Origin of the sequence: Bacillus sp. HY001 (assembly GCF_007558965.1) — a bacterium.
Lineage (GTDB): Bacteria > Bacillota > Bacilli > Bacillales > Bacillaceae_G > Bacillus_A > Bacillus_A mobilis.
Genome location: NZ_VLTE01000007.1, coordinates 1 through 57,671, shown reverse-complemented (window position 1 = coordinate 57,671; position 57,671 = coordinate 1). Strand labels below are relative to the sequence as shown.

Here is a 57,671-nt window from a genome sequence, read left to right as displayed (position 1 = left end):
AGGGGATTATATGTTAAAAAATTTTAAAAATGTAGTTGGTGAGCCTACAACAGTTCTGTTTAATCGGAAATTTTTTGGAGGGGATTTTGGGTGTTTTAAGGGGAAGGGTTACTCTGCTATTCATGACATTGCAACATGGCTAGATATGATGAGGAAAGGGAAAGTAGTTTATATAGAGGAACCCCTTAGTTATGTTAGACAACATAGTGGGGAAAATCAAAAACAAATGCAATGTACAGTAAAGACAATTGAAGAATGGATTGAATTAATACTAGATGCATATAATAGTGGGTTTTTAAATTGTGAGCAAGATTATAAAGAATGTTTAACTCATTGTTTGGAAAATGCGGTGTTAATAATTAAGGATGTGGTAAAAAATAGTCAATTAAATCAAATTGATAATGAAAAGATAGAGAAGGAACTAAATAAGTTAGTTAATCGTATATTTGAGAAAGAAGTCTGCTATTGTCAATTTTGCAATCAACAATTTGAAAAATTTTCTCCTTGGCCAGAACATTACGATTTTCCAAAATATAAATTCGAGATGTGGAATAAAGATACGGGAATTTGTCCGGTATGTGATTCGATGGACCGTGAAAGGTTATATCGTGTATATATTGAAATGGAAACGGATTTATTAAGTGGAAATGATACTATGCTTCATATTGCACCAGAAGCAAAGTTAAGAAGTTGGTTTGCTCAGCATAAAAATATTACATATGTATGTGGAGATATTGAACCAAAGGATCCATTAATGCAGGAAATTGATGTTACTAGAATTCCATATGAAAATGATACATTTGATGTGGTTTTATGTGGTCATGTATTACAGTACGTTCAAGATGATGAAAAAGCGATGAGAGAGTTATATAGAGTATTAAAAACAAATGGATGGGGAATTATTCAAGCTCCAATCGTAATGAATGTAGATATTATTATAGAGAATGAATTAATTTTAACGCCAAAATTGAGAAAAATAGCTTTTGGTCATGAAGAACACGTAAGAATTTATAATCAATCAGGATTTATACAACGATTAATGAATGTAGGATTTAAGGTTGAATTGTATAACATAGCTGAAAAACAAGGAATGAGAAGTGCGAGGGGATTTGGTTTATCTGAAACTGATGTACTCTATATTGTTCGGAAATGAAGGATTGAGGAGAATTGAAATAATTTGCATAATAGATATTATGGACAGTTAAATCAAAGTTTTGAAGAAGCATTAAACCTTAAAAAAAGAATTAATGCTTCTTATTTTAATTATGGAGCGATATGCAACTTATTTTTTGGTTTTAAATTTAGCTGACAAAGGCAATACTGAGCCATAGTGAATGTAAAGTTGGAGGGCGAGTGTATATGTTTGAAGAGGATGGAATTGTTTTAATTATGGAGCCTGCTGATGAAAGAAACTTGAGGAGATTTATTTTTTCAGTGCCAAAGTCAGTGTATGAAAAGAAGGGGCTTACATTACACTATGGAGCAGCTATAGGACAAGGATATATGGATATAATTGAAGATATTATTAGTGTACATATAGAAATAGATGTTGTAACCATAATAGGGCATGTGAGCGGTTAAATAGCTATTTGAAAAAGGTTGTAGGTGATTTAGCTAGAAGTTATGATAAAGAAGATTGCAGACAAGGATAATGACGAAGGGAGTCTAAAATGAAAATCAAATCAATTTTATTAGTATGTATAGTTTCAATTGGTTTAATGGGATGTTCACTAGTAGAGCAAGGAAAGAACTCCATAGATTATGCTCAAAAAGCGACAGACTATGTAAATGAAATAAGTGCATTTGCAAGTGATGCGCCAGCATTAGCTGAAAAGGCCGTTAATGATAGCGAAGCTCGAAAAGAATTAGAAACGAAGCTTAATGAAATTAAACAAGATATACCCGCATTCAATGAATTAACGCCACCGGATGTAGCGAAGGATCTTCATCAGCAAATCGTCGGATATAACGAAAAGTTAAATACATTAATTGATACGGCGATGACAAAGATAGAAGAAGGCAAAGTGGATGTAGAGCAATTTAAAAACTCTGAGCTTATGCAGACGATAGATCAAGTTCGTGAATTGAAAGACAAGGTTCAAAATTTAGGACAATAATAAAAAAGGATCCGTGATGAACGGATCCTTTTTTATGTTTTCTAATGGAAAAGTTTATAATATTTTCTTCCTATAATATAGGCGTCCTTTATATCTTCCATTTTTCTAAAATATGTATAGTTTTATTGGTTGCATCCATGTTCACTTGAAGACCTATCGGCATAGTGATCATCGGATGGGTATGACAACAATCAAAGTCAGCAAGTAAAGGAATGCTTTGGTTTTGCAGTACTTCTAATAATATTTCGTACGGTTTGCGATGTGTACCACAATCATCAAATTGCTCATGTTTTCCAAGAAGTATACCTGAAACTTTATCAAATACACCGTTAATTTTAAGGAATGAAAAGCTTCTTTCAATAGTAGCTGCATTTTTTGAGCTATCCTCAATAAATAAAATATCGCCTTCTTGAATGCTTGGCATATAAGGGCTACCCCAAATGCCTTCTATTGTATTTAAGTTCCCACCAATAATACGTCCAGTAGCTTGTCCATTTGTTACAGAAATCCAATTATTATGTCTACGTTCTTTTTCTTCCGTCTTCATTTCCCAATTAATAAATTCATCTGACCAAAATAAAGGCTGTTTTATGTTGTAAGGAAGTACTTGATCATGTAGTAATGTTTCTGCAAAATAGTTGTATGTATAATCTACAAAAGGCTCAAATTCTCCAAAGGAGGGGACAAGTGCCGGACCATAAAATGTAGGGATTCCTGTTTTGGCATAAATCCCTAGCAATAAAGCTGTTGCATCTGAATAGCCAATCATTATTTTAGGGTTATTTTGAAAAGCATCATAATCAATATAAGGTAATAAGGAATTAGAATTCATGCCGCCAATTGTTGACATAATACAAGATACATTAGGATTTCTTATTAAAGCATTGAGTTCCTCGGCACGCTCTTGTATACTGCCAGAACGATAATAATCATATCGACCTGTTAGTGAACCTTCTAATATGTGAAATCCTTTCTGTTGTAAGTAGGATTTCGCTCGTTCAAATCTTTTTGGAGAAGTATAGGTTGCTGGTGAAGAGGGCGAATAAATGCCAATTGTGTCACCGTATTTTAATGTTTTTGGAAGTAGCATCGTAAGAATCCTTTCTATTAAATAGTTAAATTACGATAATTTAACATTGAATATTCTTATATTTCGGTATTTTAATTGTAACATAAATGTATGAGATGAATAAATATGCTTTTTGCCTTGACGATATAAAGTAATTATTGTTATGGTTAAACGTGAGTGTATAAAAGGTTTGCTAAAGGAGTTTTGAAATGAAGCGGTTAAAATGGGGAAGGCTGACGATCCTAGTAGTCATTATTTTAGGGATATGTTGGTTCTTATTCCAAGGAACTCAAAAGAGTGCAACAAATGTAGAAGGACAACCTTTACAGGTGGCGGAATTACCTAAAACAGGATTAACTGAAAAAGTAGTGCCACCAAAGTACATACCACCGGAAGTTGATGCAAAAGCAGCTATGATTATCGATGCGAGTAATGGAGATATTATTTATCAACATAATGAAAATGAAGCTTTTGCGCCAGCAAGTATGTCTAAGATGATGACAGCGTACCTACTATTAGAAAATGTACATAATGGGAAAGTTCGCTGGGAAGATCCGGTAAAAATGAGTGCGAAAGCGGCACAAACAGAGGGTGCGAGAATCCCAGTCCAAGTGAATGACACATTAACTGTTAAAGATTTGTACCATGCATTAATGATTGAATCAGCAAATAATTCGGCTGTAGCTTTAGCAGAACATATGGCAAAAACAGAGAAAGATTTCGTTCAGCTTATGAATGAAAAAGCAAAGCAGTTAAAAATGTCGGAGTATGCTAAATTTGCAAATGCGTCAGGACTACAAGAACCTGATGGAAGTGAGACGAAGATGACAGCTGCTGATGTAGCAAACTTGGCGTATCATCTTATAAAAGATTATCCAGAAATATTAGAAGTGACTCATTTACGTCAAAGTCAGTTAGCATTTAATAATATTAATGTTACAAGTACAAATGATATGTTAAACAAAAATAATAAAGCTTTATATATAGAAGGAATAGACGGATTAAAAACAGGATTTACAGATAGCGCGGGGTATTGTTTTACGGGTACAGCAAAACAAGGTGATACTCGTATTATTACAGTTGTAATGGGAACAAAAGGAAAAACGAAGCGTTTTACAGAGACGAATAAGCTAATGTCATATGCATTTGGCTTAGTTAATTAAGTAAAATATTGAGTTAGATCATTATATAAGAAAGGCAATTTGTTGTTACTTATTATAGGTAACAATAAATTGCCTTTTTATTTTTAGAATTAGGAAATAAAAAGGTAAAAAATGTGAGTGTTATTATTTGAGTTTATTATTGTTTGTTGATAGTATAAAGTTAGAAGCTTATTAATGATAAGTTTTAAGAGGCAGAATATGATGTGTACATATGAAAAAGCCTCAAATGAAAATTGGAGGGAATTATGATGGCAAAAGATTTTTACTCAGCAATTGAAGACAGAAGATCTATTTACGCGATTAGTAAAGAGCAAGTAGTTTCTGATGAGAAAATTCAAGAAGTGATTTATCATGCTGTAAAACATACACCTTCAGCTTTTAACTCTCAGAGCGCTCGCGTTGTCGTCTTGCTTGGAGAACAACATGATAAGTTATGGGATATTACGAAAGAAACGTTACGAAAAATTGTACCTGAAAATAATTTTGCATCTACTGAAGAAAAAATGAATGCATTTAAAAGTGGTTATGGAACGGTTCTATACTTCGAAGATAGTCAAGTAGTGGAAGAACTGCAAGAAAACTTTGCCTTATATAAAGAGAATTTTCCCGTTTGGTCTCAGCAATCCTCAGGAATGTTACAATTTGCAATTTGGACAGCTTTAGAAATTGAAGGATTTGGTGCTACATTGCAGCATTACAATCCATTAATTGATGAAGCAGTGAGAAAAGAATGGGAAGTTCCAGGGAACTGGAAACTTACTGCGCAAATGCCGTTTGGTAAACCGGTGGTAACTGCAGGTGAAAAAGAATACCAACCTTTAGAAAACCGTGTGAAAATTTATAAATAATGTAGGAACGATAAAGTGAAACTTTAATCAGTGGGGGAGTTGTTCATCCACCACTGATTATCAGCCTTCACCAATCGGGCTTTTACGGGCAGTTGATCCCCCACTTATCTTTTTTGCTTTCGCTGAATTTTGAGGTGGGGGTCTTGCTGCCCGTTAATGTGGGATAAAAGGTGAACAGAAATATAATCTGTTCACCTTTTTATAAGTAGTAAGGATTTTTTTGATAGGAATTTTTCATCTGATTTTTTAATTCGTTTTTACGTGTTTCAATAGTTGATATTTTTTGTAACGTAATAATTGAAACGAATTGAAAAAAAGCATAGTACAGTTCTATATTTTTATTTGTAGGATCATCTATTATGTTTTTCATAAATATACCTCCTTTTTTAATAATAAGACTTCCATATCAAAATTCAATGCTACGTGGAGAATACCTACCCGTAAAAGTTCGATTGGTTTCCGGGTAGGATGGATAATACATGTATGGATTAAGACGCCACTCTATATATGATAATATAAATATCCTGAAAATTCCATGTACAGCGGAAAATAGGGAGTAAAATGTACATTTTCGTCAAATTAGAACAGAATTTTTGAAGTTAAATCTTACAAATCGTCAAATCTTTTAAAAGCGATAAACAGTATCAAAAATAGCTTTCTGAAAATATTATACTATTGATAAAAAAAGTATTTTTTGTCATGATAAGAGTATGCTTCATGGAAAGAACTTTACTAGGAATACATTCTTTGCATTGTATTAGATTAATAGAGTTTTTCGGAGTGGATAGGAAAATATATATTAAGATAATGAATGAAATGTCGAATTTTCAATGAAATACATATAGAATTTGAAAAAAGCATTGCAAAAACAGTAAGTTTAATGGTAAAGTTCACATGAAGTTCACACGGAATTCACTTCATTCGTTTAAAATGAACTCTGTGTGAAAAATAAAACTCTTGTTAAAAAATGGAACTTAATGAATATTTTACTTTGATAATATTGTAATGTATTAAGTTTATAAGTTTTTTTAAGAGGATAGTAGGGAAAGGAAGTAAAGACAACTTATGAAAAAAGTAATTGCAGGTTTAGCAGCAGCTTCAGTAGTGGGTGTTGCAGTTCCAGGTATGGATTCTGCTCAGGCACAAGTTTCAAACGAGGCGCTAAAAGAAATCAATGGACAAAATCAAACTCAAAATCAAACGACTGTAACTGAAACAAAAACTGTAGAAACAAAATCTGATTTAAAATACACAGTAACTGCTGATGTATTAAATGTTCGTTCAGGTGCTGGTACAGGACATAACGTGATTTCTAAAGTGAAATCAGGTCAAGTACTACAAGTAATTGGACAAGAAAACGGTTGGTTCAAAGTAACTGTAAACGGTCAAACTGGTTATGTAAGTGGTGACTTCGTAACGACTGGTGGTAAAACAGGAACTACTGTTCAACAAGGAACTGGTACTTACACAGTAAACGTTTCTTCACTAAACGTACGTACAGGCCCAAGTACATCTCATACAGTATTAGGCTCTGTAAATAAAGGTAAAACAGTACAAGTTGTTGGAGAAGTACAAGATTGGTTTAAAATCAACTTCAATGGTGGAACTGGATACGTAAGCAAAGACTTCGTAACAAAAGGTGGTTCTGCTGTATCTAACGAAACAAAACAACCAACTACAAACAACAATACTACTACAGTTCAAACTGGTGGTTCTTATGTTGTTAACACTGGTGCTTTAAAAGTACGTACAGGCCCAGCTACATACAACGCTGTAATCGGTGGCGTAACACAAGGTAAAGTATTAAACGTTACTGGCGCTGAAAATGGTTGGTACAAAATTAACCATAACGGCCGTACAGGTTACGTAAGTGCAGACTTCGTTAAGTTTGTAAAAGGCGGAGTAAACAACGTTACAAATAACAATAACAATAACAATAACGTTACAAATAACGTTCAACAACCAGGTAAAGACGTACAAAAACCAACAACAGGTGGAGATACATCTTCAATCGCTGGATTCGCTAGATCTTTAAATGGTTCACCATACAGAACTGCTGGTACAACACCTGCTGGTTTTGACTGCAGTGGATTCATTCACTACGTATTAAATCAAACTGGTCATAAAGGCGCTCGTCAAACAGTTGCTGGATACTGGAGCTCTAAAACAAAAACTAGCAATCCACAACCAGGTGATTTAGTATACTTCCAAAATACTTATAAATCAGGTCCTTCTCACATGGGCGTTTACTTAGGAAACGGTCAGTTCATTAGTGCAGAAACAGATGCAACTGGTGTACGTATTAGTTCTGTAAGTAACTCTTACTGGAGCAAGCACATGTTAGGTTACACAAAAGCATACTAAGAAAAAGTAGTTTATATACTTTTCGTATAGAGAAAAGGCTTTCCAGGGAAACTTGGGAAGCCTTTTTATAGTTGAATAAATTGAGAATGTAGTAGTTTTTACTGTAACTTCCCATTTAAAAATCGAGCGTATAGGTCATGGAAATAGTTCGGACGAAATAAGTTTGCTGCATGTCCTGCAAGCGGTATTTCTTTGTATAAAACGTTAGGAAGAATGGATTTCAAATCAAAAAGACAAGATTTATAGAGATGATCATGTTCACCCATTACCCATAGAATAGGGTGGGGAAGTGATTTTAATTTAGATTTTAAATCGAATTCTAAACGATGCCGTAATGATTGGACAATAATTGATGAATGTAATTGCAATCCGAAACGGTAATAAATATTTCGTGAAATGACTGCGAACGGATTTGCCTTTAGTATGCCACTTGGAAAAATGGTATTTGCGTATTGAGAGAGCCATTTAGAGTACTCGTCTCCTCGCTTCTCCCAAAACTTTTGAAATACGTTATATAAAAGGGATGGATTATTATAATGTCCACCAATGTGACAAATGCTCAGTACTTTTTCCGGATGCATTTGTGCAAAAATTGTAGAGATATAACAGCCGTAACTTAGAGCGCAAATATGAGCTTTTTGAATGCCTTCTTTTTCATATAAATTCAATAATTGATCTACGAGGCGCTGTAATGAAAATTCGATATCTGCACCTTTATCATCGCCATGACCTAATAAGTCGTAAGTTATAATGTTATAGGTGGCTGAAAATCGTTTATGCTCTTTTTTGAAGGCACGACGATTGCCGACTAAGCCATGAATAAAAATGATTGTTTCCTTTTCGGAATGTATATTTGTTTGCAAAAAGGATACTCCTTTCAATAACGGGAGATTTATATAGTATTGTAAATTGGTTATCTATAATTCGCATAGAATAATATTAAGTACCTGGTAATAATATCAGATGTTTATACTTGTTGTAAAGATGCGTTTGTATGTATATTTTGTAAAAAGAGAAAAAGTGTGTTTACATTCAGTTTACATTTGTATTGTATTCTATTTTTAGAAAGAACAGTTTGGTTTAACACGAGGAGATGAACAGGAATGGAAGTTAGAAATGAGATGAAGAAAAAAGGGAGCTGGAGGCAGTTTTTACGCCTTATTCAAGATACAAATCCTCCGAAAGGGATTCTTGCTTTTGCGTTATTAATGAGTTTGCTTTCTACGGGAGCGAGTTTATTTATACCGATGTTAACGAAAGGGTTAGTAGATAATTTTTCACTTTCGTCAATAAGTACAGGACAAATTGTTGGGCTAGTTGCATTCTTTATTATGCAAACTATAGCTGCAGGATTGTCTATATATTTACTAAATTATATAGGACAGAAGATCGTAGCTGGACTGAGAGAACGTTTGTGGAAAAAGGTGCTTATATTACCGGTAACTTATTATGATCAAAATAGAACAGGTGATACCATTAGTCGTATGACAAATGATACAGGAGTTGTGAAAACATTAATTTCTGAGCATTTGTCAAACTTATTAACAGGCGGTATTTCAATTGTTGGATCATTAATTGTATTATTTGTTTTAGATTGGAAAATGACACTTTTACTTTTAACAGTTATTCCATTATCAGTATTAATTTTAGTTCCACTTGGACGGAAAATGTATAAGATTTCAAAAGCACTTCAAGATGAAACGGCTTCTTTTACTAGTGTATTAACACAGGTGTTATCAGAAATTCGTTTAGTGAAGTCTTCGAACACAGAAAAAAAGGAATATGAAACTGGAAATAAAGGTATTGAAAAGCTATTACAATTTGGTTTGAAAGAGGGAAAAGTGCAAGCATTAATTTCACCAGTTATGTCATTTGTTTTAATGGCATTGCTTGTTATTATCGTAGGATATGGTGGAATGCGAGTTTCTAGCGGTGCATTAACAACAGGAGAACTAGTAGCGTTTATTTTATATTTAGTTCAAATTATAATGCCGATGAGTCAATTATCTATGTTCTTTACACAATTCCAAAAGGCAATTGGTGCAACGGAAAGAATTAATACAATTTTAGAATATGAAGTAGAAGATCATGAAACTGGTGTGAAGGTTACAAATGCTAAGCAGCCAATCGTTCTTGAAAATGTACATTTTGAGTATAACGAAGAAGAGCAAGTTTTAAAGAATATTGATTTCACAATTGAATCAGGAAAAGTAACAGCAATCGTAGGACCAAGTGGTAGCGGGAAAACGACGTTATTCTCATTATTAGAACGTTTTTATGAGCCGACTAGTGGTGCCATTAAATTAGGGAAAGAATCAATTACGAGTTATGCACTACAATCATGGCGACGTCAAATTGGTTATGTTTCACAAGATAGTCCGTTAATCGATGGAACAATCCGTGATAACATTTGTTACGGTGTTGAGGGCGAAGTGACAGATGCAGAAATTGAAAAAGTAGCAGCGATGGCATATGTTGATGCATTTATTCATGATTTGCCAAACGGATACGCAACAGAAGTGGGAGAACGTGGTGTGAAGCTTTCTGGAGGACAAAGACAGCGAATTGCTATTGCCCGAGCATTACTTCGAAATCCACAAATTCTTATGTTAGATGAAGCAACTTCCAGTCTAGATAGTAAGTCTGAGTCTGTCGTTCAAAAGGCATTAAATAACTTAATGAAAGGCAGAACAACGTTAGTTATTGCACATAGACTTTCTACTGTTGTAGATGCAGATAAAATTATCTTTATAGAAAAAGGGAATCTTACAGGAAGCGGTACACATGATGAATTATTACACTCACATGATATGTATCGTGAATTTGCAACGCAACAATTGAAAATTAAAGAGGCGGCATTATAAAATGAATAATCAGTGGGGAATTTGCTTCACTGATTATTTGTTTTTAACAGTAATAAAATAGATGCGGAGTAGAAAGGAGATGGTTCTTTTGATACCTAAAATATTAATAGTGGACGACGATCCGCATATTAGAGAACTTGTTTCTGTATTTTTAGAACGAGAAGGTTTTCAAACATATGAGGCAATTGATGGTCTAGATGCACTTCAGAAAATAGATGAAGTAAAAGTTGATATGGTTATTCTTGATATCATGATGCCGAATATGGATGGATTTGATGTATGTTTTGAATTAAGGAAGTACTATGATATTCCGATTTTGATGCTAACTGCGAAAGGGGAGACGTCCCAAAAAGTAAAAGGATTTCACCTTGGCACGGATGATTATCTTGTAAAACCATTTGATCCGATAGAACTAGTAGTGAGAGTTAAGGCGTTATTGAAACGTTACCAAATTACAGTGTCGCAATCGATTCAAGTTGGAAATGTACTGTTAAATCGTAAAACATTTGAAGTGAAACTGGAAGAGAAAACGGTCACACTGCCGTTAAAGGAATTCGAGTTGCTCTTTACATTAGGTTCTAAAGCAGGAAGAACGTGTTCGAGAGAGCAATTAATTGAAGATGTATGGGGATATGATTTTGAAGGGAATGAACGTACACTAGACGTTCATATTAATCGGCTACGTGAGAAGTTTCAAGAAGAGAAGTCGAAGTTCAGTATTAAAACGATAAGAGGTTTAGGATATCGATTAGAGGTAAGTAAATGAGGAAAAGAAAACAAATGAGTAGGCTGAAGATGTTGAAAGTAATTGGAGCGGTATTAGCGCTTTTTTCTTTTCTCACTATAATTTGGTCTATCGCATTTTATGTAGCAACTAGTATATTGAATGCTCTGGAAGTAAACGTATCGCCGTTTGTTACTTTTTTAATTAGTGATATGGTCGGCTTTGTATTTATTGTTCTTATCTGGACATTGATTGGGATATTAATGAGACCAAAACGACAGGCAATGATTTGGACGATTATTGAACCGATACAAAAAATTGCAAAAGGAGACTTCTCCGTAAAAATACGCAATGAAGAAAAGTATGATGGAGAAATTGGTGTACTCGTAAAAAGTATAAATGATATGACAGATGAACTGAATACGATGGAGAAAATGCGTCAGGAATTTGTATCGAATGTTTCACATGAAATCCAGTCACCATTAACTTCTATAAAAGGATTCGCTAGAGCGCTACAAGACGATAACCTTTCCGAGGAAAAAAGAAAGCATTATCTTACCATTATTGAAACGGAAACGACGAGATTATCTAAACTAAGTCAAAATTTACTGAAACTAACTCTTTTAGAGTCAGAAGAGTATACACCAGAAAGAGTGACTTATCGATTAGATCAACAGTTAAAGCAAATTGTATTAAATAGTGAACCACTCTGGGCTGAAAAAGAAATTGAGCTAGAACTTAATTTAGGGAAAGTACTCATTACTGCTGACCAAGAAAGTATGAGTCAAGTTTGGATTAATTTAATTCATAATAGTATAAAATTTACTCCAAGTGGCGGCACTATTATAATCCAGTTACAAGAACATGAGAAATTAGTTGAAGTACGTATTCGCGATTCGGGAATTGGTATATCTGAAAAACAGAAACAACATATTTTTGAACGTTTTTATAAAGCAGATTCTTCACGAAATCGTGCGTATGGAGGAAGTGGCTTAGGTTTGGCTATCGTAAAAAAAGTACTCGACCTTCATCAAGGAGAAATAAAAGTCGAGAGTGAAGAGGGGAAGGGGACAGAATTTATTGTTTGTATTCCTAAATATGAAGAAAAGTAGTGTATTGATAAGCAATATATTTTTTATACGAAGACACTCTCTTATGAAGAGGGTGTCTTTATTTTGCATTAATAATGATAAATTGTAATGAATTAATAGTAATTTACTATAGTTACCTACAAGTAACCTACGCACATGAAAGTGCATCATTGCCTTTTTACATAAACACAGATACAATTTTAATATAATACATAACTGAGATGATTAAGGAGTGTTATACTTGGCAGAATTATTACAAGGTAAAAATGCTTTAATTACAGGAGCAGGTAGAGGAATTGGTCGCGCTGTAGCGATCGCGTTAGCGAAAGAGGGCGTAAATGTAGGTCTTTTAGCTCGTTCAGAAGAAAACTTAAAAGCTGTAGCGAAAGAAGTAGAAGCAGAAGGCGTAAAAGCTGTTATTGCGACTGCTGATGTTTCTTCATACGAAGAAGTGACGACTGCGATTGAGACATTAAAAAACGGTTTAGGATCTATCGATATTTTAATTAATAATGCTGGTATTTCTAAGTTCGGTAAGTTTTTAGAATTAGACGTTGCTGATTGGGAAAAAATCATTCAAGTAAACTTAATGGGTGTATACTATGCAACTCGTGCAGCTTTACCAAGCATGATTGAACAACAATCTGGTGATATCATTAACATTTCATCTACAGCAGGACAAAAAGGTGCACCTGTAACAAGTGCATATAGTGCTTCTAAATTTGGTGTTCTTGGCTTAACAGAATCATTAGCGATGGAAGTTCGCAAACATAACATTCGTGTAACAGCTCTAACTCCAAGTACAGTAGCAACTGATATGGCTGTAGATTTAGGATTAACTGACGGAAACCCAGATAAAGTAATGCAAGCAGAAGATATTGCAGAATTTATCGTAGCGCAGCTGAAATTAAATAAACGTACATTTATTAAATCAGCAGGACTTTGGTCTACTAATCCGTAGGGGATAAATGTATAAACAAAAGAAGGGATATTTATTCTGTAATGGAGTAGATGTCCCTTCTTTATTTTTGTTTAGGAGACAGAATTTTCGGTATAATCAAATGTGAGTAGTAGAAAAGTATTGAAAGGGATGGTATTTACATGAGTACAATTGAGAAATGGACGGCTGTTGATCAATATGTGAGTGATGTATTAATACCGAAAGATTCTACATTAGAAGAAGTTCTTCAAGTAAGCGCTGCAGCTAATTTGCCAGCACACGATGTATCGCCAACGCAAGGGAAGTTTTTGCAACTATTAGTACAAATTCAAAGAGCTCGAAACATTTTGGAAATTGGTACTCTAGGCGGATATAGCACGATATGGCTTGCAAGGGGCTTGCCATCTGGAGGACGAGTTGTTACATTGGAAGCAAATGAAAAACATGCAGAAATTGCACGTAACAATATTGAGCGTGCCAATTTGAATGATAAAATTGAAGTAAGAACAGGATTAGCTTTAGATTCTTTACAGCAAATAGAAAATGAGAAGTATGAACCATTTGATTTTATTTTCATAGACGCTGATAAACAAAATAACCCTGCTTATTTTGAATGGGCACTGAAACTATCACGCCCTGGTACTATAATTATTGGTGATAACGTAGTACGTGAAGGAGAAGTTATTGACAATACGAGTAACGATCCTCGCGTACAAGGGATACGTCGCTTCTATGAATTAATAGCTGCAGAGCCACGTGTAAGTGCTACTGCGCTTCAAACTGTCGGAAGTAAAGGATACGATGGCTTTGTAATGGCAGTCGTAAAAGAGTGATGTGAGGAGGTAAATGGGATGAAAAAGAAATTTCAAAAATTATAACATGTATCTTGTACAACGCAGCTATCTCGTGGACCTCCAACATACTTGGAAATATAAGTTTATATAAAAATTGGAGGTAAGGAATAGATGAGAACTGAAAAAGAAATGTTAGACTTAATTATAAATACAGCAAAAGAGGATGAAAGAATTCGAGCTGTCATTATGAATGGATCACGTGTAAATCCAAATGTGAAAAGAGATTGTTTTCAAGACTATGATATTATGTATGTTGTACATGATATACAATCTTTTACGTCTAATCATAATTGGATTCATAGATTTGGAGAAATAATGATTGTACAAATGCCAGAAGAAATGTCATTAATTCCAGCGGACGAAGACGGGAAATTTCCGTATTTAATGCAGTTTATGGATGGAAATCGAATTGATTTAACGCTCGTTCCATTTGATTTGATAAATAAGTTCGTTGGACAAGATAGTTTAAGTGAATTGCTTCTGGATAAAGATAATTGTATGGATGAATTTCCACCAGCAAGCGATAAAGATTACTTAATAACAAAGCCTACAGCAAAAGAGTTTTTAGATTGCTGTAATGAATTTTGGTGGTGTAGTACGAATGTAGGGAAAGGACTATGGAGAGAAGAACTTTCTTATGCGAAAGGGATGCTCGATGGTCCGATGCGAGATATGTTCACCGTAATGCTAGAATGGCATATTGGTATGAAAACAGACTTTACAGGTAATGCAGGAAAGTTTGGGAAGCATTTCGAGCAATATATTGAAAAAGATATGTGGGAGCAATTTAAACGTACCTATTCGAATGCAGAATATGAATACATATGGGAGTCATTCTTTGTCATGGGGAAATTATTTAGGGAAGTAGCGAATGAAATTGCTAACACATATGGATATCAATACCCGCAAGGTGATGATGACAGAGTGACGAGCTATTTAAAACATGTGAAAGCTTTGCCGAAAGATAGTACATCGATTTATTAATAATATAAAGCAATAAGACTGTCCTAATTATGGACAGTCTTATTTTTGTTCATGAATAGGAATTTCCCTAACAAAGTGCAGAGGAATCACATATGAAATTTTAGGGAGGTTTTTATTATGTATTATTTTTATTCGTCAGAAATGTTTGCCCCATATCAATGGGGATTAGAACGAGATGTTTCATACGCCTATATGCCATATCACTCATTTTATTATGGAGACTATATAAGCTCATTGCCATACGCATATATCCCTCAAAACTATGAAGTGCAAATGAAAGCATATGAGCGTGGATCGTGGACGCCATTTTCGTGGGTCGAAAAATATGCGTACGCATTTTCCGGACCATACAATAAAGCGGAAGTCGCTCTTACATTTGATGATGGACCAGATTTAGAATTTACGCCGAAAATTTTAGATAAGTTAAAACAACATAATGTAAAAGCAACTTTTTTCTTGCTTGGTGAAAACGCAGAGAAGTATCCGAATGTAGTAAAACGTATTGCGAATGAAGGGCATGTAATTGGCAATCATACGTATAGCCATCCGAATTTAGCGAAAGTAAATGATGCTGAGTACCGTAATCAAATTATAAAAACAGAAGAAATATTAAATCGTTTAGCTGGTTATGCACCGAAGTTTATTCGTCCGCCGTACGGTGAAATACTTGAAAATCAATTGAAGTGGGCGACAGAGCAAAACTTTATGATTGTACAGTGGAGTGTTGATACAGTTGATTGGAAAGGCGTAAGCGCTGATACGATTACAAATAATGTGTTAGGTAATTCATTCCCGGGTAGTGTTATACTTCAGCATTCAACACCAGGTGGGCATTTGCACGGATCTGTAGAGGCACTAGACAAAATCATTCCTCAGTTAAAAACGAAAGGGGCACGCTTTGTAACGCTGCCAAATATGTTCCAAACATCGAAAGAGAGAAAATAAACTGGAATTTAAATCAGCCGGGTATTGTCAATCATCGACTATAAAGAATAGGCCCCCAAGTACTTTAAAATGGGAGGCCTATTCTTTATAAACTATTATTTTCTAGTAAGTCTTTTCCTTGCTCTATAACAAATTCATAGTATGCAAGATCATATGGATAAATATCTTCAAATGTTATCGTTATCGGTTTATTGCTTAAAACAGAAATAGTCGTTAAAGATGAAATCTCTCCTTTTAATAGTTGTAGAAAAGAATTTGCATGTACTTTCATCACATCGTCTACTTCTTCACCCGGTGCGAATGGAAGTGGATTGATGACATTGTGGAAATACATATGACAAAACTCACGATCAGTAAGGTTTGAAATTTCATAATCTATTTTAAATATTCCTTTGTACGTTAAGTCAGTGGTTTGAAAGGAGAGCCCTAGCTCTTCTTCAATTTCACGAAGACCGCCAATTTGTACATCTTCATCATGCATAATATGTCCGGCAGATGTAATATCCCATATACCCGGAGCTTCTTTTTTATTTTTAGAGCGTAATTGGAAATATAAGAACATATCTTCATCATCTTTTTCTACAAACCAACAATGAAATGTTTCGTGCCAATCACCGTCACGATGCACTTCATCACGCAATTTCTTCCCAAGTGTATTTCTTTCAGGATCAAATATTGTTAACCACTCTGTCATTTTAATTCCCCTTTCTGCAAATTTTATTATACAATATTTGTATTGAATTTTGGGAAAATAAAGAAAAAAGGAGCGGTTAATAGTGGGGATAGAGCGTACGGAAATAAAATCGATTATTTCAACAGAGGAAGAATTACGGAAAATATTGGGGCAACCAAGTGAGCGAGCATTAAAGAAAGTTATTTCATCATTAGACCACCATTGCGTAGATTTCCTGTCTAAATCTCCTTTTCTAGTATTATCTACTGCAAATAAATTAGGAGAGTGTGATGCTTCACCGAGAGGAGACGCACCTGGATTTGTATACGTATTAAATAATAATAAAATTATCATTCCAGAAAGACCAGGTAACCGTCGTATAGATTCCATTTTGAACATTATTTCAAATCCATACGTAGGGTTACTATTTTTTATTCCTGGACTTGGGGAGACGCTCCGAATAAACGGCCGAGCGTATATTACAAACGACGAAGAGATATTGCAAGAAATGCAGGCGAATGGACGCAATCCGTTACTTGGAATTGTCGTTGAAATAGAAGAGTGTTATATTCATTGCGCAAAAGCTTTTATCCGATCTAAGATGTGGGATCCAGAATCTTGGTTACATAAAAAAGAGTTACCTTCAGCAGCAAAAATGTTGCTGGAGCATGCGAAAGTAAATACTTCTGAAGAAGATGTTGCACGTTCTTTAGAAGAAAGTTATACGAAAAGATTGTATTGAAAAAACTTTATAGATATAGTTTTGTAAGGTGAATATGTACACATTTTAGAATGGGATATTCATATAAGAATCGTTGATTTACAAACTGGAGAAATAACTAAATAGGTAAATCAAGTGGTAGTTGCATAATACTATTTTGAAATACAATAAAAAATGATTTTGAAAATTGTTAGTAAAAATAGGCTTGCTTTTTGAAAAGTTGATAACTATAATAAGTTAACAAATAGACATGAACGAAAAAGTAACGATAAGGACACGAAATTATTTTTACGGTTTACAGAGAGGGAAGTCAAGGGTGTGAGCTTCCTAACACGAGAAATGATTTTACCACCTTTGAACTTCAATAGTGAACGAGTAATCTAGTAATTATTGACGGAATCAGCCGTTATCTGAACTTGAGCAATCTAGAAGGAAATACGTCTAGATTGGAACAAGGGTGGAACCACGAAAACACATTCGTCCCTTTCCTAGGGATGAGTGTGTTTTTTTATGGATATGAAGATTGAAAATTAAAAATAATTAAAAAATAGTATTGATTTTGTTGTTTATACGAGTATAATGAATTAACAAATAAACATGAACGAAAAAGTAACGATAAGGACATGAAATCATTTTTACGGTTTACAGAGAGGGAAGCCAAGGGTGTGAGCTTCCTAACACGAGAAATGGTTTTACCACCTTTGAACTTCAATAGTGAACGAGTAATCTAGTAATTATTGACGGAATCAGCCGTTATCTGAACTTGAGCAATCTAGAAGGAAATACGTCTGGATTGGAACAAGGGTGGAACCACGAAAACACATTCGTCCCTTTCCTAGGGATGAGTGTGTTTTTTTATTACTTTGAAAGGAGGTGCTGTAACATGAAACGATTTGTATGTACGGAAATAACCACCACCTGCATGATTAAAAAGCAGAGCAAGGTGATTGATAAAGATAAAAAATAAAATTGTAGGAGGAGATTAGAAGATGAATAACGTTATTAATGTTGGGGTGTTAGGCTTAGGTACGGTCGGAAGTGGTGTTGTCCATATTTTGAAAGAACATTATAAAAAAATTGCACTTGATACAGGGTATGAAGTGAAGGTAAAGACAGTCGTTGTACGTGACTTAGAAAAAGAACGTGATGTTTGTATTGATGGAATCGTAGTAACAAGTCATGTCGATGAAGTTCTAAATGATTCAAATATTGATATTGTAGTAGAGGTAATGGGCGGAATTGAAGAAGCGAAGCAGCACATTGTTAAGGCTTTACGAAATAAGAAGCATGTCGTAACAGCAAATAAAGATTTAATGGCTGTATACGGTGCAGAGCTTCTTCAACTGGCGAACGATAATGATTGTGATTTATGTTATGAAGCAAGTGTAGCGGGCGGTATTCCGGTGTTAAGAGGCTTAACAGACGGTTTAGCTTCAGATCAAATTGAAAAAATAATGGGAATTGTAAATGGCACAACAAATTACATGTTAACAAAGATGAGTCAAAATGGATGGTCGTATGAAGAGGCATTACAAGAAGCACAAAAATTAGGTTTCGCAGAATCAGATCCAACAGCGGATGTAGATGGGCTAGATGCAGCGAGAAAGGTAGCCATTCTTGCAAACTTAGGTTTTTCGATGAATGTTTCTTTAGATGATGTGCAAGTAAGAGGGATTCGAAAGGTCGAAAAAGAAGATTTACAAATGGCTGAAAAGTTAGGATTTACTATGAAATTAATTGGGAAAGCAGAGAAACAAGGATCAGCCATTCATTTAAGTGTAGAACCGACACTTTTACCAAGACATCATCCATTATCGAATGTAAATAATGAATTTAATGCAGTATATGTTCACGGTCAAGCGGTAGGAGAAGTAATGTTTTACGGCCCTGGAGCTGGGAAGTTACCGACTGGTTCTGCTGTAGTAAGTGATATTATTTCAATCGTAAAAAGTATGAATCAAGTTCCGAAAAATAAAAGTGCGTTAAAAGAACCAGAACCGTATGAATTACAAGGAGATGAAGAAGTCGTTTCGAAATATTTCTTACGTATTTCATTACGAGATGAACCCGGGATGTTACAAAAAATAACAGAATGTTTCGTTAATTATTCTGTAAGTTTAAAAGAAGTTATTCAATTACCTTTAAATCGTGAACTTGCAGAAGTCGTTGTTGTGACACATCAAACTTCAAAGTATCAATTCGAACGAGTGCTAGGAGCGATAGAAGATGTCGCAAGTGAAATAAACAGTTATTACATTATTGAGGAGGAAAAACAATATGTATAAAGGATTATTAAAACAGTATGCTTCTTATTTACCGGTGAATGAAAATACACCTGATGTGAGCTTAATGGAAGGAAATACACCGCTTATTCCGTTATTAAATATATCAAAACAATTAGGAATTCAGTTATACGGTAAGTATGAAGGAGCGAATCCGACAGGTTCTTTTAAAGATCGTGGTATGGTAATGGCTGTTGCGAAGGCGAAAGAAGAAGGTTCGGAGGCAATTATTTGTGCATCAACAGGTAATACTTCGGCATCGGCCGCAGCATACGCGGCACGCCTTGGAATGAAATGTATAATCGTAATCCCTGAAGGAAAGATTGCTCATGGAAAATTAGCGCAAGCAGTCGCCTATGGAGCTGAAATTATTTCAATAGAAGGAAATTTTGATGATGCACTTAAGGCTGTAAGAAATATTGCTGCTGAAGAGCCGATTACATTAGTAAACTCAGTGAATCCTTATCGAATTGAAGGGCAAAAAACAGCAGCATTTGAAATTTGTGACCAGTTGCAAAGTGCACCAGATGTTTTAGCGATTCCTGTTGGAAATGCTGGAAATATTACAGCGTACTGGAAAGGTTTCTGTGAATATGAGAAAGAAAAAGGCTATAAGAAGCCAAGAATTCATGGGTTTGAAGCGGAAGGAGCAGCTGCTATTGTAAAAGGACATGTCATTGAAGAACCTGAAACAATTGCAACAGCGATTCGCATCGGTAACCCAGCGAGTTGGTCATATGCAGTAGAGGCTGCTAAGCAATCTCACGGTGAAATAGATATGGTATCAGATGAAGAAATATTACATGCGTATAGATTATTAGCAAAAACAGAAGGGGTTTTCGCTGAGCCGGGATCAAATGCTTCATTAGCCGGCGTTATTAAACATGTTCAATCTGGAAAAATCAAAAAAGGAGAGACAGTTGTTGCGGTTTTAACTGGAAATGGGTTGAAAGATCCTGATATCGCAATCTCTTCTAATACATTAGATATTGCAAGTGTTTCAAATGATATAGAACAAATTAAAGAGCATATTAAAGGGGTGATTATGTCGTGATACCATTAAGTATTCGAGTTCCTGCTAGTACGGCGAATGTTGGACCTGGATTTGATTCAGTGGGAATAGCTTTGTCATTATATTTAGATGTAGTAGTAAAAGAGAAAGCCGATAAATGGCAAGTAATCCATTCCTTTGAAGAATCAATTCCGACAGACGATAAAAATTTAATCGTTAGCACGGCATGTAAAGTGAGTCCTTCTTTATCACCCCATATAATAGAAGTTACTAGTAATATCCCACTTACAAGAGGTCTAGGAAGTAGTGCGTCAGCAATTGTAGCTGGGATAGAACTTGCGAATCAACTAGGCAATTTGAACTTAACGACTGATCAAAAAGTTCAAATTGCTACAAATTTTGAAGGACATCCTGATAATGTTGCTGCTTCTATATTAGGAGGAACTGTAATCGGAGCACTGGATGGAAAAAATGTTTCGGTTGTAAGAATTGAAAGTAAGGAATTAGGTGTAATCTCTCTTATTCCAAATGAAGAGTTAAATACGGAGGAAAGCCGATCTGTATTACCAGATGTGTTTCCGTTTCATGAAGCAGTTAAGGCTAGTGCAATCAGCAACGTATTAGTAGCTGCGTTTTGTCAAAAGAAGTGGGAAGTTGTAGGAGAAATGATGGAAAGAGATCATTTTCACGAGCCATTTCGTTTAGAACTGGTCCCGTTATTACCATCTATTCGTAAATGTGCAAAAGAATTTGGAGCATACGGCACAGCGCTTAGCGGTGCAGGCCCATCCATTTTTATATTAACGCCATATGATAAACGTCAAGAAATTGGTGAGCAATTAGCGAGAGTATTTACGTCTATGAATGTGTGCGAGCTAGAAATCGATCATAGAGGAATTACTGTAAATAAAGAAGAACATATAGGGCTATAAAAAAGCTAGCATTGCTAGCTTTTTTGTTGTAAATATCTTTTCAGTTGGCATATAAAAGAAAAGTAATAATGTATAATTTAGTAAAGGGTGTAATCATTTGGAGGTGATTGTATGAAGAAAGAGTCACCAGAAGAAAAGAGAGAGCGTATAAGGCAAAGTGAATTGAAAAATAATCCTACCGGTTCTTTAAAGGATGGATTAAACAGAGCTGAATCAGGTAGTCCAGTTGATATGACAGGTGGTATGAATTGGAAAGGTACAGCGCTAGTAATTGTAGTGCTAGTTTTAGGCTATATTATGTACACTTATTTTTTTAGTTAAGAAATGCACGTTAAAGTTATGAATTATTTGCTTTTATAAGTAGTGAGGATTGTATTACATATACTTTAAACAAATTATAGTTGTCCATACACACTTATTTTTAATACTCAAAATAGAGCTAGCGTTATGCTAGTTCTATTTTTTTGCCATATTCCTGTAACAAAGCCCCTGTATATTCAGTGGTGGAGGTGCAGAAGATGAAAAAAATGATAGCGATATGTCTTCTTACAACTATGTCATTTTCGACTTTAGTTGGGTGTGATGTAAAAGGTAACAATGCTGTACAAGAGTCTAAAATAAAGAAAGCGACGTATAAAGAATTTACTTACGATGTAAATCCAGAGACTTTTACGTTAACTGTAGAACATGATGGTGTAAAGGAACAGGCGTCGCAGCCGTTACCGAAAATGAAGGTGTCGAATGTGAAAAAAGATAAGGGGCGCACATCATGGGAATATCCAGATCAAAAAGTAAAAGTGAATGTAGAAAAGAAAAATGATCACTTAAATATTGAAGTGGAATCGACTGGTGCAGAAAGCTTTACATGGCCGAAAGTACAAGCTGAAAATTATACACTTCCGTTATGGGAAGGAAAGCAAATTCCGAGTAATGATGAAAATTGGAAGAAGTTTTTAAAGGATGATGCATATTCATTTGCTGAATCATTTTCTATGAAGTTTTTTGCTTTAAATGGTTCGAAATATTCCATTGTATATATTGCAAACAATTTGTTTAATAATGAATTGAAATTTCATTCGGATCCGAAAATAGGATTTGATTTTATACATGAATTCCCGAGCATAAATAAAAATAAAACATATGGATTTCAATTATATGTGACAAATAATGATGCAGTGAGTATTGCTAAACTGTATAAGGATAATATTGCTGGAAAAGGTGAATTTAAAACATTACAAGAAAAGGCTAGAAAAAATAAAGAGATTGAAAAACTTTATGGTGCGGCTCATTTTTATTTTTGGAATCAAAATGGTTTGTCTGACAGTAACGTAAATTGGCAAAAGATAAGAGAACAAATAAATAGTCCTGTGTTTAGCCATATAAAAGAGCTTATTCAAAAGAATAGTTCGGAGCCTGGAGAATTGAATGTATTTGAGCAAGTAAGTAAACAAGATTTCATTGATCAGTACCAAAAAAATGTTATTTTGCGTTATGTAAATGAAGTATTATCAATGAAGGAATTGTATAAAGAGGATATTTTCCCAAAAGTTGATCAGAAGGCTAGTGAGTTATTAAACAAAGGTGTAGATCATTTATCGAAGATGGAGTTATATAACTTAAATAAGCATGTATTAAAGTCGGCGCTCGGCGATGCGATTGAAGAAGTAAGTAAATGGGGTAAGGCAGATGGAACGGATATTATAAAGGAAATGAAAGCAGCAGGAATAGACAATGCGTGGATTGGGTTACCGAACTGGGAACAAGGGTATATGCAGCCTGATTTCGTGACAGAAGCTAAGAAAATGGGATATTTAGTTGGTCCGTATGATTCGTACCATTCTATTCACGAAAAGGCTGATAAAAATTGGAATACAGCTTCTTTTCATGATCCATCGTTATATGAAGAGGCAACTGTGACAAAGAAAAATGGAGAAAAAGTGCAAGGGTTTTTAGGTAGAGGGCGAAAATTAAATCCAACTTTATCTCTTCCTAGTGTAAAAGAGCGAATGAACGATATATTACAAAATGGACCTAAATATAATTCATGGTTTATTGATTGTGATGCAACAGGTGAAATTTATGATGACTATTCGGCCAAACATATAACAACACAAGAACAAGATTTAAAAGCAAGGTTACAACGAATGGATTATATTGCGCAAGAAAAAGGTATGGTAGTTGGTTCAGAAGGTGGAAATGACTTTGCAAGTAGCACGATTGCATTTGCTCACGGCATTGAAACGCCGGTTATTAAATGGGACGATGAAGATATGAGGAAAAATAAAACTAGTCCGTATTATGTGGGCGGATATTGGTCACCGAATCAAAATGTTCCAGAAAAATATGCAAAACAAGTACCGTTAAAAGAAGAATATAAACAAGTATATTTAAATCCAGTATATTCGGTACCGTTATATAAATTAGTATACAACGATTCTGTAATTACAACGCATCACTGGGAATGGGGAAGTTTGAAAGTAAAAGATGAGGTAGGAAACCGTATGTTATATGAGTTATTGTATAATGTTCCTCCGTTATACCATTTAGATGAAGTAGAGTGGAATAAGCATAAACAAGAAATTACGCAGCATCTGAAAGTTTGGAATGAAGTTCATGAAAAGGCAGTAAAAGAAGAAATGACGAACTTTGCGTATTTGTCAGAAGATAAATTAGTTCAATCTGCTTCTTATGGAAAAGATATTAAAGTTATTGTGAATTTCTCAAATGAAGAGATAGAAATAGATAAGGCGAAACTAAAAGCAAAATCCGCTGTTATTTATAATCATGGGAAGAAAACAATGTATACACCGCTTGAGGGATAATATGAAATGTATTGTTACATTACTAATTTTTCAGGTGAAAATTGAAGGATTCGAAACGAATAAATTTATAAATCTGTAATTTATGATGTTAAGGAATGTTAAATTTTTGAAGTTGAAAAATAGTGACTTGCCAAAAATAAGCACGAGAGTATAATGTGAAATGGAATACATATTGGATTCATCATGTAACCTTACAAAAATGTAAGGTGTTTGAAAGGAAATTCAATATGAAGATTGCTAGACATACATTATACTAGGGAAAGAGAAAGAGAGGCGAATGAAGATGAGCTCTGAATTAGAACAAAATACGAGAAGCAATAAAAAACGTTCTAAAAGAAAGTCAATAAAATGGTTCATTTTAATTCCATTTTTCCTACTTATTTTTGGAGGAGTAGGATATGGATCATTAATATATAATAAAGCAAAAGCTGTTGTAAGTGATGCGTATGCACAAATTGATAAATCATCAAAACGTGATAAAGAAGTTGAGCCTTTAAAGGATAACATTTCAATTTTAATCATGGGTGTAGATGGTAGTGAAATGCGAAAAAGTCAATATGGTGAAGCTGTTCGCACAGATGCACTTTTATTAGCAACAATTAATAAAGATGATAAATCAGTTAAATTAGTAAGTATTCCGCGTGATTCACGTGTATATATTCCATCTAGAAAGAAATTAGATAAAATTACACACGCACACGTATTTGGTGGTGTTGAAAGTACACGAGATACAGTGGAAAGATTTTTAAATGTTCCTGTTGATTATTATGTGAAGTTTAACTTTGAATCATTCGTACAAATTGTCGATTCGCTTGGTGGTATTGATATTGATGTACCTGTTACTTTCACAGAGCAAGATAGTAAAGACCAAGCGGGTATGATTCATTTAGAGAAAGGTTACCAACATTTAAATGGGGAACAAGCACTTGCACTTGCAAGAACACGTAAAATTGACAGTGATGCAATGCGTGGCCAAAGACAACAACTTGTAATAGAAGCAATTGCAAAAAAAGCAATGTCTGTCCAATCTATTAGCAAAATGGGCTCTTTACTTGATGCGGTTGATAAAAATATGAAAACGAACTTAACTTTCGATGATATGCTTGCGATTACAAAAAATATGGCAGGGTCTAATTTGGAAATGGAAAAAATGCAAGTAGAAGGTACGGATAAACGTATCGGAGGTATTTATTATTACATTCCAAATGAAAAAAATGTGAAAGATATTTCGAAAAAATTAAATGATCATTTAGGTGTAACACCAAAACCAGTTCGAAACGAATAATAAAAAAAGATTGGCTTTTGCCAATCTTTTTTTATCGGAATGGATTTGTAACTTTTCTGTAACGATTTTTTATTTTAGAAAAATTATACTCATATGTATGAGAATATTGGAGAAGCAAAAAGTAAAGAAAAATAATGAAAATCTGTAATAAGGAAAGATATTATATGCAGAAATGGATAGGCATTATGGGAATCATTTTTATGTTGACTGGATGTAAAATGTCTGAAGCTCCAACAAGTTTAATGGGTGCTCCTGCCAATGAAAAATGGATTAATGAACTAAAAGAGCAAATAGATAAAGATTTGCCTGTAAATTATCGATTGCTTACTCCAATGTCTAATAAAGATAAACAGATGATTTGGTCAATGGATTTTAAACAAGATAATAAGAAAGAAGCCATCTTATTTTATAAATTACCGAATGAAGATCATAGCGTATATTTAGCCGTATATGAAGAAGCCGGAAATGGGTGGAAAGTAAAGTCCACGAATAAATTTGATGGTGGAGATGTAGATATCGTTGAAGTCGGTGATTTTACAGGAAACGGGAAGCGGGAGTTACTAATCGGAATTTCTGCAAGTCGTGAATCGTTAGAACACGTTATGTATGTTTTTTCAGAAGAAAATGAAGATATGAAGGAAATATATAATCGAAGTTATACGAAGTTATTCATAGAGGATTTAAATAAAAATGGATTGAAAGATATAAGCCTTGTTACGTATGAAAAGGATGAGAAATTGACAGTTGAGTTCATGGAACAATTTAAAACTTTATCTGAAGCATCATTCGATCCATATATAAATAGCATCCAAAGAATACAAATGGGCCGTATTTCTAGATCACTAAAGGCGGTTGTAATTGATGCAGGTGTTGGTGCTCATTCAGGGATAACATATGTAGCAAAATTTGATAAGGGTCATTATGAGCCACTACCTATAGATGGAAAAGAAGATTTATTCAATGATTATGTAGTCGAAAGCAAAGATATAAATGAAGACGGCATTATTGAATTTGTTCGTACAGTGCGTCCGAAAGGTTGGGAAGAGGCATCATACGGAGAGAGTACGATGTTTGAACGTTATATTCAGTGGAGCGAAGATGGAATTAAATCGATAGAAGAAAGATATGTAAATATAGAGAAAGGTTATTTTGTCAAAATCCCGCAAGCATTAATTGGAAAAATAACTGTTCCAGTCCAGCAAGAAGCATCAGATGTTCAAAAGTTTATAGATACAACGACAAATGAACTATGGCTAGAAGTCCATATATTTAAGCGGAAAGAATGGTTCAAAATAAAAGGATACGAGGCAGCAGTGAAAACGGCTTCTCACGTATACGCCGTACCGAAACAACCACATTTTGAAAAAGTGAAAGCATATGTAAAGCCGCTAGCGGATTATCAACAAGAGTAGGGAGGTGGAAATTATGCCAACAATTTTAGTTTTAGAAGATGAAATGCCTATTCGTAGTTTTATCGTCTTAAATTTGAAGCGTGCTGGATTCTATGTATTAGAAGCTAGTACGGGAGAAGAGGCGTTACAGATTTTATGTAAACATACTGTTGATGTAGCATTGCTTGATGTAATGTTACCAGGAATGGATGGTTTTCAAGTTTGTAAAGCGATCCGAGAAGAAAATAAAAAAATCGGTATTATTCTGTTAACCGCACGTGTACAAGATGAAGATAAGGTACAAGGATTAGGAATTGGTGCAGATGATTATATCGCAAAGCCGTTTAGTCCAGTGGAATTAACTGCACGTATACAATCGTTATTAAGAAGAATAGAAGTACATGATGAAAAAGCAAATACAATCATATCTGGCCCGTTTTCGTTACATGTTATAGAAGAAAGATTATATAAAAGTGGACAATTAGTTGATTTAACCCCTACAGAGTATATGATATTACAGTATTTAATGAATCAGGCTTCAAAGCCAGTTTCACGTGATGAAATTTTAAATATGATTTGGGGAACGAATTATGTAGGTGAGACGAAAGTAGTAGATGTAAATATGAGGCGGTTACGTCAAAAGATAGAATGTAATCCATCAGAACCTGAATTTATTCTTACTGTGTGGGGAAAAGGATATGTGTGGAAGGAAAGTATAAGATGAAAAGAAAAGTGACTTTATATTTTATGACGGTCATTATACTTATGCTTGTATTATTTGAAGTCGTATTTTCAGTCTCCATTTATCGATATTATTATAATGGTATTGTGCAATATATAGAATCTCATGCGAAGACAAGTACACGATTTTTCTCTGAATACAATTCACTATACTTTATTCGTTTGCAAGAATACAGCGGCGATATAATTGAGAGCTTTCAGTTAGAAGGAACTGAATTACAATTAATTGATCGACATGGTACGATTATACAGTCGTCAAGTGGACAAAAGGTAGAAGGGAAAGTAGTTATTCCGTATTCGTTACTAGAAGGAGAAATGTACCATCAAGTGACTACTACGAAAGAAAATGTGAAACAATTAGAAGTTATTAGTCCACTTATTCATCAAGGACAAACAATCGGTGTTTTGAAATATACGACTGTTTTAACGAATGTAAATGCAAAGATTATCGAAATCATTATGTTTACTATTTCTGTAGGTATTGTTATTTCAGGAATTGTATTCTTAATCAGTAGACGATTAGCGAATTCGTTTGTTAAACCAATCGAATCTATTATTCATGCTTCTTCACAAATTGCAGAAGGTACATTAAAGAAGAAAATTAAAGAGGATTACCCTGGTGAATTAGGTGAATTGGCACATAGTTTAAATCATATGTCTAATAAAATAGAAAAAGCAGAACAGATGAAAAATGAATTCATTGCTTCGATTTCTCATGAAATACGAACGCCTTTAACTGGAATTAAAGGTTGGAGTGAGACGTTAAAAACGGTAGAACATTTAACGGAAGAAGAGATAAAGCAAGGTATGGGAATTATATCAGGTGAGACAGACCGATTAATTCATTTAGTAGAAGAATTACTAGATTTTTCAAGATTACAATCAAATCATTTCAATTTATATAAACAAAAGGTGCAAATATACGATATACTAGAGGAGACGATTTGGCAATTAACTCCTAACGCTGAAGAGAAACAAATTCAATTTATGAATACGATAGAAAGAATTGAATTGATGGGAGATCGAAATAGGCTAAAGCAAATTTTCTTGAATATTGTTCAAAATGCTATTAAATATTCACATGAAAAAGGTACAATACACATTGAAGCGACTAAAAATGAAGGACAAGCAGTAATCAAGGTGAAAGACGAAGGGATTGGAATTGCTAAAGAGCATTTACCATATATAGAACAGTCATTTTACCAGATTAATAACCATGCTACAGGTGCTGGTCTTGGTTTAGCTATCGTAAAAAAAATGGTAGAGCTTCATGGAGGTACACTTAGTTTTATAAGTAAAGAGGGAATAGGAACAACCATTTTGATAAAACTCCCATTATAATACATATATATAGATCTGTTTATATAGTGTAATAATATAAATAGATGTATAATTATATTGGGTGATTTATATATAAGATTAATAGGGAGAGGAATTAGATAGAATGGAAAAAGCTTTAAAAATTAAACGAGTAGTAGTCGTTTTAATAGCGATTGCAGCAGTAGCTATTGGGTATTTTATGTTTCAATCCATTACTTCACCAGCAAAGGCTGTTGCAAAACAAGAAAATGTAGTACAGCTTGCAAGTGAACAACCGAAAGTAGAAATGAATAAAACGGCACCAAGTCGTTTTAATGGGAAAGAAAGAAAAGTTGCTTATCTTACATTTGATGATGGCCCAGGGAAATATACGGCTGAATTGTTAAATATGTTAAAACAGCATGATGCGAAGGCGACGTTCTTTTTAATTGGAGCGAATGTAAAAGAATTTCCGGATTTAGTGAAACGTGAAGATGCAGAAGGTCATTATGTAGGTATGCATAGTATGACACATAATTTTGCAAAGTTATATAAAAATGGCGAGTATGTAAATGAAATGAAAGAAGATCAAAGCTTAATTGCAAATATTATTGGAAAATCACCTAAATTAACACGTCCGCCATACGGTTCGATGCCTGGATTAAATGAAGGTCTTCGAAACAAAGTGGTAGAGGGCGGTTTTAAAGTATGGGATTGGACAATTGATTCATTAGATTGGAAATATAACAAAGTACAAGTTGATGCAGCGGCAGCACAAATTGCTCAAAACGTAATAACACATGCAACAAAAACACAGGAAGTTATTTTAATGCATGACATTCACCCACAATCAGTTGCTGCTGTGCCAGCAATTTTAAAAGGGTTAAAAGAAAAGGGTTATGAGTTTGAAGCTTATCATGAAGAGAGTCACTTCCCAGTGAATTTCTGGCATGATAACCGTATGTAATGGAGGAATGAACGTTGAAGTATGGAAAAGTAGCAGTAGTTGGAGCACTATCAGTAGGACTATTAACAGGTTGTTTCGGTGAAAAACCAGAAGAAAATCTTTATACAGCTTTTGAAACAGCAGCAACACAAGAAAAATCATTAGTTGATGAAGCGAAGAAGTTAGAGAAGTTAGAGAAGGAAGGTCAAGAGCTATATTCTCAAATTTTACAAGAAGGTAAAGATCATAATGACGCTGTTATGAAGAAGATAGAGCAAGCTACTGCAAATGTAGATGACCGTGAAAAAGTATTAAAAACTGAGAAAGAAATGCTAGAAAAAGCTCAGAAAGAAACGAAATCTGTGCAAGGAAATATAGAAAAGCTTGAAGATAAGAAGTTACAAAAACAAGCGAAAGCAGTAGAAGAGTCGTATAAAAACCGTTATGATGCATTCCAAAAGATGAATGAGAATTATACGAAGGCGTTAGCGACTGAAAAAGAACTGTATGAAAAATTAAAAGTAAAAGAAACGAAATTAAAAGAGATTGGTGAAAAAGTTAAAGCTGTCAATGAATCAACTGTGGAAGCACAAAAGTCAAAAGAGCAATTTAACAATTATACAAAAGAGTATAATGACAGTAAATTAGCATTCTACAAAGATGCAGAGATTAAGATTAAAGATCAGAAATAAAGAAGAACCTTACGCATAATAAAAAGCCGGAGAAACATCGTTACAAATGTTTTTTCGGCTTTTTACGTTAAATGAATAGAAAAGGCTGGAATTGATATCATAAAAGAGTTATAGTGAATTATTCCAAGGGAAACATTGTAAAGTAAGGAGAATGGAAATATGTCATATGAATTTTTACTCAAATTAGGTTTAGCACTCTTTTTAGGATTATTCATCGGGATAGATAGGCAGCTAAAGAATAAACCGCTTGGTGTGAAAACAAGTATGGTTATTTCTGTAGCAAGTTGTTTAATTACGATGGTTTCAATTGAAGCCGTACATGTATATTCTGTTCCAGGGCACACAAATATGGATCCAATGCGTCTAGCTGCTCAAATTGTGAGTGGTATTGGTTTTCTTGGAGCGGGTGTTATTTTACGAAGAAGTAATGACGTTATTTCCGGATTAACGACAGCTTCTATGGTGTGGGCTGCTTCAGCTTTAGGTATAGCAATTGGGGCGGGATTTTATTTACAAGCGACGGTTGCTATGATTTTAATTATTTTAGCAATTAACGTACTTCCGCAACTTGTGAAAATCGCAGGTCCGTATTCATTAAGACAAAAGGATTTATCTATAAAAATTACTGTAAAAGAGCATCATGAGTTAGATGGTATATTTAAGCAAATCAAAAATTTAGGTATGCATGTGAAACGAGTGAAAATTAAAGATATAGATAGTGGAGCATTTCAGCAACTTGAGATGGTTATTTTAGCTCCAGAAGACTTGTATACGACGGAGTTATATAGTTCCCTAAAAGAGATTGATCGAGTAGTTTCAGTTGAAGTGGAAAGTAGATAATAGTGATAAAAAAGAGTGAAGTGAAAATTCACTCTTTTTTAATTTGGATTTTTAAGGAAAGAAATTGATATAATGGTGAATAAAAAGGGGAGAAATGATGGAAATACATATTAGAAGAGCGATAAAAGATGATATACCAGGTATAGCAAAAGTACATGCTGATAGCTGGAAAACAACGTATAAAGGGATATTTCCCGACGAAATTTTAAAAAATATAACATATGAGCAACGGGAAAAACAATGGGAAAATATTTTTCAACGAGAAGATAAATACCAATATAGATTTGTAGCAGAAACGTTAAATGGAGAAATAGTTGGATTCATCGATGGAGGAGCAGAAAGAACTGGTACATATAATTGTGATGGAGAATTATATGCGATTTACCTTTTACAAGAGTATCAAGGAATGAAAATAGGACAAAAGTTATTTCAAGCTTTACTATCGGAATGTATAAACAATGATATGCAATCACTTTTAGTATGGGTTGTCACGAATAATCCTTCTAAAAAGTTTTATGAAAAATTTAATCCAGAAAAAATTGACACGAAATTTTTAGAGAAACTAAATATAGAAGAAACAGCGTATTGTTGGAGAAATATAAATAATATTATTATGTAAACTTATTGTTTGAAAGAGGTATACCAATTAAGGTATACCTCTTTTGTTTAACTATTTTGAAGGGGATTACTAATGAAAAAAGTAAGTATGTAGTTTGAAATTGAGTATTTTTTTCGTGTATTTTTAACTAGATTAAAGAAAATAGAGAAAACAAGAAAAATTAAATTAGATAAAAAAATTCTGAAATATACTATTGAATTGAATATCATTATCAATTAGAATCATAATTGATAACGATATTCAATTGTTGTTTATTATATAAAATTTCGATAGCTTTAATATAAAGAGGAGGACCAATATGCAGCATGCGAAACAAATCGCAGAACATGCAACATTACAAAGTTTTTTAAACTGTTATTTAAGGGAAACAGGGAGTGGAGAATGGATTACAGAGGATGAAAAAATGAAAAGTATCTTCAGTAATACGTTGAATAGAGATATAGTCCCCACATATTTATATTGTCGGCTATCGGCACAGAACGTTACTTTGTATGGAGAAGTTATATATAAATCAGCAACAGATCGCCATTTGTTTGGAGAACAATTTTATTATCAAATGGGAGAAAATAAGAATGTTATAAAAGCAGATTACGTTACTGTTATTACGTTTTTAATAAAAGAAATGTCTATGAATTATGGGGATGGTACAAATCCCGCTGAACTTATGGTCCGTGTCATTCAAAGTTGTCAAAATATTGAAGTTTTTTTAAAGGGACGGATAGAAGAAACATCAAAATTATATGGTTTCCATACATCCTTTATAGAGGCGGAGCAATCATTATTATTTGGACATTTAACTCATCCAACCCCAAAGAGTAGACAAGGTATTTTGGAATGGAAAAGCGCAATGTATTCTCCAGAATTAAAAGGAGAATGTCAGCTTCATTATTTTAGGGCACATAAAAGTATAGTAAAGGAAAAATCATTATTATTTGATTCTACAACAGTAATTCTAAAAGAAGAGTTATGTAATGATGAGATGGTGAGTCAGGAATTTATATCGAAATATTGTAAGGAAGATGAATATTCATTACTTCCAATTCATCCGCTTCAGGCAGAATGGCTATTACACCAATCTTACGTACAGGATTGGATAGATCAAGGAGTACTTGAGTATATCGGTCCGGCCGGTAAGTATTATATGGCAACATCATCACTTAGGACGCTATATCATCCCTACTCAAAATACATGCTTAAGTTTTCATTTCCAGTAAAAGTAACAAATTCAATGCGCATTAACAAATTGAAGGAACTAGAAAGTGGTCTGGAAGGAAAGGAAATGCTAAATACAGCGATTGGTGAAGTGTTAGAAAAGTTTCCGGGTTTTGATTTTATTTGTGATCCAGCATTTATTACATTAAATTACGGAGCAGAAGAATCTGGATTTGAAGTAATAATACGAGAAAATCCTTTTTATAGAGAACATGCAAATGACGCTACATTAATTGCTGGACTAGTTCAAGACGCTATACCTGGAGAACGTACTCGTTTATCGAATATTATTCATCAACTAGCAGATGTAGAAAGTAGAAGCTGCGAAGAAGTAAGTTTAGAGTGGTTTAGACGATATATGAATATTTCTTTAAAGCCGATGGTATGGATGTACTTACAGTATGGCGTTGCATTAGAAGCTCATCAGCAAAATAGTGTTGTTCAGCTAAAGGACGGTTATCCGGTCAAATATTATTTCCGTGATAATCAAGGTTTTTATTTCTGCAATTCAATGAAAGAAGTGCTTAATAAGGAGTTAACTGGTATTGGAGAACGTACTGGAAATCTATATGACGATTATATTGTAGATGAAAGATTTCGTTACTATTTAATTTTCAATCATATGTTTGGCCTCATTAACGGTTTTGGCACAGCAGGATTAATTAAGGAGGAAATTCTTCTCTCTGAATTAAGATCTGTACTTGAATCGTTCCTTCCTTATAACCGTGAACCTTCTACCTTTTTAAGAGAATTGTTGGAAGAGGATAAGTTGGCATGTAAAGCAAATTTATTAACGAGATTTTTTGATGTCGATGAGTTAAGTAATCCATTAGAACAAGCAATTTACGTACAGGTACAGAATCCGCTCGTTAGAGAAGTGGCTGTTCGTTCATAAATAGCGTTAAAATTTCACGTAATACAAATAATGGTATTTCTCGTAAGATGGAGGGGGTAATAACGGTGGACATGTATCATACGAAAATTTTGAAGGCGCTCCAATCAGAAGATTACATTTCAGTGCGAAAAAGGGTGTTACGTCAATTAGTAGAGTCGTTAATTTATGAGGGGATCATTACGCCAGTTCGCATTGAAAACGAAGAACAAATTCTTTTTCTTATACAAGGACTTGATGAAGACAACAAAAGTGTCACGTATAAATGTTACGGAAGAGAACGAATGACATTTGGACGTATCTCTATAGAGTCATTAATTGTAAGAGTTCAAGAGGAACAACAAGAAATACAATCAGTCTCACAATTTTTGGAAGAAGTTTTTCGAGTTGTTAACGTGGAACAAACGAAATTAGATTCTTTCATTCATGAATTAGAGCAAACGATACTTAAAGATACGATTGCACAATATGAAAGACATAATAAGGTGGAATATACTCAAAAATCGTACGATGACTTTGAAGGCCATTTAATAGACGGTCATCCATATCATCCTAGCTATAAAGCACGCATTGGATTTCAATATCGTGACAATTTTCAATATGGATATGAATTTATGAGGCCAATAAAACTCATATGGATTGCAGCGCATAAGAAATATGCGGCTGTAGGTTATGAAAATGAAGTGATATACGGTGATACTTTAAAAGAAGAAATTGGTGAGCAAAAAATAGAAGAATATATGAAGAATATTCGAAGTTTAGGATGTAACCCGGAACAGTATGTATTCATTCCAGTGCATCCGTGGCAGTGGGAAAACTTTATTATTCCGAATTATGCTGATCATATACAGGGTAAAAATATTATTTATTTAGGAAAATCAGCCGATGATTATTGTGCGCAACAATCAATGAGGACGTTAAGAAATGTTACGCATCCAAAGAGACCATATGTAAAGTTATCGCTGAACATACTTAACACTTCAACACTCCGTACGCTGAAACCATATTCAGTTGTGAGTGCATCAGCTATATCGAATTGGTTAAGTGATATCGTAAGTCGGGATTCTTATTTAACGGATGAATCACGCGTCATTTTGTTAAAAGAATTTTCGAGTGTAACGTATGATACGAATAAGAAAGCCACATATGGTTCATTAGGATGCATTTGGCGTGAGAGTGTTCATCTTCATTTAGATGAGCAAGAGGATGCGGTTCCTTTTAACGGCTTATATGCAAAAGAGAAAGACGGTACACCAGTTATTGATACGTGGTTAAACAAATATGGGATAGAAAATTGGCTACGATTACTGATTCAAAAAGCGATCATTCCAGTTATACATCTTGTTGTAGAGCATGGGCTGGCATTAGAATCACACGGACAAAATATGGTTTTAGTTCATAAAGAAGGGCTACCTGTCCGTATTGCATTAAAGGATTTCCATGAAGGACTTGAGTATTATCGTCCATTCTTAAAAGAAGTTGCTAAATGTCCGGACTTTACTAAAATGCATAAAACGTATGCGAATGGAAAAATGAATGATTTCTTTGAAATGGATCGTATTGAATGTTTACAAGAGATGGTATTAGATGCACTGTTCTTATTTAATGTAGGAGAATTAGCTTTCGTATTTGCGGATGAATATGATTGGAAAGAAGAAAATTTTTGGATGATAGTGGTCGAAGCAATTGAAAATCATTTTAGAAAATATCCACACTTGAAAGAGAGATTTGAAAGTATTCAGCTATACACTCCTACATTTTATGCTGAGCAATTAACGAAGCGTCGATTATATATGGATGTGGAATCGCTTGTTCATGAAGTTCCAAATCCATTGTATAGAGCAAGACAACTTAACAAACAAAAATCAGTTGTTACAGGGGGAAATTATGCTAATCGTTAATAAAGAAGAGTATAGCAAAAGTGATTTTGATTTGAGATTACAAGTTTATGAGGAAATGGAGCAATTTCAAGAAGCAGCAGGAAATAGATTTGCGCTTTGTTTGAAAGATCCATTCGATATTATTACGCTTGTGTTTTTCTTAAAAGAAAAGAAAGCCTCAGTATTACTTATACATGAAGATACGCCAAAAGAAACGGCTATTGAAATGGCGAAGCGTGCAAATTGTATCGGGGTTTTATGTGGAGAATATAGCGATTTTACAAAATTAGAAGTAGTGAACGCTTTACTAGAAGAGCCTTCTTTATTGCAATATAGTTCTGGAACTACGGGAGAACCGAAACTGATTCGTAGAGCATGGACGGAAGTTGATACAGAAATTACTGCTTATAATGAAGCTTTAAACTGTGAAGTAGATGAAGTGCCGATTGTTATGGCTCCTGTGTCACATTCATACGGATTAATATGTGGTACGTTATCTGCAATTACGCGGGGAAGCAAACCTATCATCATTACGAATAAAAACCCTAAATTCGCATTAAATATAGTTCGCAATACAGAAAAACATATCATATATGCAGTACCATTTATGTTACATATTATGGGGAGTTTCCCGCAAGGAACGTTTCAGTTTCATAAAATTATGACATCTGGAGCACCTTTGCCAGAAGCATTATTTTATAAACTAAAAGAAACGACAACATATATGATGCAGCAATATGGTTGTTCTGAAGCAGGTTGTATTAGTATATGTCATGATATGAAAAGCCATTTAGATTTAGGAAATCCACTACCTCATGCGAGTATAAGCATAGGTTCAGATGAAAATATGCCTGAAGAAATCGTAGTGAAAATGAACGATAAGGAAATTTTCACGAAAGATTTGGGCTATAAATCTGAGTGCGGCCTTCATTTTATGGGGCGTATGGATGATGTAATTAACGTTTCAGGATTAAAAGTCTTTCCTATAGAGGTAGAAGAAACAATACTTCGACTAGAAGGTGTTCAAGAGGCAATTGTATATCGAGGGAAACATCCTGTTATGGGAGAAATTGTTAAATCAAAAGTGATCTCTCAAATTGATCCCGTGCAAATAAGAGAATGGTGTATGAAGCATTTACCAGCTTATAAAGTTCCGCATGAGATTGAAAGTGTAACTGAAATTCCGAAAAATAAAACTGGAAAAGTAAGTAGAAAGTTACTAGAGATGGGAGAGGTTACAACATGAGACGTGAAATATTAAAAAATGAAGTGTTGAAAATTATGATAGAAAAAATGGAACTAAAAAATGTAACGCATTTAGAAGAAACGATGCGTTTGAACCAAGATTTATATATAGATTCGGTAATGATGTTACAGCTTATAGTATACATAGAAATGGATGTAAAGCTATGCGTTCCAGAGGATGAGGTAGACCCAAAAGCGTTTCTTACTGTAGGATCTTTACTTGATTTTATGGAGGAGCTACAACCGGTATAAGAAGTAAATGTAAATAATTAGCCTTTAGGAAAGTGGATGAGAATATGACTTCAATTAAAGTGCACTGTTTAGTGAGTTGTTTTTGTGAAATTATAAAAAGGCGTAGCGATATAGATTTTCGTCCCTTTTATTTTGGATTATGGGACGGAGATTTTGATATAACAGAAGGTGGTATTATTTCGTATCACTCCGAAAATATTAACCACGATAATTATTTATTATGGTATGAAAAATTGTATGGCGTAAAAGTGAACGAATGGTATGATCATGCAAAAGATAAGGATAGCAATGTAGAAACGTTTTTACAATTAGTAGAAAACAAGCCAGAAAATCGCTATGTCATTGTAATGGTTGATATGTCTCTATTACCTGAGAGGGAAAATAAATTCCATCAAAAACCGTTTCCGCATTATTTAATGATATCGAAGACAGAGAAAGAAGAAGAATGGTTCATGCTAGATCCTGATTTTCGCTGGGAAGGGAATATGGAAAGAGAAAAAGTACTTCACTCTGTTCGAGATAACCCATTTGGCGGAGGGTATTTCATTGATATAGAAGAAATTCAGGAGCCAACAGAAGAAATGGTAGCGAGTTATTTCATAGAAACTTTCAAAAGAAACGATAATGAATTGACTATGGAGCTGAAAAATTTAATTATAAAAATGGCAAATGAAGAAGAAGGGTATTCGCTTTCTAGTCTTGTAGCGGCAGTCAAACAAATACCAGTACTTGCAATTCGTAAATATAGTTATGAACATGCCTTTGCGTACTTCCGTGAAACGTTGCAATATTCGGAGCAAGAGTTTGAATATTGGTGTGATCGGGTAGAAGATATTGTACAAGGATTTACAAATGTACAGTATCGTGCAATTAAAATGGCAATGACGAATAATAAAGGTATGTTATTAGCAATTGTTGAAAAGTTGGATGAAATGAATGCAATTGAACTGCAAATAAAGGTTGAATTAGAGAGACAGTTTTTATTATGGAAAGAAATGAAAATAAACGAGTCTGTCTTAGCATTTAAAAAACCTAACTGAATTTAAGATAAGGAGGTTCGAACCTATGAAATATTCATTATGTACTATTTCCTTTCGTCATCAATTAATTTCATTTACTGATATTGTTCAATTTGCATATGACAACGGTTTTGAAGGAATTGAATTGTGGGGGACTCATGCACGAAATTTGTATATGCAAGAGTATGAAACGACAGAACGAGAATTGAATTGTTTAAAGAATAAAAACTTGGAAATTACAATGATAAGTGATTACTTAGACATATCATTATCGGCAGATTTTGAAAAAACGATAGAAAAATGTGAACAACTTGCAATACTAGCTGATTGGTTTAAAACGAACAAAATTCGTACGTTTGCTGGACAAAAAGGTAGCGGAGATTTCTCAGAGCAGGAGAGAAAAGAATATGTGAATCGTATTCGCATCATTTGTGAAGTATTTGCTCAGCATAATATGTATGTACTTTTAGAAACACATCCAAATACGTTAACGGATACGTTGCCTTCTACTTTGGAATTATTAGGAGAAGTAGATCATCCGAATCTGAAAATAAACCTGGATTTTCTTCATATATGGGAGTCGGGAGCAAATCCAATAGACAGCTTCCATCGACTAAAGCCGTGGATACAACATTACCATTTTAAGAATATATCGTCAGCAGATTATTTACATGTGTTTGAACCTAATAATGTATATGCAGCAGCGGGAAGTCGAATTGGTATGGTTCCATTATTTGAAGGTGTCGTAAATTATGATGAGATTATTCAGGAAGTGAGAGATACTGACCACTTCGCTTCACTCGAATGGTTTGGGCATAATGCGAAAGATATATTAAAAGAAGAAATGAAAGTATTAATAAATAGAAATTTAGAAGTAGTAACTTCTTAATATAAAATGATGTAAGAGTCTCTCATTGTAGAGACTCTTTTTTTAAAAATATAAATAACCAAAAATTACCATGTATTTAAATTAAAATTTAACACAATTTATATATAAATAAGGAGGTGATTGGTAATGGCTAGAAATCGTAATTCTAATCAATTAGCATCACATGGAGCACAAGCAGCTTTAGATCAAATGAAATATGAAATTGCACAAGAGTTTGGTGTACAACTTGGAGCTGACACTTCTTCACGTGCAAACGGTTCTGTAGGCGGTGAAATTACAAAACGTCTAGTAGCGATGGCAGAACAACAACTTGGTGGCGGATATACTCGCTAATTGTAGAAGGTTATAGGAGAAAGGAAGGATTCTTCCTTTCTTTTTTTTTCAATTAATTGGTATGGATATATTGCGAACTGGATTCAAAGAATAGAAATAATACTATATTTTCCCCAATTTCTTTTGTTGTGAATGGGAAGTAGTAAAGATGTAATAGCCCTGGTGGAATGAAAAATTACGTTCCAGCAGGGCTATTATATGGTAAGAAATATACGATGAAAGGGTTCCGAAGCCAACATGTTAAAAAAAGAAAACTGTTGTTTAATTGCGCTTGCATCAGTTCCACTTGTTATGACATTAGGGAATTCAATGCTCATTCCAATCCTACCGACTATCGAAAAGAAGTTACATATTTCATCATTTCAAGTATCCATGATTATTACAATTTACTCTATTGTAGCCATTTTACTTATACCGATTGCTGGTTATTTATCAGATAGATGGGGACGAAAGATGGTAATGGTTCCGAGTTTGCTGATTGCGGCTATAGGAGGAGCGATAACTGGTTGGGTATCTTGGAAAGTTGATAATCCCTACACTTGGATATTGATTGGTAGAGCGATTCAAGGTATTGGTGCTGCTGGTGCAATGCCAGTTGTTATACCGTGTGTTGGTGATTTATACAAAGATGAAAAACAAGTTAGTACAGGTTTAGGAATCATTGAAACATCCAATACATTTGGAAAAGTGCTGAGCCCTATTTTAGGATCTGCTCTTGCTGCCATTGTATGGTTCTTACCATTTTGGGCGATTCCGGTTTTATGTGTAGTAGCAATTGTTTTATTACTTGTTCTAGTAAAGGCAAAGAAACAAGAAGGAGAAGTACCACCACTTAAAGAGTTTATAAAATCTATTCTCTCTACGTTTCGAGAAAAGGGAAGATGGTTGATTGCCATTTTTGTATTAGGTGCAATTATTATGCTTATTTTATTCGGAATTCTCTTTTATTTGTCGACTATACTGGAATCAAAGTATGACATTCATGGTATATGGAAAGGGTGTGTACTCGCTATCCCGTTACTTGTACTCTCACTTAGTTCATATATGGCCGGTAAAAAAATTGGAGATAATCAAAATGTGATGAAGAAGTGTATTTATATTGGATTTTTAATGGCTTCTGCTTCAGTCATTATTCCTTTATTTATAAAAGGAATCTATTTACTAATTCTTTGTCTCGTTGTTATGGGAATCGGAATTGGTATGGCACTCCCATGTTTAGATGCTTTAATTACACAAGGGATTGAAAAGGAGCAAAGGGGGACAGTTACGTCATTTTATAGTTCCATGCGATTTATCGGTGTAGCAGCTGGACCACCTCTATACTCTTTTTTCATGAAAGGTGCTGACCATGAAGTGTTTTATTTAACCAGTATATTCGCTGGTATTGGTGCTGTTATAGCGATCATTTGGATTAAACCAGCAAAAGATGCAAAGAACGTAAAACCGGAACCGGAACCTACTTCATAATTTGTAAGAGAATTGCACGATGTTTTATAGATCATGCAATTCTCTTTCGTTCATTAAGAATAAATCACTTGTGTTAACATATAAAGTGCGACACCCCATATGATGAGACCCGAAAACTTATTTAATAATACGATTGTCTTTCCAGTTGAGTCTATTCTTTTTAGAAATTTCCCCGCTAAAGCTAAGCATATAAACCAAACCCAAGAAACGATAATAGTTGCCAGTGTGAAAGCCCATTTCTCACTTCCTATGTAGTGAATAGAATTTGTTCCAATTACACCGATTGTATCTAAAATTGCATGTGGATTTAATAATGAAACCGATGCAGCGAAAAGGATTTGCTTTTTTAATGGCATGTTGTTTTCTTGTTTTATATCGTTGGAAGGGTTACTTTTCCAAATAACAAAGCCCATATATAGGAGAAAGAAAAATCCAATTATATATAACGTGTTAGTTAGCCAAGAAAAAGTAAGGAGTACAAGGGAGACACCCTGCACTGCAATTAATATGAGTAACGTATCACATATAGAGGCAGTTAATACTACAGGAGCTGCTCTCCAAATGTTTGGTTGGCTCGCACCTTGGTTAAAGACGAAAATATTTTGGACACCTAATGGAATGATAAGACCAAATGCAAGAATGATACCATGAATAATTGCTTCACTCATCATATTACCTCCTATTTAAATTTATTATGATAGTGTATATTGTATAGAAGAAATGAAAATTTGTATCCATCCATATGGTTGGGGAGGTTACCAACCAAAAAGAATATAAGGTGATATGATGGAAAGATTCGTTTGGAAACCGAATATATCTATAGCGACACCGCTGTATAAACAAATAGAAACGTATATAAAAGAAAGAATCGTTAATGGAGAATGGACTGTTGGAACGAAATTACCTTCACAAAGAGATTTGGCACATACATTTGGTGTGAACCGGAGTACAATTGTAATGGCTTTTGATGAGCTAGTGGCAAAGGGATACATTGAAGGGAATGGCAGGAAAGGAACAATTGTTGTAAATAATAATGTGAACACCTTAGCTTACGCCCCGCCACCTAATTGGCAGTCTTACGTAGAAACAGGACTTCATTATCCGAACCTTCCTGCTATTCAAGAGATTAATCAAGCTGAATTTTATCCGCATGTAATTCGTTTAGGAACAGGTGAGCTCGCGCCAAGTCTTTTACCTGAAAAAAAGATGAAAGATATTATGAATAAGCTTTTAAAGTCGAGCATGGTACTTGGGTATGAAGAACCGAAAGGGAATTTCTATTTAAGGAAGAAAATTGCAGACTATTTAAAAGGACATGGTGTATATGTAACTCCTGATTCTATATTAATTGTTTCAGGAGCAATTCAAGCTTTGCAACTTATTTCTATGGGGCTTCTTCCAAAAGGGGCATCTATTTTATTAGAAAAACCATCTTATTTATATTCTCTTAATGTTTTTCAATCAGCAGGAATGCGCTTAATTGGTATACCAATGGATGAGAATGGTTTACATACATCATATATTACGAAATATAAGAAGCAATTTAATGCATCTATTTTATATACAATCCCGTCTTTTCATAATCCGACGAACTTTAGTATGAACGAAAAGAAACGAATAGAGGTTATGGAAGTATGTAACGAAATTGGATTGCCTATTATAGAGGACGCGGTGTATCAAGACTTATGGTTTGATGAACCTGTTTCAAAGCCTTTAAAAGCATATGATAAAAATGGGATTGTACTACATATTGGGAGTATGTCTAAAGTCATTAGTCCAGGATTAAGAATTGGATGGATTGTTGGATCAGAGCCAGTCATTCAAAGATTGGCAGATATAAAAATGCAAACAGATTATGGTTCAAGTTCTATATCCCAACAAATTGCAGCGGAATGGTTTGCAGATGGATCGTATGATGAACATTTACAGTTTGTAAGAACTAAGTTGAAAAAGCGCAGAGATTTTATGATACAAATGTTAGAGAAATATTATCGTGATATAGCAACTTGGTATGAACCGTCAGGTGGTTTTTACATTTGGTTACATATGAATGTACCCGTTTCGAACCGTAGCTTATTTGACAAAGCATTGAAAGAAAAGATTTTATTAAATCCAGGTACTCTGTATGATAGAAGTGCAAACCAATTTTTGCGTCTATCCTATTCATACGCAACGTTAGAAGAAATTGAAATAGGTATAAAAAAACTTGCACAATTAATGAAAAAGTAAGAGGAGAAAGTAATGAAACAATATATAATTTGCCAAATTATTAATGGAGAAAAATATTTAGCTGCTTATGCAGAAACGATGCAGGATGCAATTGAAAAAGCAGAATTGTTAGGATTGCGAACAGGAAATCGATACACTGTTATTACTGCGGAGGAAGCGGAAGGGTTAACGTATCCTTAAACAACGTATAATAATTATGTAGGAAGTAAATAAGCCTAGTAATATATGATATTACTAGGCTTATTTTTTTTGAAAGTGTTACGTGTTCTCATATGAAAATAATAGTATTATGAGTCAAGTTGACGGAAATACCGATTTGTTGCTCGGTCCTGATTTCCATTTCTATATGCATCAATATATTGTCTGAAGTTCCAAGATTGTAAAAACTTATTTGCGGCGTTATAACCAGAATTGTAAAGCCACTCTTTTTCTTCCTTTGTTAAATCGAAGTTTGTACTTGTAATGGACCCAGTTGGAATTGTAATTGTTCTTGCTTTTGATTCCTTATCTAAATGACGTAAATCATGGGCTTGCATCATTGTTTTAAATAGCCCTTTAAACATGGAGATAGGCTCGTTATAGTGGGCAGGATCAGCTTGAATCTCATCTTTTACGAAATGAAACCCAAAAGTTGGCCAGCGAGGAGAGGTAGGTGAGTCGAAAATCCAAATAGGATAATTACTTAAAATCCCTCCATCAACCATATAACAAGGTTGTTTCCATTTTGGGGTTCTCCATTTTACCGGTTCAAAGAAGAAGGGGATTGTACTACTCATTCTTACAGCTTTAGCAATAGAGAAGCGATAATTTAAAAATCCGTATTTTGGCAAATCATCGGGGAAGACAACCATTTTACCATTACTTATATCAGAAGCGATAATTTTAAGCTTATTTAAATCAGGTAAATCAGTAAATAAGTGAACTCCTTTTTTTCGAAGTAATTCTTCAATCCATTCTTCTATAAAAACATTAGAGTAAATACCAAGAGTAGTCCATGCACTTAATCCTTTGCCGATAAACGGGATTCTGTCAATAAAGGTTTTCTTCGTAAATTTATTATAATCAATATCAGTTATAATTGTTTTTAACTCTGAACAAGAATATCCTGCTGCTAGGAGCGCTGCGATAATGGAACCAGCTGATGTTCCAGCTACACGCTCCCATTCATAGCCTTTTTCAGCTAACGCGCAAATTGCCCCTACATGCGCAATTCCGCGTACACCGCCTCCTTCAAAAACACCATCAATTTTCATTAAACATACTTCCTTTCGAATAAAAGATTTAGAAATGGCAAAAAAGCACGTATTGTACGTGCTTTTTTACAATAGTTTTTAAATTTACTAGCAGCCTACAAAGCCGCCCCAACAGCTAGCTCCGATGATGATTAGAAGGATAAATAAAACGATTAATAAAGCGAAACCTCCATAACCACATCCACCACAACTACCGCCGTAACCGTAACCGCCGCAACTATATCCGTAACCCATGTGGAATTCCTCCTTAAATTAAAAATAAAAATGAACGAGGGGAAAATGTACTGGAAGAAATAATGAACTATCGTGTTTGTAGGAACAATGTATACTATGCTTTTTTTAACTTGTTCGCGTATGATGGAAGAGCCCGTTTTTTTGAAGGCTTGTCGTTTTTACAAAGAATGGAGTATAATCTTTGTGCGATGATACAAATAAGTATGTAAATGTAAGGAGAATGTATGAAAAATAAAATTGAAGTATTAATTGATAAATATGGGCTGACACATTTGAAAGAGGAACTTATTCATACTGTATTTCCTTGTGTGAAAGTTGTGCCAAAGCAGGCGGAAACAGTAGCGATAGGTAGTTCGAAAATGGGCGGCGTTCCTGATTTACCAGATTCATTTGAATACCCAGTGCACAAAGGAAATCCATTACAATTTATCGCTCAATTTAATTTAAATGATTTACAAAATGTTGGTATGGATCATAATCTTCCTAAGACGGGGATGTTATATTTCTTTAGCATTGAAAATTACTTTGAAGAAGATGTGAACCCAACTGAAGCGGGACGTGTACTTTATTATGATGTTCCTGTAGAGCAATTACAAAGAGCAGATGGATTCCAAACGAATTATAGCCAGTGTGCAACTACTTTTGAACTGACATATAAATTGCCAGAGCTGTTCATTGAAGATGAGGCTGATTCAGATCGATTCTTACAATTGCTTGAAGAACTAATTCCAGACAACTACGATAACCATCAAATGTTTGGTGAGCCATTCTCTGTACAAGATGAGGTATTGTACGAGACTGGACAATATATGGACATAAACCCGCAGCAAATGACGCTTTTACTCCAAATTGATTCAGATACTAAAAATTGTAATATGATGTGGGGAGATTTAGGGATGCTTTATTTCTGTATTGGAAATGAAGACTTGAAAAATCGACGTTTTGAAAATACATGTTGTGTATTACAAACTTGTTAATGAAGAAGGTTGTTCTTGTAGAAAGAACAGCCTTTTTACAATGTTAAATATGCATAATCTCATATGACCTATACGAAAAAGTATTGTATACTCTGAAACTATACGATACTTTTTTCGTATAGTTATAGAATGTAAGGAGTGACGAGATGGGAAAGACAAGTAAGTATGTGACAGCTACCCTGCTTTGTTCAACTATAGTAATGGGAGGCTTACACGCGTCAACGGTATCTTATGCAGCTACGAATCCGACTGTAGCGACAACACAATCAGATGCAAAGCTATTAAATGATTTCAGAAAAGAATTAAAAAAACAGGTTGATAATCGAGAAGAAAATATTACAATCACATATAAAACGAAAGATAGAAATGCTAGAAATGTTATGGACCAATTGTATGGCGAGTTTAATAAAATTGTAGATGCAGATGAGTATGTAAAATATAATGTAGCCTCTACTAAATATTCTATTAAAGGGTTACCAGGAAACTATACGTTTACACTGCAAGTGAAATACCGTGAATCAAAAGAGCAAACACAATATGTAAAATCACAGGCAAAAGCAATTATCGGTTCAATTGTAAAACCTGGAATGGACGAGCATGAAAAAGTAAAAGCGATTCATGATTACGTTGTAAAACATGTATCGTATGATACGTCTTATAAAGCGTATACAGCATATGAAGCATTAGCAAATCGTTCTGCCGTTTGCCAAGGATATACGTTATTAACATATGAATTGCTAAAAGAAGCAGGTATTCAAAACCATATTGTAACAGGTACAGGAAATGGACAAGCTCACGCATGGAATATAGTGAACATTGAAAACAATTGGTATCATCTTGATACGACATTTGATGATCCAGTACCGGATAAAGCTGGGCGCGTAACATATTCATATTTTAATATGTCTGATGAGCAATTAAGTAAAGATCACGACTGGGATCGTAGTAAATATCCAGCAGCAGCTACAAGTTACTTTGGTGAATTAACAAACAAAATAAAAGCGGGTAGCCCAAAGACTGCTTCGTATGAACAAATGTTAAAAGAAACAAACTTAAAATACTTATCTGCACAATACGGGGCAGACAATTACAGTGAATTTAAGCAAAAATTACAGCAACAATTCGCTTCTAAGCCAGAAAAGGTAGAAGTACGGTATAAGCAATCTATGGATGGAACAATGCAAGATATAAAGAAAGTGTTAAATGAAATAAATTGGCCAAAAGGTGCAAAGCGTGTATCTTATCAAGTAGCACCTTATAGTGCGATGGCAGATTATTCATTAGCGACAATTACATTTACGTATTAAGTAATGAGAAAGAGCATCTGTAAAAGGTGCTCTTTTTCATATGTATCACTTTAAAAAACAGAATTGTGTGATAAAATATAAAAAAGGAAGGATGTGGAATCTTATTGAATTTGTTCGAAAGTAATATTTTTACATTGATATATACTTGTTTAGTAATCGGACTTATCGTTTTGTTTTTCCTATCATTTACTTTGTTCCTTAGAAGATTATTGCAAAATGGTGCTGCAAAAAAACAACATGAAATGAATATGAATAAGAAGCTAGATCGAATTATTGAATTGCTTGAAATAGATAAGAAGTAATGATAGAAGACGTATGAAAAGGGGAAGAGGATGGCAAATTATATAAAAGAATTACGTGAAAAAGTAGGGCACGACTGTGTTCTCATAAACTTTGCGGGTGGTTGTGTGTTGAATGAACATGGAGAAGTATTGCTGCAAAAAAGAGGTGATTTTAACGCTTGGGGATTTCCTGGTGGTGCAATGGAAATTGGAGAATCTGCCGCTGAAACTGCGATTCGAGAAATAAAAGAAGAAACAGGCTATGATGTAGAAATAAATGAGCTTATCGGGGTGTATACAAAATATTTTCAAGCGTATCCAAATGGAGACAAAGCCCAGTCCATTTTAATATTCTTTTCATGCTCAATTGCCGGAGGAGAGCAAAAAGTAGACGGTGATGAAACGTTGGAATTAAAGTTTTTCCCACTAAATAAAATGCCACCATTGTTTAATCAACAACATGAGGATTGTTTACAGGACTTACTAGAGAAAAGAGTAGGGGTGTATCGTTAACATAAAAAAGAAGCTAATGAGATTAGCTTCTTTTTTATGTTTTATTTCCACCAATCATCAAACATTGAAGCTGGAACTTGTCTTTTATGTTCGCTTACTGCGTAACGTTTTTCAATTTTTTCTGCTACGTCAGCTGGAACGGCTTTACCTTCTAAATAATCATCTAGTTGATCATATGTAATACCTAACTCTGTTTCATCAGCTTGACCTGGTTTTTCATCTAATAAATCAGCTGTTGGCATTTTTAAGTAAAGTCGCTCGTCTGCACCTAATTCTTGTAATAGAGCGCGTCCTTGGCGTTTTGTTAATCCTGTTAATGGTAATAGGTCTGCACCACCATCTCCGAATTTTGTAAAGAATCCTGTAACAGCTTCTGCCGCGTGATCAGTTCCAATTACAAGTAATCCTTGTTGACCACCGATTGCGTACTGCGTAACCATACGGATACGTGCTTTTACGTTACCTTTATTGAAATCTGTTAATGATTCACCAAGTAAGTTTTCATATTGATTTGAGAAAGCATCAACTGTTGAAGCAATATCAAATGCAACAGATTGATCAGCTTGAATAAATTGTAATGCTAATTGTGCATCATCTTCGTCCTTTTGCACTTTATAAGGAAGGCGCACGGCAATAAACGTTGCGTTACCACCTTCATTACGAATTTCCTCCACTGCAAGCTGAGCTAAACGTCCAGCTAATGTAGAGTCTTGTCCGCCACTAATGCCAAGTACAAATCCTTTTGCACCTGTTTTTTTTACATAATCTTTTAAGAAATCTACACGTTTACGGATTTCTGCTTTCGGATCAATTACAGGCTGAACATGTAATGCTTTCATAATCTGTTCTTGTAATGTCATTATGATTCCTCCTATTCATATTAAAGCGGTAATTAAGTTTATATGTATATTGGTACATACTTCTATCCTTTATTATTTCGCAAAACTAACGAATATACAATAGGATGCGTGTATGAATATGAATGTAGTCATTATAATGAAACTGTTTCATTTAAGCAATTTTTTTGAAACCTTTCAATAATGTAAGGTTTTTGTCATTTGAATCGATGGAAGCTATTTCTGCATTTTACTAATATAAGAACATAGTTAGCAGAAGGGCGGAGAAGTAATATGAACATTAGAGAACTCGCATACCGGAATGTAACGCGAAATAGACGAACATACTCAGCATATTTTTTAAGTAGTGCATTTGCAATTATGGCCTTTTTTGTGTACTCATTTTTTGCGTTTCATCCGGCATTAAGCGCTGGAGAATTGGGACAGTATGTATTCGTAAGTATGTCTTTTGCACAGTCCATTATTTACTTATTTACGTTTTTCTTTATTTTATATTCGATGGGAATGTTTTTAAAAACGAGAAAGCGTGAATTAGGAATTTTAATGATGTTAGGTATGACGAAATATCAATTAAAGCGTCTTATCTTCTTTGAAAATATTATGATTGGGATAGGGGCAATTATTTTTGGAATACTTGCAGGCATGCTATTTTCCGGAATATTAATATTTGTAGCTCCGATGATATTAAAATTAGATATTACTTTAGCGTATTACATACCAATGAAAGCTATTGTTGTAACGAGTATTATGTTTTTCATATTATTTATGATTATTTCATTATTTAGTGCAGGAATGGTTCGTAAAAATAAAATTATGAAATTGTTTAGAGGATCAGCAGAAGCGAAGCCAGAACCGAAAGCATCTATTATTTCTTCTATATTAGCAGTCATATTGCTTAGTGCGGGATATGCAGGAGCGCTTCTGTCACATGGTGCAATGGTATTTGTCATGATGATTCCTGTTACAACGGTAGTCATTATTGGTACGTATTTGCTGTACAAGCAGTTAAGTGTCTTTATTATTAGACTATGTAAAAAAAGTAAACGTTTCTATTGGACACAGACAAATATTATTACGTTATCAGATTTAGCTTACCGCATGAGAGACAACGCAAGAATGTTCTTTATTGTAACTATTATTTCAACTGTAGCATTTTCAGCAATCGGCACATTAGTTGGTTTCGCATCAATGATGAAAGGAATTATGGAGAGACCAATTGCATTTCAATATCATTCTAAGCAAGGAAATAGTAATGAATCACAGCATTTGAAGATTATTGACGAAGGATTAAAGAAACATAATATAGCAGCTTCTAAAACAAACATTTCAACGAAAAAGACGGAGGAGCAGTCGTTAAGAAGTGCTATTTTCATAAAAGAATCAGATTATGAGAAATATGCGAAGTTAACAGGCGAACCATTTCAAACTATAGCAAATAAAGAAGCTTTATTTTTGGCGGTCGATATACCAGGACCACCAATGAAAGAAAGAAAAGAAATTACGTTACCAAACACGAATGAAGCTTTAAAAGTAAAAAAAGTTAATACTTCTTCGTTAAGTAAAATACTACGAGGTAACGTGTATGTAATCTCTAAAAATCAGTATGATACATTACAAGACGGCTTTAAAGAGGAAAAAGATTATGTGTACAAAACAGAAGGAACGAAAGATGAAATTGAAGTTGGTAAAGAACTTACGCATCAGATGAAGACTTATGAAGAACATGCCACGTTTAGTGCAGAAGAGTACGAACAAAACCAAAGTTTACAAATCGCAGGACCAATTTTATTTGTAGGCTTCTTCATTGGTATAGTATTTTTCGTATGTGCAGGAAGTTTCCTTTACTTCCGTTTGTTTTCTGATTTGGAGGATGATACTCGTTTATTTGAAATGATTCGAAAAGTAGGCTTAACGAGTGGGGAATTATCGAAAGTAGTTACAATCAGATTGGCACTTTTATTCTTCGTTCCAATAGGTGTTGCAACATTACATGGGGCAGTAGCGTTAACGGCACTAGGACAGATGTTTGAGTACTCATTATTTAAAGAAAATGCGATTGTATTAAGTATTTTCGTAGGAATCCAAGTTGTATATTTCTTACTAATACGATCTCGTTATTTAAAACAGTTGAAAGAGAGATTACGTATTCGTTAATTGTGTTATTTTAACTTGAGTACAAAATTTTCTAAAAAGAGACAAGTATTACCAAAAAGTGATAAAATGGAAAGAGCGAGGTGGAAAAAATAATAGAAAGTAAGGGGGGAGTAATATGAAAGCAACAGGAATTATTCGAAAAGTAGACGAATTAGGACGAATTGTTATTCCTAAAGAGTTACGAGAAGTATTAGGAATACAAATCAAATCACCACTTGAAATTTTCGTAGAAGAAGAAAAAATCATTTTACAAAAATATCAACCTTACAATGCTTGTCAAATAACAGGTGATGTTTCAGATCAAAACATATCATTAGCAAATGGAAACATTACTGTTAGTATAGATGGAGCGAAACATTTAATAAAAGAAATAGAGAAGTTTTTAAATAAGAGTGAAGCTTAGTCTTAATTTATTTTATTTTTAAAATTTCATATCATCCTTTAAAAACTATAAAAGGACCATTAAATGGGTCCTTTTATTTTTGTTATTGGTGCCTAAAAATTACGAGATTAATAAAAGAGTAGTATAAAATTAGTAAGCTATATTGAGAAATATTTTTAAGGAAGGAAAATGAAACGAATAAAACGAATGTTACATTTAAACCTTTTCAAAAGTGGTCTGAAATGAAAATAATATATTTTCAGGAGGGATTACGATGAATAGTAGTACAGCGAATAAACAAAAAGGTATACAATTGATTCCTTTTACAGTAGATAAGGTGGTTGAACAAGTAAATGAAATTCCACCAGGTGTACAACTTATTCATGCTCCACAAGTATGGGAGAAGAGTGCGAAAGGAAAAGATATTGTTGTTGCCGTATTAGATACAGGTTGTGATGTGAATCATATAGATTTAAAGGATCGCATTATCGGTGGAAGAAATTTCACGAAAGATTACAAAGGGGATCCGAATATGTACCTTGATAATAACGGACACGGTACTCATGTAGCGGGGACAATTGCAGCGACTGAAAATGGTGTCGGTGTTTTAGGAGTCGCACCGCTTGCTAAAATGCTAGTGTTAAAGGTTTTAGCGGGAGATGGTTCTGGAAGTTATGAGCAAATTATTGAGGCGATTCATTATGCTGTAAATTGGAGAGGACCTAATAAAGAAAGAGTTAGAGTCATTTCAATGTCACTTGGTGGTCCGCAAGACGTTCCAGAATTACATGAAGCAATTCAGAATGCGGTAAAGGAAGATGTTCTCGTCGTATGTGCTGCTGGGAATAATGGAGATTGTAATGATAAAACAGAGGAACTAGACTTCCCAGGTGCGTACGCAGAAGTAATTGAAGTCGGCGCTGTCAACTTAGAACGGAAAATCGCATGTTTTAGTAATTCGAATCAAGAAATTGATCTAGTGGCGCCAGGCGATGAAATATTATCTACGTATCCTGAAGGGAAATATGCGGTATTAAGTGGTACTTCTATGGCGACACCACATGTTGCTGGAGCGCTTGCATTGCTCATTAAGCAGTGTGAGAGGGAATATGGTAGAAAGTTATCAGAGCCAGAAATATATGCACAACTTATTAAAAGAACTGTACCTTTAGGATATGAACGTACATCTGAAGGGAATGGATTACTAGATTTATTAAAAGAATAGCAAATACTAAAAAACATCTCATAAAAATATGAGATGTTTTTTAGTATGGTTCTGTCACATATACAGAGGAATCTAGTATTTAATTCTACTTCACGAAATGTTTGCCACAACTGTATCTGTTTTTTCTGAAGTAGAAGCTATGCATCCATTACATATTACGAATCCGTTGTTCGGTAGTGATATCGAAAAAGTGTGCTTTCGCTAAACTAAAAGCTAATGGGAGTGAATCGTTAGCCTTAATCTCGGAACGAGCGTTAATTCGCGCAATAAAGTTTTGATTTGAAAGTTTTCCATGAATCATCGTTTCAGCACCTAATAATTCAGCAACTTCTACTGTAATTTCGACTGTGGATTCAGGAGAAGATTGAAGAACGATTGGCTCATCATGAATGTCTTCAGGACGAATGCCGAGTATGATTTTTTGTCCATTATACCCTTTTTGCTTTAAAGTTTTTAGTTGTCCATCTGGTACTTTGAAGCGAATATTTTCCATGTGAAAATAGTTATCTTGTAATGTTCCGGTAAAGAAATTCATAGCTGGAGAACCAATGAATCCGCCAACAAATATGTTTTCAGGCGTATCATATACTTCTTTTGGAGTCCCGACTTGCTGGATGAGTCCATCTTTCATAACGACAAGGCGTGATGCCATTGTCATTGCTTCTGTTTGATCATGTGTCACATATATAGTGGTCGTATTTAAACGACGATGTAGTTTGGAGATTTCTGAACGCATACTGACGCGTAATTTTGCGTCTAAATTCGATAGAGGCTCGTCCATTAAAAATACTTTTGCATCACGGACGATAGCTCTTCCTAGTGCAACCCGTTGGCGTTGTCCACCTGATAATGCCTTCGGTTTTCGTTGTAAGTAATCTTCGAGCCCTAATATTTTCGATGCCTCCGTTACTCGACGATTAATTTCATCTTTTGGAAGTTTGCGTAGTTTCAAGCCAAACGCGATATTGTCATAAACAGTCATATGCGGGTATAGTGCGTAATTTTGAAATACCATCGCAATATTGCGATCTTTTGGAGCGACATTATTCATACGCTCTCCATCAATATAAAACGAACCATCGGAAATGTCTTCTAGACCTGCGATCATGCGTAGAGTTGTTGATTTTCCGCATCCAGAAGGACCGACAAATACGATAAACTCTTTATCTTCAATATGTAAATTAAAGTCAGAAACAGCAGTGGTTTTATTATCGTAAACTTTAAAAATATGATCTAATACTAGTTCGGTCATAATTATTCACCCCTTTTTGTAATTGATTGAATTATAAGATTATTAAAAGCGTAAGTAAATCGGCATTGTGCACAAAAGAATGAGAGGCTATTATGCAAGTTTACAGATTTAAGAAACAAAAAAGCAACTGTAGGATATACTTTCATCTATAGATATGGGATAAAAGTATTACTTTTTAGTAGAAAAATATGTTAAAAGAGTTTCTAATTCATAAAACAATGATGGTATGAGAAAATGAATATTGTAACGTGTTTCATGAGAGTTTCACGAGATATCTAAAGAAAGAAACGCCATATAAACTGCTACTGCACCTTCAAAAGTTTTTATATTAATCCCTGTTTTTTCAATGAATTTATCAATTCGATACTGCAAAGTATTACGATGTAAATATAATTGTTTCGCTGCAAGAGATACATTTAAGTTACATTGGAAGAATACTTTAACGCTATCAATTAGTTCTTTGTCATTCGAAATGTGTGCCAGTAAATGATTCGTGTATTTTTTTCTTTCTTCTTTCGGTAATGAAATCATTAATTGATAAGGGAGCAGTTGTTCAATGTATGTAATTTTTTTTGATAAATAGGGAGAAAGAACAGAAAATAATTTTCGCTCCCATTGATACAGATAAGCAAATTCAGCTGTTTGCGTATAGCGTCTTCCAACAAAGAAGGATAGGGATACAAAAAAATCTGTTTCTAGTGTATCTAAGGCTGTTTGCAATACAGACTCCGTTATGTTTTCTTCTAATATGAGGACGCCAGCTTGCGAAGTTTCCCATATCATTGTAGTAGTAAAAGAAAACATAGACTGTAAAGCATCTTGAAATTCTTCTCTTTCTACTATAGATTGTGTTGTGAAGAAGTGTAAAAAACGAACTGATAGCATAGAGATATTGTTATTTTTGTATAATGCTTCATGCCACGATTTTTCTTTTTCTGTTTTATAAAATGTCTCAGTATGAATGGGTGTTAAGATGGATGAAAGCAATTGATGCTCCCTTTGATGTAATCGGGTTTTTCGAATCCCGACTTTGTTTCCTTCAACTAAAAACCAGCTATAATCTTCTGAAAACACAGCTTCATTGATTTTTATATCCTCACCATAATATGTTTTTAATTGTTGAATCATAGGAACACTCCCCCTTCAAAAATAATAGTAACAATATTGTAAATAAGTATAGATGCATTGCAATTATCTTTAAATTTTTGCACTAGAATCTTGTATGTTTTTGCTAGAATTGATAGCGTTTCTGTATTGTGAGGGAGATAGATTCGTTTCTCGTTTAAATGATTGTGCAAAGAATGATTGGGAAGAAAACCCGGTAATAGTTGAAATGTTAGAAATTGAATAATTGGTAGTTTCTAACAATATTTTACTTTCTCTAATACGAGTTTGAATTAAGTATTCAATAGGTGAAACGCCGACGAACTTCCTGAAAGAATGGGATAGGTAATATTTGTTTATATGACTAATTCGAGCTAATGTATCCAGGCTAATATTTTCGTGAAAATGCTGCTTAATATAGTTTTTAATAAATTCAATATCTTTATTGATTTTTTGAGTAGATGTTTTTTCTACATTAAAGGATTTTTTTCTCATCATTTTAAGTAGTAATATTTCCAGAATATTTTGTATAATTAAATCATAATCTTCCTGATGGTTTTCCACTTCCTCGACCAATTGCTGAAGGTAGAAGAGAAAGTTTTTTTGATCCTGGCTATAATTATGAATAGTAACTGGACTAGGATTTTCTAAGGATGAAAAGGACAGGCCTTGAATACCAAGTGCGATGTATTCGAGTGGGTGATTCGTATCAGACTTTTCCGTGTGCTCGATATTTGGATTGATGATAATTAAATTGTGTTCTTGGACAGGGATTTCTTCTTTATAAAAGATAAAAGTTCCTTTGCCCTTAGTAATATACAATAGCTCTGTAAAATGATGCGCATGAATGGTACTATGCCAATCTTTATCGTATTTTGACTTTGTTATGTAAAGAAGTTTTACTGGAAGATGATTCCGTTGAAACTGTGGAATCTCATATACTTCATTGGACAATTGAATCCCTCCTTCATAGATTTTTTATCTATTTTATCCTTTTCGGCAAGAAAACTCCATCTGATTTGTGTTACGGGTGAAACCCAACAATTCAGGTGGAGATGAATTGCCGTTAGAAGGTAGGCTGAACTCTTTTGTTTCGCTCATAATAATGTTTGAGGGCGAATGTTTGTTTCTTTTTTTCTTACGATATCATGTAGATAAGGAGGGAATAGATTGTAAGACAACGAAATTAGATAATGATTCTCATTCAGCTACTTGATCCAAAAGGAATTACGATGAAGAAGATGTTCTTGTTCTATTTCTTTCTAAATATTAATTTGTCAAAAATAATTTTAATAATCCCTCTAAGAAAGGTGGTGAAAACAATGGCTAGAAAGAAAGCAGTGAAAGTATTACGGAAACAAAAGAAAAGAGAAAACATGCAACGATTCACGCAGAAACAGAATATCGGACGAGCTTGTCTGACTGCAAGAGAATTTCGCTTACTTCAGCGCATGTCACATAGTTCAAAAGCTTTGCGAAATGCTGGCTTGTACACGATGAAACAAAGTTATTTGAACGATAATAAAATGGCTACTGTAAAAGAAGTGGATACTGCCATGCAAACCGATATGAACTACTCGGGCGTTCAATCAAACTCTGTTCAAGCGATTCGTAGAGCCTTGTTTACAGAAGTGAAGAGCTTTTTTAAAGCATTGGAACAGTGGAAGAAAAATCCTGAGAAGTTCACAGGTCGTCCGAAGTTTCCAAATTATTCTCATTCCACCGACAAACGAATTATTGAAATCTATCAAGTTCCAAAAGTGGATGAGAGCGGGTTTTGGATGATTCCGATGAGTGTTGCATTCAGAAAAAAATTCGGTTCCATTAAAATACGTATGCCGAAAAACTTAAGAAATAAAAAAATCTCCTACATTGAGATTGTACCGAAGCAAAAAGGTCGGTTCTTTGAGGTGCATTACACATATGAAATGCACGTTTCTCAAATGAAGAAACAATCAGCGACCATTAGTAACGCTTTGAGTTGCGATTTAGGTGTAGATAGATTAGTAAGTTGCGTGACAAATACAGGTGATGCATTTTTAATTGATGGAAAAAAACTAAAATCCATTAACCAGTACTTCAACAAAATGATACGTAATTTACAGCAAAAAAATATAGAAAATGGAATTTCAAAACGCGTTGTAACGAATAAAATGGCTGCACTTTGGCATAAACGAGAACGACAAATAAATGGTTACATTTCAGAAACGGTAGGCCTGTTGTTTAAAAAAGTGAAAGCATTTGGCATAGATACGATTGTCATAGGCTATAACACTGGTTGGAAACAAAAATCTGATATGGGGAAAAAGAATAATCAAAAGTTTGTTCAAATCCCGTTTCATAAGCTGATTGCAGCAATTGAGAATAAATGTATAAAAGAAGGTATCCGATTTTTCAAACAAGAAGAAAGCTATACTTCAAAAGCCAGTTTCCTAGACAAAGATCCGGTTCCAGTTTGGTCTAAGGATAATAGAGCCCAATATTATTTTAGCGGCA

Annotated in this window: 56 protein-coding genes and 2 other annotated features (1 of these 58 running past the window's edge); of the genes, 45 read left to right on the top strand and 11 right to left on the bottom strand. The window is 34.2% G+C overall.

Features of this window, described 5'->3' with window-relative positions:
* From FOT98_RS07095 to FOT98_RS07085, 3 genes are all read left to right on the top strand, one after another.
* Window positions 1-1,153, top strand: the 3' end of a protein-coding gene (locus tag FOT98_RS07095) for a glycosyltransferase (RefSeq protein WP_063261810.1). It extends 1,409 nt beyond the left edge of the window; the window shows 1,153 of its 2,562 coding nt (coding positions 1,410-2,562); the start codon falls outside the window, past its left edge; its stop codon occupies window positions 1,151-1,153.
* 206 nt (window positions 1,154-1,359) lie between these two features.
* Window positions 1,360-1,581, top strand: a complete 222-nt coding sequence (locus FOT98_RS07090; protein WP_000461288.1) for a hypothetical protein — start codon at window positions 1,360-1,362, stop codon at window positions 1,579-1,581.
* Between the two features lie 89 nt (window positions 1,582-1,670).
* Window positions 1,671-2,117 carry a DUF6376 family protein gene (locus tag FOT98_RS07085; RefSeq protein ID WP_061676859.1) on the top strand — a complete coding sequence of 149 codons (447 nt, stop codon included), beginning with the start codon at window positions 1,671-1,673 and terminating at the stop codon, window positions 2,115-2,117.
* Between the two features lie 88 nt (window positions 2,118-2,205).
* Here the strand turns inward: FOT98_RS07085 and FOT98_RS07080 are convergent, their stop codons facing one another.
* A complete protein-coding gene (locus FOT98_RS07080; RefSeq protein ID WP_063261811.1) occupies window positions 2,206-3,207 on the bottom strand; it encodes a S66 family peptidase in 1,002 nt (333 codons plus the stop codon).
* A gap of 188 nt (window positions 3,208-3,395) precedes the next feature.
* On the opposite strand from FOT98_RS07080, the gene FOT98_RS07075 reads away from it, so the two are divergent.
* Window positions 3,396-4,349, top strand: a complete 954-nt coding sequence (locus FOT98_RS07075; RefSeq protein ID WP_063261812.1) for a D-alanyl-D-alanine carboxypeptidase family protein — start codon at window positions 3,396-3,398, stop codon at window positions 4,347-4,349.
* A gap of 245 nt (window positions 4,350-4,594) precedes the next feature.
* Window positions 4,595-5,197 carry a nitroreductase family protein gene (locus FOT98_RS07070; protein WP_186292095.1) on the top strand — a complete coding sequence of 201 codons (603 nt, stop codon included), beginning with the start codon at window positions 4,595-4,597 and terminating at the stop codon, window positions 5,195-5,197.
* Window positions 5,198-5,396: 199 nt separating this feature from the next.
* On the opposite strand, the gene FOT98_RS07065 is transcribed toward FOT98_RS07070, so the two are convergent.
* Window positions 5,397-5,567 (bottom strand): hypothetical protein, encoded by a 171-nt coding sequence (locus tag FOT98_RS07065; RefSeq protein WP_061676863.1) that lies wholly within the window; start codon window positions 5,565-5,567, stop codon window positions 5,397-5,399.
* Between the two features lie 695 nt (window positions 5,568-6,262).
* On the opposite strand from FOT98_RS07065, the gene entFM reads away from it, so the two are divergent.
* On the top strand, window positions 6,263-7,561 hold the full coding sequence (entFM, locus tag FOT98_RS07060) for an enterotoxin EntFM (RefSeq protein ID WP_063261813.1): 1,299 nt from the start codon (window positions 6,263-6,265) through the stop codon (window positions 7,559-7,561).
* Between the two features lie 98 nt (window positions 7,562-7,659).
* Here the strand turns inward: entFM and FOT98_RS07055 are convergent, their stop codons facing one another.
* Entirely contained in the window at window positions 7,660-8,424 is a 765-nt protein-coding gene (locus FOT98_RS07055) for an alpha/beta fold hydrolase (protein ID WP_063261814.1), read from the bottom strand.
* A gap of 240 nt (window positions 8,425-8,664) precedes the next feature.
* On the opposite strand from FOT98_RS07055, the gene FOT98_RS07050 reads away from it, so the two are divergent.
* The 7 genes from FOT98_RS07050 to FOT98_RS07020 all read left to right on the top strand — a co-directional run bounded on the left by FOT98_RS07050 (window position 8,665) and on the right by FOT98_RS07020 (window position 15,963).
* On the top strand, window positions 8,665-10,425 hold the full coding sequence (locus FOT98_RS07050) for an ABC transporter ATP-binding protein (protein ID WP_063261815.1): 1,761 nt from the start codon (window positions 8,665-8,667) through the stop codon (window positions 10,423-10,425).
* An 88-nt stretch (window positions 10,426-10,513) separates the two neighbouring features.
* Window positions 10,514-11,191, top strand: a complete 678-nt coding sequence (gene hitR / locus FOT98_RS07045) for an envelope stress response regulator transcription factor HitR (protein WP_063261816.1) — start codon at window positions 10,514-10,516, stop codon at window positions 11,189-11,191.
* Window positions 11,188-12,261 carry an envelope stress sensor histidine kinase HitS gene (hitS, locus tag FOT98_RS07040; protein ID WP_063261817.1) on the top strand — a complete coding sequence of 358 codons (1,074 nt, stop codon included), beginning with the start codon at window positions 11,188-11,190 and terminating at the stop codon, window positions 12,259-12,261. Before hitR ends, hitS begins: the two co-directional genes overlap by 4 nt.
* 220 nt (window positions 12,262-12,481) lie before the next feature.
* The gene (locus tag FOT98_RS07035) at window positions 12,482-13,201 is read left to right on the top strand and encodes a 3-ketoacyl-ACP reductase (protein WP_000818985.1); all 720 of its coding nucleotides are present in this window, start codon (window positions 12,482-12,484) and stop codon (window positions 13,199-13,201) included.
* A 140-nt stretch (window positions 13,202-13,341) separates the two neighbouring features.
* Window positions 13,342-14,013: an O-methyltransferase gene (locus tag FOT98_RS07030; protein WP_063261818.1), complete on the top strand. Its 672-nt coding sequence runs from the start codon at window positions 13,342-13,344 to the stop codon at window positions 14,011-14,013.
* A gap of 132 nt (window positions 14,014-14,145) precedes the next feature.
* Entirely contained in the window at window positions 14,146-15,018 is an 873-nt protein-coding gene (locus tag FOT98_RS07025) for an aminoglycoside 6-adenylyltransferase (protein WP_063261819.1), read from the top strand.
* Window positions 15,019-15,135: 117 nt separating this feature from the next.
* Window positions 15,136-15,963 carry a peptidoglycan-N-acetylglucosamine deacetylase gene (locus tag FOT98_RS07020; protein ID WP_063261820.1) on the top strand — a complete coding sequence of 276 codons (828 nt, stop codon included), beginning with the start codon at window positions 15,136-15,138 and terminating at the stop codon, window positions 15,961-15,963.
* 85 nt (window positions 15,964-16,048) lie between these two features.
* Here the strand turns inward: FOT98_RS07020 and FOT98_RS07015 are convergent, their stop codons facing one another.
* A complete protein-coding gene (locus FOT98_RS07015; RefSeq protein WP_063261821.1) occupies window positions 16,049-16,657 on the bottom strand; it encodes an NUDIX hydrolase in 609 nt (202 codons plus the stop codon).
* 82 nt (window positions 16,658-16,739) lie between these two features.
* On the opposite strand from FOT98_RS07015, the gene FOT98_RS07010 reads away from it, so the two are divergent.
* The 22 genes from FOT98_RS07010 (at window position 16,740) to bcbE (ending at window position 41,407) form a co-directional block, all read left to right on the top strand.
* Window positions 16,740-17,378 (top strand): pyridoxamine 5'-phosphate oxidase family protein, encoded by a 639-nt coding sequence (locus FOT98_RS07010; protein WP_063261822.1) that lies wholly within the window; start codon window positions 16,740-16,742, stop codon window positions 17,376-17,378.
* Window positions 17,379-17,613: 235 nt separating this feature from the next.
* Window positions 17,614-17,845, top strand: a binding site (T-box leader).
* Between the two features lie 115 nt (window positions 17,846-17,960).
* Window positions 17,961-18,192: a binding site (T-box leader), on the top strand.
* Window positions 18,193-18,346: 154 nt separating this feature from the next.
* Window positions 18,347-19,642: a homoserine dehydrogenase gene (locus tag FOT98_RS07005; RefSeq protein ID WP_063261823.1), complete on the top strand. Its 1,296-nt coding sequence runs from the start codon at window positions 18,347-18,349 to the stop codon at window positions 19,640-19,642.
* Window positions 19,635-20,693, top strand: coding sequence for a threonine synthase (gene thrC, locus FOT98_RS07000; RefSeq protein ID WP_063261824.1), 1,059 nt, complete (start codon window positions 19,635-19,637; stop codon window positions 20,691-20,693). Before FOT98_RS07005 ends, thrC begins: the two co-directional genes overlap by 8 nt.
* Window positions 20,690-21,583: a homoserine kinase gene (thrB, locus tag FOT98_RS06995; protein ID WP_063261825.1), complete on the top strand. Its 894-nt coding sequence runs from the start codon at window positions 20,690-20,692 to the stop codon at window positions 21,581-21,583. The genes thrC and thrB overlap by 4 nt, the downstream gene beginning before the upstream one ends.
* A 111-nt stretch (window positions 21,584-21,694) precedes the next feature.
* Window positions 21,695-21,904: a DUF6366 family protein gene (locus FOT98_RS06990; protein WP_063261826.1), complete on the top strand. Its 210-nt coding sequence runs from the start codon at window positions 21,695-21,697 to the stop codon at window positions 21,902-21,904.
* 197 nt (window positions 21,905-22,101) lie between these two features.
* Entirely contained in the window at window positions 22,102-24,405 is a 2,304-nt protein-coding gene (locus tag FOT98_RS06985; protein WP_063261827.1) for a glycoside hydrolase, read from the top strand.
* Between the two features lie 283 nt (window positions 24,406-24,688).
* Window positions 24,689-25,690, top strand: coding sequence for an LCP family protein (locus FOT98_RS06980; RefSeq protein ID WP_063261828.1), 1,002 nt, complete (start codon window positions 24,689-24,691; stop codon window positions 25,688-25,690).
* Between the two features lie 164 nt (window positions 25,691-25,854).
* A complete protein-coding gene (locus FOT98_RS06970; RefSeq protein WP_063261829.1) occupies window positions 25,855-27,102 on the top strand; it encodes a hypothetical protein in 1,248 nt (415 codons plus the stop codon).
* Window positions 27,103-27,115: 13 nt separating this feature from the next.
* Window positions 27,116-27,805, top strand: coding sequence for a response regulator transcription factor (locus FOT98_RS06965; protein WP_063261830.1), 690 nt, complete (start codon window positions 27,116-27,118; stop codon window positions 27,803-27,805).
* Window positions 27,802-29,163 carry a sensor histidine kinase gene (locus FOT98_RS06960; RefSeq protein WP_063261831.1) on the top strand — a complete coding sequence of 454 codons (1,362 nt, stop codon included), beginning with the start codon at window positions 27,802-27,804 and terminating at the stop codon, window positions 29,161-29,163. Before FOT98_RS06965 ends, FOT98_RS06960 begins: the two co-directional genes overlap by 4 nt.
* Before the next feature lie 103 nt (window positions 29,164-29,266).
* Entirely contained in the window at window positions 29,267-30,088 is an 822-nt protein-coding gene (locus FOT98_RS06955; RefSeq protein ID WP_063261832.1) for a peptidoglycan-N-acetylglucosamine deacetylase, read from the top strand.
* A 14-nt stretch (window positions 30,089-30,102) separates the two neighbouring features.
* Window positions 30,103-30,759 (top strand): YkyA family protein, encoded by a 657-nt coding sequence (locus tag FOT98_RS06950; RefSeq protein WP_063261833.1) that lies wholly within the window; start codon window positions 30,103-30,105, stop codon window positions 30,757-30,759.
* Window positions 30,760-30,918: 159 nt separating this feature from the next.
* A complete protein-coding gene (locus FOT98_RS06945) occupies window positions 30,919-31,599 on the top strand; it encodes an MgtC/SapB family protein (protein ID WP_000119503.1) in 681 nt (226 codons plus the stop codon).
* Between the two features lie 94 nt (window positions 31,600-31,693).
* The gene (locus tag FOT98_RS06940) at window positions 31,694-32,218 is read left to right on the top strand and encodes a GNAT family N-acetyltransferase (protein ID WP_063261834.1); all 525 of its coding nucleotides are present in this window, start codon (window positions 31,694-31,696) and stop codon (window positions 32,216-32,218) included.
* A 298-nt stretch (window positions 32,219-32,516) separates the two neighbouring features.
* Window positions 32,517-34,325, top strand: coding sequence for an IucA/IucC family protein (locus FOT98_RS06935; protein WP_063261835.1), 1,809 nt, complete (start codon window positions 32,517-32,519; stop codon window positions 34,323-34,325).
* 59 nt (window positions 34,326-34,384) lie between these two features.
* Window positions 34,385-36,223: an IucA/IucC family protein gene (locus FOT98_RS06930; protein WP_063261856.1), complete on the top strand. Its 1,839-nt coding sequence runs from the start codon at window positions 34,385-34,387 to the stop codon at window positions 36,221-36,223.
* On the top strand, window positions 36,210-37,448 hold the full coding sequence (gene asbC, locus FOT98_RS06925) for a 3,4-dihydroxybenzoic acid-AMP ligase AsbC (RefSeq protein ID WP_063261836.1): 1,239 nt from the start codon (window positions 36,210-36,212) through the stop codon (window positions 37,446-37,448). The genes FOT98_RS06930 and asbC overlap by 14 nt, the downstream gene beginning before the upstream one ends.
* Complete coding sequence (gene asbD / locus FOT98_RS06920) at window positions 37,445-37,699, top strand: petrobactin biosynthesis protein AsbD (protein ID WP_061680434.1); 255 nt, start codon at window positions 37,445-37,447, stop codon at window positions 37,697-37,699. The genes asbC and asbD overlap by 4 nt, the downstream gene beginning before the upstream one ends.
* 44 nt (window positions 37,700-37,743) lie before the next feature.
* The gene (gene asbE / locus FOT98_RS06915) at window positions 37,744-38,739 is read left to right on the top strand and encodes a petrobactin biosynthesis protein AsbE (protein ID WP_063261837.1); all 996 of its coding nucleotides are present in this window, start codon (window positions 37,744-37,746) and stop codon (window positions 38,737-38,739) included.
* Between the two features lie 25 nt (window positions 38,740-38,764).
* Window positions 38,765-39,607 carry a sugar phosphate isomerase/epimerase family protein gene (locus tag FOT98_RS06910; protein ID WP_063261838.1) on the top strand — a complete coding sequence of 281 codons (843 nt, stop codon included), beginning with the start codon at window positions 38,765-38,767 and terminating at the stop codon, window positions 39,605-39,607.
* Window positions 39,608-39,733: 126 nt separating this feature from the next.
* Window positions 39,734-39,940, top strand: coding sequence for an alpha/beta-type small acid-soluble spore protein (locus tag FOT98_RS06905; RefSeq protein ID WP_000113545.1), 207 nt, complete (start codon window positions 39,734-39,736; stop codon window positions 39,938-39,940).
* Window positions 39,941-40,177: 237 nt separating this feature from the next.
* A complete protein-coding gene (bcbE, locus tag FOT98_RS06900; protein WP_063261839.1) occupies window positions 40,178-41,407 on the top strand; it encodes a bacillibactin exporter BcbE in 1,230 nt (409 codons plus the stop codon).
* A 53-nt stretch (window positions 41,408-41,460) separates the two neighbouring features.
* Here the strand turns inward: bcbE and FOT98_RS06895 are convergent, their stop codons facing one another.
* Window positions 41,461-42,075, bottom strand: coding sequence for a LysE/ArgO family amino acid transporter (locus FOT98_RS06895; RefSeq protein WP_063261840.1), 615 nt, complete (start codon window positions 42,073-42,075; stop codon window positions 41,461-41,463).
* A 118-nt stretch (window positions 42,076-42,193) separates the two neighbouring features.
* Here FOT98_RS06895 and FOT98_RS06890 point away from each other — a divergent pair, with 118 nt between their 5' ends.
* Window positions 42,194-43,636, top strand: a complete 1,443-nt coding sequence (locus tag FOT98_RS06890; protein WP_088029626.1) for an aminotransferase-like domain-containing protein — start codon at window positions 42,194-42,196, stop codon at window positions 43,634-43,636.
* Between the two features lie 12 nt (window positions 43,637-43,648).
* Complete coding sequence (locus FOT98_RS06885; protein WP_063261842.1) at window positions 43,649-43,816, top strand: DUF3933 family protein; 168 nt, start codon at window positions 43,649-43,651, stop codon at window positions 43,814-43,816.
* 107 nt (window positions 43,817-43,923) lie between these two features.
* On the opposite strand, the gene FOT98_RS06880 is transcribed toward FOT98_RS06885, so the two are convergent.
* Together FOT98_RS06880 and FOT98_RS06875 are read right to left on the bottom strand one after the other, a co-directional pair.
* On the bottom strand, window positions 43,924-44,889 hold the full coding sequence (locus FOT98_RS06880) for a patatin-like phospholipase family protein (protein ID WP_063261843.1): 966 nt from the start codon (window positions 44,887-44,889) through the stop codon (window positions 43,924-43,926).
* Between the two features lie 87 nt (window positions 44,890-44,976).
* Window positions 44,977-45,123 (bottom strand): YjcZ family sporulation protein, encoded by a 147-nt coding sequence (locus FOT98_RS06875; protein WP_000540425.1) that lies wholly within the window; start codon window positions 45,121-45,123, stop codon window positions 44,977-44,979.
* A 224-nt stretch (window positions 45,124-45,347) separates the two neighbouring features.
* Here FOT98_RS06875 and FOT98_RS06870 point away from each other — a divergent pair, with 224 nt between their 5' ends.
* From FOT98_RS06870 to FOT98_RS06855, 4 genes are all read left to right on the top strand, one after another.
* Window positions 45,348-46,100 carry a YwqG family protein gene (locus FOT98_RS06870; RefSeq protein WP_063261844.1) on the top strand — a complete coding sequence of 251 codons (753 nt, stop codon included), beginning with the start codon at window positions 45,348-45,350 and terminating at the stop codon, window positions 46,098-46,100.
* 146 nt (window positions 46,101-46,246) lie between these two features.
* Window positions 46,247-47,407 carry a transglutaminase domain-containing protein gene (locus FOT98_RS06865; protein ID WP_063261845.1) on the top strand — a complete coding sequence of 387 codons (1,161 nt, stop codon included), beginning with the start codon at window positions 46,247-46,249 and terminating at the stop codon, window positions 47,405-47,407.
* A 104-nt stretch (window positions 47,408-47,511) separates the two neighbouring features.
* A complete protein-coding gene (locus tag FOT98_RS06860) occupies window positions 47,512-47,709 on the top strand; it encodes a DUF4083 domain-containing protein (RefSeq protein WP_063261846.1) in 198 nt (65 codons plus the stop codon).
* Between the two features lie 30 nt (window positions 47,710-47,739).
* Window positions 47,740-48,201, top strand: coding sequence for an NUDIX hydrolase (locus tag FOT98_RS06855; protein ID WP_063261847.1), 462 nt, complete (start codon window positions 47,740-47,742; stop codon window positions 48,199-48,201).
* Window positions 48,202-48,242: 41 nt separating this feature from the next.
* On the opposite strand, the gene nadE is transcribed toward FOT98_RS06855, so the two are convergent.
* A complete protein-coding gene (nadE, locus tag FOT98_RS06850) occupies window positions 48,243-49,061 on the bottom strand; it encodes an ammonia-dependent NAD(+) synthetase (RefSeq protein WP_061676485.1) in 819 nt (272 codons plus the stop codon).
* A 270-nt stretch (window positions 49,062-49,331) separates the two neighbouring features.
* Between nadE and FOT98_RS06845 the strand changes: the two genes are divergently transcribed.
* The 3 genes from FOT98_RS06845 (at window position 49,332) to FOT98_RS06835 (ending at window position 52,819) form a co-directional block, all read left to right on the top strand.
* Window positions 49,332-51,212: an FtsX-like permease family protein gene (locus FOT98_RS06845; RefSeq protein WP_063261848.1), complete on the top strand. Its 1,881-nt coding sequence runs from the start codon at window positions 49,332-49,334 to the stop codon at window positions 51,210-51,212.
* A gap of 115 nt (window positions 51,213-51,327) precedes the next feature.
* Complete coding sequence (locus tag FOT98_RS06840; RefSeq protein WP_000648284.1) at window positions 51,328-51,615, top strand: AbrB/MazE/SpoVT family DNA-binding domain-containing protein; 288 nt, start codon at window positions 51,328-51,330, stop codon at window positions 51,613-51,615.
* A 253-nt stretch (window positions 51,616-51,868) separates the two neighbouring features.
* Window positions 51,869-52,819, top strand: a complete 951-nt coding sequence (locus tag FOT98_RS06835; RefSeq protein ID WP_063261849.1) for a serine protease — start codon at window positions 51,869-51,871, stop codon at window positions 52,817-52,819.
* A 148-nt stretch (window positions 52,820-52,967) separates the two neighbouring features.
* Here the strand turns inward: FOT98_RS06835 and FOT98_RS06830 are convergent, their stop codons facing one another.
* The 3 genes from FOT98_RS06830 to FOT98_RS06820 form a co-directional block, all read right to left on the bottom strand.
* Window positions 52,968-54,071 (bottom strand): ABC transporter ATP-binding protein, encoded by a 1,104-nt coding sequence (locus FOT98_RS06830; RefSeq protein WP_063261850.1) that lies wholly within the window; start codon window positions 54,069-54,071, stop codon window positions 52,968-52,970.
* A gap of 264 nt (window positions 54,072-54,335) precedes the next feature.
* Window positions 54,336-55,199, bottom strand: a complete 864-nt coding sequence (locus FOT98_RS06825; RefSeq protein WP_063261851.1) for a PucR family transcriptional regulator — start codon at window positions 55,197-55,199, stop codon at window positions 54,336-54,338.
* A 69-nt stretch (window positions 55,200-55,268) separates the two neighbouring features.
* The gene (locus tag FOT98_RS06820; RefSeq protein ID WP_063261852.1) at window positions 55,269-56,129 is read right to left on the bottom strand and encodes a helix-turn-helix domain-containing protein; all 861 of its coding nucleotides are present in this window, start codon (window positions 56,127-56,129) and stop codon (window positions 55,269-55,271) included.
* A 368-nt stretch (window positions 56,130-56,497) separates the two neighbouring features.
* On the opposite strand from FOT98_RS06820, the gene FOT98_RS06810 reads away from it, so the two are divergent.
* Window positions 56,498-57,671 (top strand): RNA-guided endonuclease TnpB family protein (locus FOT98_RS06810; protein WP_144290983.1); only part of this gene is annotated, 1,174 nt, incomplete at its 3' end.

Excerpts from the sequence above, each read along its gene's own strand:
- FOT98_RS06840 (WP_000648284.1), top strand. The coding sequence starts at position 51,328 with ATGAAAGCAACAGGAATTATTCGAAAAGTAGACGAATTAGGACGAATT.
- FOT98_RS07050 (WP_063261815.1), top strand. The coding sequence starts at position 8,665 with ATGGAAGTTAGAAATGAGATGAAGAAAAAAGGGAGCTGGAGGCAGTTT.
- FOT98_RS06870 (WP_063261844.1), top strand. The coding sequence starts at position 45,348 with ATGAAAAATAAAATTGAAGTATTAATTGATAAATATGGGCTGACACAT.
- FOT98_RS07090 (WP_000461288.1), top strand. The coding sequence starts at position 1,360 with ATGTTTGAAGAGGATGGAATTGTTTTAATTATGGAGCCTGCTGATGAA.
- FOT98_RS06955 (WP_063261832.1), top strand. The coding sequence starts at position 29,267 with ATGGAAAAAGCTTTAAAAATTAAACGAGTAGTAGTCGTTTTAATAGCG.
- FOT98_RS06835 (WP_063261849.1), top strand. The coding sequence starts at position 51,869 with ATGAATAGTAGTACAGCGAATAAACAAAAAGGTATACAATTGATTCCT.
- bcbE (WP_063261839.1), top strand. The coding sequence starts at position 40,178 with ATGTTAAAAAAAGAAAACTGTTGTTTAATTGCGCTTGCATCAGTTCCA.
- FOT98_RS06910 (WP_063261838.1), top strand. The coding sequence starts at position 38,765 with ATGAAATATTCATTATGTACTATTTCCTTTCGTCATCAATTAATTTCA.
- FOT98_RS07070 (WP_186292095.1), top strand. The coding sequence starts at position 4,595 with ATGATGGCAAAAGATTTTTACTCAGCAATTGAAGACAGAAGATCTATT.
- FOT98_RS07030 (WP_063261818.1), top strand. The coding sequence starts at position 13,342 with ATGAGTACAATTGAGAAATGGACGGCTGTTGATCAATATGTGAGTGAT.
- FOT98_RS06990 (WP_063261826.1), top strand. The coding sequence starts at position 21,695 with ATGAAGAAAGAGTCACCAGAAGAAAAGAGAGAGCGTATAAGGCAAAGT.
- FOT98_RS06905 (WP_000113545.1), top strand. The coding sequence starts at position 39,734 with ATGGCTAGAAATCGTAATTCTAATCAATTAGCATCACATGGAGCACAA.
- asbC (WP_063261836.1), top strand. The coding sequence starts at position 36,210 with ATGCTAATCGTTAATAAAGAAGAGTATAGCAAAAGTGATTTTGATTTG.
- FOT98_RS06945 (WP_000119503.1), top strand. The coding sequence starts at position 30,919 with ATGTCATATGAATTTTTACTCAAATTAGGTTTAGCACTCTTTTTAGGA.
- FOT98_RS06865 (WP_063261845.1), top strand. The coding sequence starts at position 46,247 with ATGGGAAAGACAAGTAAGTATGTGACAGCTACCCTGCTTTGTTCAACT.
- FOT98_RS06980 (WP_063261828.1), top strand. The coding sequence starts at position 24,689 with ATGAGCTCTGAATTAGAACAAAATACGAGAAGCAATAAAAAACGTTCT.
- nadE (WP_061676485.1), bottom strand. The coding sequence starts at position 49,061 with ATGACATTACAAGAACAGATTATGAAAGCATTACATGTTCAGCCTGTA.
- FOT98_RS07065 (WP_061676863.1), bottom strand. The coding sequence starts at position 5,567 with ATGAAAAACATAATAGATGATCCTACAAATAAAAATATAGAACTGTAC.
- FOT98_RS06985 (WP_063261827.1), top strand. The coding sequence starts at position 22,102 with ATGAAAAAAATGATAGCGATATGTCTTCTTACAACTATGTCATTTTCG.
- FOT98_RS06935 (WP_063261835.1), top strand. The coding sequence starts at position 32,517 with ATGCAGCATGCGAAACAAATCGCAGAACATGCAACATTACAAAGTTTT.
- FOT98_RS06825 (WP_063261851.1), bottom strand. The coding sequence starts at position 55,199 with ATGATTCAACAATTAAAAACATATTATGGTGAGGATATAAAAATCAAT.
- FOT98_RS06880 (WP_063261843.1), bottom strand. The coding sequence starts at position 44,889 with ATGAAAATTGATGGTGTTTTTGAAGGAGGCGGTGTACGCGGAATTGCG.
- FOT98_RS06830 (WP_063261850.1), bottom strand. The coding sequence starts at position 54,071 with ATGACCGAACTAGTATTAGATCATATTTTTAAAGTTTACGATAATAAA.
- thrC (WP_063261824.1), top strand. The coding sequence starts at position 19,635 with ATGTATAAAGGATTATTAAAACAGTATGCTTCTTATTTACCGGTGAAT.
- FOT98_RS06895 (WP_063261840.1), bottom strand. The coding sequence starts at position 42,075 with ATGAGTGAAGCAATTATTCATGGTATCATTCTTGCATTTGGTCTTATC.
- asbD (WP_061680434.1), top strand. The coding sequence starts at position 37,445 with ATGAGACGTGAAATATTAAAAAATGAAGTGTTGAAAATTATGATAGAA.
- FOT98_RS06970 (WP_063261829.1), top strand. The coding sequence starts at position 25,855 with ATGCAGAAATGGATAGGCATTATGGGAATCATTTTTATGTTGACTGGA.
- FOT98_RS06940 (WP_063261834.1), top strand. The coding sequence starts at position 31,694 with ATGATGGAAATACATATTAGAAGAGCGATAAAAGATGATATACCAGGT.
- FOT98_RS06855 (WP_063261847.1), top strand. The coding sequence starts at position 47,740 with ATGGCAAATTATATAAAAGAATTACGTGAAAAAGTAGGGCACGACTGT.
- FOT98_RS07020 (WP_063261820.1), top strand. The coding sequence starts at position 15,136 with ATGTATTATTTTTATTCGTCAGAAATGTTTGCCCCATATCAATGGGGA.
- FOT98_RS06890 (WP_088029626.1), top strand. The coding sequence starts at position 42,194 with ATGGAAAGATTCGTTTGGAAACCGAATATATCTATAGCGACACCGCTG.
- FOT98_RS06845 (WP_063261848.1), top strand. The coding sequence starts at position 49,332 with ATGAACATTAGAGAACTCGCATACCGGAATGTAACGCGAAATAGACGA.
- entFM (WP_063261813.1), top strand. The coding sequence starts at position 6,263 with ATGAAAAAAGTAATTGCAGGTTTAGCAGCAGCTTCAGTAGTGGGTGTT.
- FOT98_RS06885 (WP_063261842.1), top strand. The coding sequence starts at position 43,649 with ATGAAACAATATATAATTTGCCAAATTATTAATGGAGAAAAATATTTA.
- FOT98_RS07025 (WP_063261819.1), top strand. The coding sequence starts at position 14,146 with ATGAGAACTGAAAAAGAAATGTTAGACTTAATTATAAATACAGCAAAA.
- FOT98_RS07085 (WP_061676859.1), top strand. The coding sequence starts at position 1,671 with ATGAAAATCAAATCAATTTTATTAGTATGTATAGTTTCAATTGGTTTA.
- FOT98_RS06965 (WP_063261830.1), top strand. The coding sequence starts at position 27,116 with ATGCCAACAATTTTAGTTTTAGAAGATGAAATGCCTATTCGTAGTTTT.
- FOT98_RS06960 (WP_063261831.1), top strand. The coding sequence starts at position 27,802 with ATGAAAAGAAAAGTGACTTTATATTTTATGACGGTCATTATACTTATG.
- asbE (WP_063261837.1), top strand. The coding sequence starts at position 37,744 with ATGACTTCAATTAAAGTGCACTGTTTAGTGAGTTGTTTTTGTGAAATT.
- FOT98_RS06875 (WP_000540425.1), bottom strand. The coding sequence starts at position 45,123 with ATGGGTTACGGATATAGTTGCGGCGGTTACGGTTACGGCGGTAGTTGT.
- FOT98_RS07015 (WP_063261821.1), bottom strand. The coding sequence starts at position 16,657 with ATGACAGAGTGGTTAACAATATTTGATCCTGAAAGAAATACACTTGGG.
- FOT98_RS07005 (WP_063261823.1), top strand. The coding sequence starts at position 18,347 with ATGAATAACGTTATTAATGTTGGGGTGTTAGGCTTAGGTACGGTCGGA.
- FOT98_RS07080 (WP_063261811.1), bottom strand. The coding sequence starts at position 3,207 with ATGCTACTTCCAAAAACATTAAAATACGGTGACACAATTGGCATTTAT.
- hitS (WP_063261817.1), top strand. The coding sequence starts at position 11,188 with ATGAGGAAAAGAAAACAAATGAGTAGGCTGAAGATGTTGAAAGTAATT.
- FOT98_RS07075 (WP_063261812.1), top strand. The coding sequence starts at position 3,396 with ATGAAGCGGTTAAAATGGGGAAGGCTGACGATCCTAGTAGTCATTATT.